The 57,671-nt window shown below is 42.3% G+C and carries 51 protein-coding genes and 1 pseudogene (2 of these 52 only partly in view); 26 read left to right on the top strand and 26 right to left on the bottom strand.

The genetic code is table 11. The features are described from left to right. The 4 genes from AC1DXF_RS05505 to AC1DXF_RS05490 all read left to right on the top strand — a co-directional run. Positions 1-1,698, top strand: partial view of a TonB-dependent receptor gene (locus tag AC1DXF_RS05505; RefSeq protein WP_477446933.1) — the 3' portion only. Its footprint begins 1,074 nt before the window's first position; only the last 1,698 of its 2,772 coding nucleotides appear in the window; its start codon lies beyond the left edge, outside the window; the stop codon is at positions 1,696-1,698. A gap of 64 nt (positions 1,699-1,762) precedes the next feature. Then, positions 1,763-2,956: a DUF4249 domain-containing protein gene (locus tag AC1DXF_RS05500; RefSeq protein ID WP_477446931.1), complete on the top strand. Its 1,194-nt coding sequence runs from the start codon at positions 1,763-1,765 to the stop codon at positions 2,954-2,956. Positions 2,957-2,999: 43 nt separating this feature from the next. Next, entirely contained in the window at positions 3,000-4,151 is a 1,152-nt protein-coding gene (locus AC1DXF_RS05495) for a DUF4249 domain-containing protein (protein WP_477446929.1), read from the top strand. A gap of 14 nt (positions 4,152-4,165) precedes the next feature. Further along, a complete protein-coding gene (locus tag AC1DXF_RS05490) occupies positions 4,166-6,556 on the top strand; it encodes a hypothetical protein (RefSeq protein WP_477446927.1) in 2,391 nt (796 codons plus the stop codon). A 125-nt stretch (positions 6,557-6,681) separates the two neighbouring features. Here the strand turns inward: AC1DXF_RS05490 and AC1DXF_RS05485 are convergent, their stop codons facing one another. After that, on the bottom strand, positions 6,682-7,485 hold the full coding sequence (locus AC1DXF_RS05485; RefSeq protein WP_477446925.1) for a helix-turn-helix domain-containing protein: 804 nt from the start codon (positions 7,483-7,485) through the stop codon (positions 6,682-6,684). Positions 7,486-7,778: 293 nt separating this feature from the next. Continuing rightward, positions 7,779-8,750, bottom strand: a complete 972-nt coding sequence (locus AC1DXF_RS05480) for an aldo/keto reductase (RefSeq protein ID WP_477446923.1) — start codon at positions 8,748-8,750, stop codon at positions 7,779-7,781. 216 nt (positions 8,751-8,966) lie between these two features. On the opposite strand from AC1DXF_RS05480, the gene AC1DXF_RS05475 reads away from it, so the two are divergent. After that, positions 8,967-10,025, top strand: a complete 1,059-nt coding sequence (locus tag AC1DXF_RS05475) for an acetylxylan esterase (RefSeq protein WP_477446921.1) — start codon at positions 8,967-8,969, stop codon at positions 10,023-10,025. 9 nt (positions 10,026-10,034) lie between these two features. Here AC1DXF_RS05475 and AC1DXF_RS05470 read toward each other — a convergent pair whose 3' ends face one another. From AC1DXF_RS05470 to AC1DXF_RS05445, 6 genes are all read right to left on the bottom strand, one after another. Then, entirely contained in the window at positions 10,035-11,639 is a 1,605-nt protein-coding gene (locus AC1DXF_RS05470; RefSeq protein WP_477446919.1) for a hypothetical protein, read from the bottom strand. A 93-nt stretch (positions 11,640-11,732) separates the two neighbouring features. Continuing rightward, positions 11,733-11,981, bottom strand: coding sequence for a hypothetical protein (locus AC1DXF_RS05465; protein WP_477446917.1), 249 nt, complete (start codon positions 11,979-11,981; stop codon positions 11,733-11,735). 62 nt (positions 11,982-12,043) lie between these two features. Beyond that, the gene (locus AC1DXF_RS05460; protein ID WP_477446915.1) at positions 12,044-12,235 is read right to left on the bottom strand and encodes a hypothetical protein; all 192 of its coding nucleotides are present in this window, start codon (positions 12,233-12,235) and stop codon (positions 12,044-12,046) included. A gap of 127 nt (positions 12,236-12,362) precedes the next feature. Then, a complete protein-coding gene (locus tag AC1DXF_RS05455) occupies positions 12,363-12,836 on the bottom strand; it encodes a hypothetical protein (RefSeq protein ID WP_477446913.1) in 474 nt (157 codons plus the stop codon). A 450-nt stretch (positions 12,837-13,286) separates the two neighbouring features. Beyond that, the gene (locus tag AC1DXF_RS05450) at positions 13,287-14,174 is read right to left on the bottom strand and encodes a dienelactone hydrolase family protein (protein WP_477446911.1); all 888 of its coding nucleotides are present in this window, start codon (positions 14,172-14,174) and stop codon (positions 13,287-13,289) included. Between the two features lie 253 nt (positions 14,175-14,427). Next, a complete protein-coding gene (locus tag AC1DXF_RS05445) occupies positions 14,428-14,556 on the bottom strand; it encodes a hypothetical protein (RefSeq protein ID WP_477446909.1) in 129 nt (42 codons plus the stop codon). Positions 14,557-15,078: 522 nt separating this feature from the next. Between AC1DXF_RS05445 and AC1DXF_RS05440 the strand changes: the two genes are divergently transcribed. From AC1DXF_RS05440 to AC1DXF_RS05430, 3 genes are all read left to right on the top strand, one after another. Next, a complete protein-coding gene (locus AC1DXF_RS05440; RefSeq protein WP_477446907.1) occupies positions 15,079-17,379 on the top strand; it encodes an ATP-dependent helicase in 2,301 nt (766 codons plus the stop codon). A gap of 151 nt (positions 17,380-17,530) precedes the next feature. Further along, a complete protein-coding gene (locus tag AC1DXF_RS05435) occupies positions 17,531-17,899 on the top strand; it encodes a helix-turn-helix domain-containing protein (protein ID WP_147052187.1) in 369 nt (122 codons plus the stop codon). 232 nt (positions 17,900-18,131) lie between these two features. Next, the gene (locus AC1DXF_RS05430) at positions 18,132-18,434 is read left to right on the top strand and encodes a hypothetical protein (protein ID WP_477446905.1); all 303 of its coding nucleotides are present in this window, start codon (positions 18,132-18,134) and stop codon (positions 18,432-18,434) included. 238 nt (positions 18,435-18,672) lie between these two features. On the opposite strand, the gene AC1DXF_RS05425 is transcribed toward AC1DXF_RS05430, so the two are convergent. Further along, positions 18,673-20,115 (bottom strand): tetratricopeptide repeat protein, encoded by a 1,443-nt coding sequence (locus AC1DXF_RS05425; RefSeq protein ID WP_477446903.1) that lies wholly within the window; start codon positions 20,113-20,115, stop codon positions 18,673-18,675. Positions 20,116-20,671: 556 nt separating this feature from the next. Here AC1DXF_RS05425 and AC1DXF_RS05420 point away from each other — a divergent pair. The 9 genes from AC1DXF_RS05420 (at position 20,672) to AC1DXF_RS05380 (ending at position 30,759) form a co-directional block, all read left to right on the top strand. Continuing rightward, entirely contained in the window at positions 20,672-20,827 is a 156-nt protein-coding gene (locus tag AC1DXF_RS05420) for a hypothetical protein (protein ID WP_477446901.1), read from the top strand. Between the two features lie 66 nt (positions 20,828-20,893). Continuing rightward, positions 20,894-21,037, top strand: a complete 144-nt coding sequence (locus AC1DXF_RS05415) for a hypothetical protein (protein WP_477446899.1) — start codon at positions 20,894-20,896, stop codon at positions 21,035-21,037. A gap of 53 nt (positions 21,038-21,090) precedes the next feature. After that, positions 21,091-21,246, top strand: a complete 156-nt coding sequence (locus AC1DXF_RS05410) for a hypothetical protein (RefSeq protein ID WP_477446897.1) — start codon at positions 21,091-21,093, stop codon at positions 21,244-21,246. A gap of 66 nt (positions 21,247-21,312) precedes the next feature. After that, positions 21,313-22,425, top strand: a complete 1,113-nt coding sequence (locus AC1DXF_RS05405) for a hypothetical protein (RefSeq protein WP_477446895.1) — start codon at positions 21,313-21,315, stop codon at positions 22,423-22,425. Between the two features lie 32 nt (positions 22,426-22,457). Continuing rightward, positions 22,458-22,628, top strand: coding sequence for a hypothetical protein (locus AC1DXF_RS05400; protein ID WP_477446893.1), 171 nt, complete (start codon positions 22,458-22,460; stop codon positions 22,626-22,628). Between the two features lie 214 nt (positions 22,629-22,842). Further along, positions 22,843-24,216, top strand: coding sequence for a dipeptidase (locus AC1DXF_RS05395; protein ID WP_477446891.1), 1,374 nt, complete (start codon positions 22,843-22,845; stop codon positions 24,214-24,216). 396 nt (positions 24,217-24,612) lie between these two features. After that, the gene (locus tag AC1DXF_RS05390) at positions 24,613-27,105 is read left to right on the top strand and encodes a hypothetical protein (protein WP_477446889.1); all 2,493 of its coding nucleotides are present in this window, start codon (positions 24,613-24,615) and stop codon (positions 27,103-27,105) included. An 862-nt stretch (positions 27,106-27,967) separates the two neighbouring features. Continuing rightward, positions 27,968-30,184, top strand: a complete 2,217-nt coding sequence (locus AC1DXF_RS05385; RefSeq protein ID WP_477446887.1) for a transferrin receptor-like dimerization domain-containing protein — start codon at positions 27,968-27,970, stop codon at positions 30,182-30,184. 101 nt (positions 30,185-30,285) lie between these two features. Continuing rightward, positions 30,286-30,759 carry a hypothetical protein gene (locus tag AC1DXF_RS05380; RefSeq protein WP_477446885.1) on the top strand — a complete coding sequence of 158 codons (474 nt, stop codon included), beginning with the start codon at positions 30,286-30,288 and terminating at the stop codon, positions 30,757-30,759. Between the two features lie 61 nt (positions 30,760-30,820). Here the strand turns inward: AC1DXF_RS05380 and AC1DXF_RS05375 are convergent, their stop codons facing one another. The 3 genes from AC1DXF_RS05375 to AC1DXF_RS05365 form a co-directional block, all read right to left on the bottom strand. Then, positions 30,821-31,180, bottom strand: coding sequence for a response regulator (locus tag AC1DXF_RS05375; protein ID WP_477446883.1), 360 nt, complete (start codon positions 31,178-31,180; stop codon positions 30,821-30,823). Between the two features lie 27 nt (positions 31,181-31,207). Next, complete coding sequence (locus AC1DXF_RS05370) at positions 31,208-31,642, bottom strand: response regulator (RefSeq protein ID WP_477446881.1); 435 nt, start codon at positions 31,640-31,642, stop codon at positions 31,208-31,210. Between the two features lie 148 nt (positions 31,643-31,790). Beyond that, positions 31,791-33,752, bottom strand: a complete 1,962-nt coding sequence (locus tag AC1DXF_RS05365; protein WP_477446879.1) for a M1 family metallopeptidase — start codon at positions 33,750-33,752, stop codon at positions 31,791-31,793. A 464-nt stretch (positions 33,753-34,216) separates the two neighbouring features. On the opposite strand from AC1DXF_RS05365, the gene AC1DXF_RS05360 reads away from it, so the two are divergent. From AC1DXF_RS05360 to AC1DXF_RS05350, 3 genes are all read left to right on the top strand, one after another. Continuing rightward, on the top strand, positions 34,217-34,753 hold the full coding sequence (locus AC1DXF_RS05360) for a hypothetical protein (RefSeq protein ID WP_477446877.1): 537 nt from the start codon (positions 34,217-34,219) through the stop codon (positions 34,751-34,753). Between the two features lie 105 nt (positions 34,754-34,858). Further along, complete coding sequence (locus tag AC1DXF_RS05355; protein WP_477446875.1) at positions 34,859-36,868, top strand: thioredoxin domain-containing protein; 2,010 nt, start codon at positions 34,859-34,861, stop codon at positions 36,866-36,868. 25 nt (positions 36,869-36,893) lie between these two features. Next, positions 36,894-37,391, top strand: coding sequence for an FKBP-type peptidyl-prolyl cis-trans isomerase (locus AC1DXF_RS05350; protein WP_477446873.1), 498 nt, complete (start codon positions 36,894-36,896; stop codon positions 37,389-37,391). A 430-nt stretch (positions 37,392-37,821) separates the two neighbouring features. Here AC1DXF_RS05350 and AC1DXF_RS05345 read toward each other — a convergent pair whose 3' ends face one another. The 8 genes and pseudogenes from AC1DXF_RS05345 to AC1DXF_RS05310 form a co-directional block, all read right to left on the bottom strand. After that, positions 37,822-38,706, bottom strand: a complete 885-nt coding sequence (locus AC1DXF_RS05345) for a polysaccharide deacetylase family protein (RefSeq protein WP_477446871.1) — start codon at positions 38,704-38,706, stop codon at positions 37,822-37,824. A gap of 161 nt (positions 38,707-38,867) precedes the next feature. Then, positions 38,868-39,755, bottom strand: a complete 888-nt coding sequence (locus AC1DXF_RS05340; protein WP_477446869.1) for an NAD(P)-dependent oxidoreductase — start codon at positions 39,753-39,755, stop codon at positions 38,868-38,870. Positions 39,756-39,759: 4 nt separating this feature from the next. Then, on the bottom strand, positions 39,760-40,038 hold the full coding sequence (locus AC1DXF_RS05335) for a LapA family protein (protein WP_477446867.1): 279 nt from the start codon (positions 40,036-40,038) through the stop codon (positions 39,760-39,762). Positions 40,039-41,104: 1,066 nt separating this feature from the next. Further along, positions 41,105-42,007: a DMT family transporter gene (locus AC1DXF_RS05330; RefSeq protein WP_477446865.1), complete on the bottom strand. Its 903-nt coding sequence runs from the start codon at positions 42,005-42,007 to the stop codon at positions 41,105-41,107. 52 nt (positions 42,008-42,059) lie between these two features. Next, positions 42,060-43,163, bottom strand: a complete 1,104-nt coding sequence (locus AC1DXF_RS05325) for an LptF/LptG family permease (RefSeq protein WP_477446863.1) — start codon at positions 43,161-43,163, stop codon at positions 42,060-42,062. Between the two features lie 83 nt (positions 43,164-43,246). Then, entirely contained in the window at positions 43,247-44,377 is a 1,131-nt protein-coding gene (gene tgt, locus AC1DXF_RS05320) for a tRNA guanosine(34) transglycosylase Tgt (protein WP_477446861.1), read from the bottom strand. A 254-nt stretch (positions 44,378-44,631) separates the two neighbouring features. Beyond that, a pseudogene (locus tag AC1DXF_RS05315) lies at positions 44,632-44,921 on the bottom strand (PD-(D/E)XK nuclease family transposase); the annotation flags it as partial. 46 nt (positions 44,922-44,967) lie between these two features. After that, entirely contained in the window at positions 44,968-45,888 is a 921-nt protein-coding gene (locus tag AC1DXF_RS05310; protein WP_477446859.1) for an Rpn family recombination-promoting nuclease/putative transposase, read from the bottom strand. Positions 45,889-46,163: 275 nt separating this feature from the next. On the opposite strand from AC1DXF_RS05310, the gene AC1DXF_RS05305 reads away from it, so the two are divergent. The 5 genes from AC1DXF_RS05305 (at position 46,164) to AC1DXF_RS05285 (ending at position 49,971) form a co-directional block, all read left to right on the top strand. Further along, positions 46,164-46,505 (top strand): hypothetical protein, encoded by a 342-nt coding sequence (locus tag AC1DXF_RS05305; RefSeq protein ID WP_477446857.1) that lies wholly within the window; start codon positions 46,164-46,166, stop codon positions 46,503-46,505. Between the two features lie 256 nt (positions 46,506-46,761). Next, positions 46,762-47,880 (top strand): glycosyltransferase, encoded by a 1,119-nt coding sequence (locus AC1DXF_RS05300; protein WP_477446855.1) that lies wholly within the window; start codon positions 46,762-46,764, stop codon positions 47,878-47,880. Then, positions 47,871-48,476, top strand: coding sequence for an RNA polymerase sigma factor (locus tag AC1DXF_RS05295; RefSeq protein ID WP_295713138.1), 606 nt, complete (start codon positions 47,871-47,873; stop codon positions 48,474-48,476). Before AC1DXF_RS05300 ends, AC1DXF_RS05295 begins: the two co-directional genes overlap by 10 nt. Continuing rightward, complete coding sequence (gene rsmG, locus AC1DXF_RS05290; protein ID WP_477446853.1) at positions 48,466-49,098, top strand: 16S rRNA (guanine(527)-N(7))-methyltransferase RsmG; 633 nt, start codon at positions 48,466-48,468, stop codon at positions 49,096-49,098. Before AC1DXF_RS05295 ends, rsmG begins: the two co-directional genes overlap by 11 nt. A gap of 351 nt (positions 49,099-49,449) precedes the next feature. Beyond that, positions 49,450-49,971 (top strand): hypothetical protein, encoded by a 522-nt coding sequence (locus AC1DXF_RS05285; protein WP_477446851.1) that lies wholly within the window; start codon positions 49,450-49,452, stop codon positions 49,969-49,971. 282 nt (positions 49,972-50,253) lie between these two features. Here the strand turns inward: AC1DXF_RS05285 and AC1DXF_RS05280 are convergent, their stop codons facing one another. From AC1DXF_RS05280 to AC1DXF_RS05255, 6 genes are all read right to left on the bottom strand, one after another. Beyond that, the gene (locus AC1DXF_RS05280; protein ID WP_477446849.1) at positions 50,254-50,496 is read right to left on the bottom strand and encodes a hypothetical protein; all 243 of its coding nucleotides are present in this window, start codon (positions 50,494-50,496) and stop codon (positions 50,254-50,256) included. A 261-nt stretch (positions 50,497-50,757) separates the two neighbouring features. After that, a complete protein-coding gene (locus AC1DXF_RS05275; protein WP_477446847.1) occupies positions 50,758-51,426 on the bottom strand; it encodes a leucine-rich repeat domain-containing protein in 669 nt (222 codons plus the stop codon). A 204-nt stretch (positions 51,427-51,630) separates the two neighbouring features. Next, positions 51,631-53,298 (bottom strand): M56 family metallopeptidase, encoded by a 1,668-nt coding sequence (locus tag AC1DXF_RS05270; protein WP_477446845.1) that lies wholly within the window; start codon positions 53,296-53,298, stop codon positions 51,631-51,633. Positions 53,299-53,317: 19 nt separating this feature from the next. After that, complete coding sequence (locus AC1DXF_RS05265; protein WP_477446843.1) at positions 53,318-54,637, bottom strand: M56 family metallopeptidase; 1,320 nt, start codon at positions 54,635-54,637, stop codon at positions 53,318-53,320. 42 nt (positions 54,638-54,679) lie between these two features. Then, positions 54,680-56,440, bottom strand: a complete 1,761-nt coding sequence (locus tag AC1DXF_RS05260) for a M56 family metallopeptidase (RefSeq protein WP_477446841.1) — start codon at positions 56,438-56,440, stop codon at positions 54,680-54,682. A gap of 125 nt (positions 56,441-56,565) precedes the next feature. Further along, positions 56,566-56,946, bottom strand: a complete 381-nt coding sequence (locus AC1DXF_RS05255) for a BlaI/MecI/CopY family transcriptional regulator (protein WP_147052154.1) — start codon at positions 56,944-56,946, stop codon at positions 56,566-56,568. Between the two features lie 357 nt (positions 56,947-57,303). Here AC1DXF_RS05255 and dprA point away from each other — a divergent pair, with 357 nt between their 5' ends. Further along, positions 57,304-57,671 carry the beginning of a DNA-processing protein DprA gene (gene dprA, locus AC1DXF_RS05250; protein WP_477446839.1) on the top strand. It continues 730 nt past the right edge of the window, so only the first 368 of its 1,098 coding nucleotides appear in the window; it begins with the start codon at positions 57,304-57,306; its stop codon lies beyond the right edge, outside the window.

The following is a 57,671-nucleotide window of genomic DNA, read 5'->3' as shown; positions in this document are numbered from 1 at the left end:
TTATCGTCGGTATTAGAAGTTACCAACCGCGAGGGCAATAAAAAGAACTTTACAGGTTCGGCCGGCATTGGCCTGCTTACCAGCAGGCTGAATGTTGAAGGGCCTATTGTGAAGGATAAGACGTCGTTCATTTTTGGCGGCCGTACCAGTTATTCTGATTGGTTATTAAAGTTATTGCCAAAGGAATATAAACACAGCCATGCATCGTTTTATGATTTTAACCTCGATTTAAGTCACCAGGTTAATAAGGATAATAACATTTATATCACAAGTTATTTAAGCAACGATAACTTTAGGTTAAACAGCGATACCACTTATAACTACAGTAATAAAAATGCCAACATTAAATGGAAACACAATTTTAGTAGTAAGTTATACAGTTTGTTAAGCGTTGGTTACGATGGTTATAAATATGATATTGCCAGCACCGCAAATCCAATTAATGCCTACAAACTTAAATTTGGCATTAACCAAACCAATTTTAAAGCCGATTTTACCTACTACCTTAACCGCAACAATACCATTAATTTTGGTTTAGGTTCTATTTATTATAAACTAAACCCGGGGAGCGAAATGCCAAACAGCTCATCCTCGTTAATAATACCCGATAAGGTTGCGGATGAGCAGGCCCTGGAAAGCGCCTTATACCTGGGCGATAAAATTGACATTACGCCCGATTTTACCATTAGCGCAGGTATCAGGTATTCGCTGTTTAATTATCTTGGCGCACAAACCGTGCGTAATTACGCGCCTGGCCTACCACGTACCCCGTTTAATGTTGTTGATAGCACCAACTATGGCGGCGGCAAAGTAATAAAAACATATTCCCGGCCCGAAATAAGGGTTTCTGCCCGTTACAATATCCAGGATGACCTGTCATTAAAGGCCAGTTATAATACACTTGCACAATACATCCACCAGCTGTCAAACACTACCGCTATATCGCCGATTGATATTTATAAATTGAGCGACCCCAACATCAAGCCACAATACGGCAGCCAGGTTTCTTTTGGCATATTTAAAAACGCGCAACAAAACGCTATCGAAACTTCGGTAGAGGTTTACTACAAACACATTGATAATTACCTGGATTACAAAAGCGGGGCAAAACTGGTAATGAGCCATGCCATTGAGCAGGAAGTTTTAAATACCCAGGGCAAGGCCTACGGTGTTGAGTTATCTGTTCGTAAAACTACCGGCAAGTTAAACGGCTGGGTTAATTATACTTACTCGCGCACATTTTTAAAGCAGGACGATGCCGTAGCCGGCCAGCTGATTAATGGTGGGGCATACTACCCGGCCAATTATGATAAACCGCACAGCTTTAATTTTACCGGTAATTACCGCATAACCCACAGGTATAGCGTTTCGCTGGATGTTACCTATAGCACCGGCAGGCCTATCACGTTGCCCATTGCCAAATATTATTCAAACGGCGCCGAACGGGTGTTTTATTCCGGGCGGAACGAATACAGGATTCCGGACTATTTCAGGTCCGATTTTTCTATCAATATAGATGGTAACCATAAAATACACCAAACCTTCCATAATTCATGGACGGTAGGGGTTTACAATTTAACAGGAAGGCAAAATGCGTATTCAACATTTTTTCAGCAACAGGGCGGGGTAATCAATTCGTACCAACTGTCCATTTTTGCCAGGCCGATACCGTTTATAAATTATAATATCAGGTTTTAATGGTGATGAGAGGGAAAAATGACAGCAAGATTGATTTATACAAGAGTGCTTTTGAGGGATTAACATGATGAAAAGGATACTATACCTATTATTAGTATTAGTGGGAGCTATGGCCTGTAAAAAACAGATTACCATTGCCCCCTCGGCCAAAATAACCAGCTACCTGGTGGTTGACGGCAATATATCATTGGGCGATTCTACCACCATAACCTTACGCCGCACGGTAAGTCTGGATAGTAACGCCAGATCTAACCCCGAACTGGGAGCTGTAGTAACCGTTGAAAGTGCTGGCGGCACAAGCTATAAATTGACAGGTAAAGGCAACGGGACTTATGTATCAGCACCTTTAAACCTATCCGCAGGTGAAAAATATAGCCTTAAAATTACCACGCTAAACGGGGGGAAATATGTTTCGGATTTTGTTCCCGTAAAAAATTCTCCTGCTATTGACAGTATCATAACTACCATAAAAAATGACGGCCTGCAAATTGGTGTTGATACCCACGATGGGACCAACGGCAGTAAATATTACAGGTGGGAGTATATGGAAACCTACCAAATCCAAAGTGCGTTTCGATCGTTGTTCACCGTAGTTCAAAATACGGCGCCACCATATACACCTCCGGATTTTCAATACCCGAGAACAGGCGACCAGGTAATATATAATTGCTGGGTAAGCGATACCTCCAACACGGTAATTACTGCTACAACGGCAAAGCTTGCTACCGATAAAGTAAATAATGCGCCGGTGGCCCTGGTTCCTGCTAACTCAGAAAAGCTTCGGTTCAGGTATAGCATCCTGGTAAAACAGTATGTCCTTACAGCAGATGCATTTAATTATTTTGAGCTGTTGAAGAAAAATACAGAACAGATTGGCGGAATTTTTGATCCACAACCATCAGAACTAACAGGCAATGTACATTGTGTCAGTAACCCTAATGAGCCTGTTATTGGGTTTGTTACTGTAGGGCAAGTAATGCAAAAACGAATTTTTGTTGATAAAGCAAGCCTTCCGGCAAATTGGGTGGCCGAAACTTTTTATAGTAGCTGCCATTTGGATACGTTGTTATATGCGCGAAAGTTAACAAACACTATTCCGACGATAGATCCGATATATGTTCACGAGGTAAATGATTTGATTTATTCGGGTTTGGAGTTAACGGTTGATTATGCGCCCGGAGGTTACACAGCATCAACACCGGTATGTGTGGATTGTACATTACGCGGAACAAATAAAAAACCACCATTTTGGAAGTAGGAGGATAGGTATGAGGCAGATGGTGAGAAAAATATTTTTATTATTGACGTTAACGATTGTTGTAACAGCTTGTAAAAAGCAGATCAACATCGCGCCATCGGCAAAAGTAACCAGCTACCTGGTTGTTGATGGCAATATTTCTTCAGGCGACTCTACCGCGATAACTTTACGCCGTACGGTTAGCCTGGATAGCGATGCCCGATCGAACCCCGAATTGGGGGCTGTATTAACCATAGAAAGTGCTGGCGGCTCAAGTTATAAACTGACAGGCAAAGGTAACGGAATTTATGTATCAGCGCCTTTGAACTTATCTCCAGGCGAAAAATACAGCCTTAAAATCAGCACGTTAAATGGCAGTAAATATGCCTCAGATTTTGTGCAGGTAAAAAATTCACCGGCAATTGACAGTGTAAGGGCCTCAATAACCAGCGGTGGGTTACAAATTAGTGTCGATACACACGACGCGACTAACAGCAGTAAATATTACAGATGGGAGTATACAGAAACCTACCAAATCCGCAGTGCATTTGAATCATTAATTATAGTGGTTCAAAACCCCGCTGCGCCACCACCTGATTTTCAATTTATCCGGACCCCCGCGCAAAAAATATATAATTGCTGGATAAGCGATACCTCCAATACAATAATTACCACTGCAACGGCGAAGCTTTTCGCCGATAAAGTGAATAATGCGCCAGTGGTGCTGGTTCCAGCTAACTCAGAAAAGCTTCGTTTCAGGTATAGCATACTGGTAAAACAATATGCAATTACCGCTGACGCGTTTAACTATTTTGAGCTGCTGAAGAAAAATACTGAACAGATTGGTGGAATATTTGACCCACAGCCATCCGAGATAGCGGGTAACGTACATTGTATTAGTAACCCTAACGAGCCCGTTATTGGTTTCGTTACCATAGGCCAGGTAACGCAAAAACGGATTTTTGTAAATAAAGCAAGCCTGCCGGCAAATTGGGTGGCCGAAACTTCTTACGGTAGTTGTAAGTTAAATACATTGCTTTATTCTGCTCCACCGAGCTATTCGGGAGGACCGGCGGTACCAGAGGTGTTAAATCTTATCTATTCTGGCATTCAACTGACCGTTGACAATGCTACTGGTGGTTATACAGCTTCAACTCCAGAATGCGTTGATTGCACATTACGCGGAACAAATAAACAACCATCATTTTGGAAATAAAACAATCCCAAACCATGAAAAAAATTACCAGCATTTTTTTCGCAATAGCGATCATATCAATAACCAGGTTGTTTGGGCAGGTATTACCCGATGTGCAGGCTGATTTTAACGGTTATGCATCAAATGCCCTGCAGGAGAAGCTGTTTGTACATACAGATAAAAACGGCTATACCGCGGGCGAACTGCTTTGGTTTAAAGCATACAACGTGGATGGTATTTTCATGAAACCGCTTGGCTTAAGCAAGGTAGTATATGTTGAAGTGCTTGATGACAAGCAAATGCCCGTTTTGCAAACAAAAATAGCCATGAAGGATGGCAGCGGAAGCGGCTCCCTGTATGTGCCGGTTAATTTATCGACAGGTAATTTTGTGCTTAGGGCATATACCAGTTGGATGAAAAACTTTAGCCCCGATTATTATTTTTCAAAAAAACTGGTCATCATAAACCCGCTAAAAAGTCCGGTAAAGGCAGAGAAAGCCCAATTGGCGGCTTATGACATCCAGTTTTTTCCCGAAGGTGGCCACCTGGTTAATGGGATAGAAAGTATAGTAGGTGTAAAAGCTGCCGATCAATGGGGTAAAGGCGTAAATTTTAAGGGGGTAATTGTTAATCAGAGCAATGATACAATAGTCCGGTTTGAGCCTTTGAAATTCGGAATCGGCAGTTTTGTTTTTAAGCCTCAAAGTAATGCAACCTACCGTGCGTTAATCAAAATTGCGGGCAAAGTAATACAAAAGGAGATTCCGGCTATAATTGATAAGGGCTACGTAATGAGCCTAAAGGATAATGGCAACGGCCAGCTTTTGGTTAAGGTTAATACAAACCTACCTACGGGCAACGTTTTTCTTTTTGCACAAAGCCATAGTGTGGTCAAATCGGTGCAATCATCTGCCGTAACCAACGGTATCGCCAGTTTTATTGTAGATAAAAGCAGGCTTGGCGAAGGAATATCACAAATAACCGTTTTTAGCACCGATAAAAAACCTGTTTGCGAACGTCTTTATTTTAAGCGCCCAACAAAAAAACTATCTATCAGCGCCAGTGCAAGCGCCCCGCAGTATGCTGTGCGTAAAAAGGCTGATATTACTATATCCTCACAAGGTGCCGGTAATAAGCCTGTCGCGGCCAGCTTGTCGGTATCTGTTTACAGGATGGATTCCTTGCAACACAACCAACAGGAAGATATCCTGAGTTACTTATGGCTAAAATCTGATTTGAGGGGAGAGGTTGAATCGCCGGGGTATTATTTTAACGATCAAAACGCGGCAGCTACCCAGGCTGCAGACAACCTGATGCTTACCCAGGGCTGGCGAAGTTTTTCATGGGACGATGTTTTAGATAAAAAAACGCCTGCTTTCAGTTTCTTACCCGAGTTGAACGGGCCGGTTATTACCGCAACACTTGTTAATAAATTAAATAACCAGCCAGAAAAAGATATTGAGGCTTACCTGGGCATACCGGGTAAACATATACAGCTATATGCTGCTAAAAGTAATGCCAATGGTAAGCTGTTGTTTAATATGAAAGAATTTTACGGACCACACGAAATTGTTGTTGAAACCAATACCGCTGTTGATACTAACTACCGGATAGATGTTTTGACACCATTTTCTGACCAGTTTGCTAAGGCTACAACGCCGCGTTTTGAAGTTACACCAGGTTTGAAGGCGACCTTTGATGATGCAGCACTAACCATGCAGGTGCAAAATATTTACAATGGTACAAAAATGAGGCAGTTTAATGATCCTCATGCCGATACCAGCGCATTTTATGGCCCGCCTTATAAAACGTACCTGTTAGAAAATTACACCCGTTTTACAACGATGGAAGAAGTGATGCGCGAATACATTCGTGAGGTAAACGTATTTCATACCAATAACAGGTTTCGCGTAAAAGTAGTGAGCGGGATAGGTTTTTTATCCGACGAGGGGCCAATGATGCTGATAGATGGCGTACCCTTTTTTGATGTGAATAAAGTATTTAAGATTGATCCGCTCAAAATTCGTAAACTGGAGGATATACCGTATAACTACTCGCTGGGGCCATCGTATGAGCATGGGATATTTAGTTTTACCAGCTACAAAGGTGACCTTGGCGGTGCCGAAATAGATCCGCATGCTGTGGTGCTTGATTATGAAGGTTTGCAGCAGGAACGCCGGTTTTACTCGCCGGCTTACGATACCGATGCCCAAACCTTAAGCCATATGCCCGATTTTAGGACCGTGCTGTATTGGTCGCCATCGGTAAATACAGGGGATGATGGAAAAAAGCAACTGTCATTTTATACATCCGACCAGCCAGGTACTTATATTGGGGTAATACAAGGCATAACCCAAAGTGGCGAAGCTGGAAGCCAAACCTTTAGCTTTGAGGTGAAACCTAACTATTCATCGCAGGTAAAGTAAATAGGCGTTACCATTTATTTTTTCATTAGTGTTTAAAATATTTAGTTGTAAATCAATTTTGTCTTCTGACTTCGGTTTTTGCGTAACAACTAAAATATTACCTCTTTTGGACGCAGGGCTGGTTACTACCCCGTAGGCGCTTTGCCAAACTTTTTCTTGAAAGAATGCGAGAAGTGCGAGAGGCTTTCAAAGCCCAGGTCGAGGTAGATTGCAGATGGTCGCTTGTTTTTTGTTTCGATGAGATGGCGGGCTTCCGTCAGCCTTTTCTCCTGTAGCCAATGCCGGGGCGCCATGCCGAATGTTTTTTGGAAGTCGCGCTTAAACCCGGCGAGGCTTCTTCCGGTGAGTTGCGCAAATTTTTCGACGGGGAGATTGAAATGAAAATTGCGGAGCATGAATTTTTCCAGGTCGATTTTATGAGGCTGCGAGAAGTCGAACAAAAAGTTCCTGAGTTCGGGCATAATATGCAGCAGCAATTTCACGCCCTCATTCACTTTTAAAATGCCCAGTTCAGTCGTCAATTTTTCTGCCGGATTCCGTACATAGGGTATTACAGATTGGAAATAACCTTGCAGAAAATCGTTTGCAGGGATAAGAATATTGGATGGACCTGTGTATTTATGCTGTATATCTATTTGCTCGTCCAGCGCTATCTTTCGGAGCAGGTCTTCCTGCAGCGAAATCACAATGGTTTCATAATCCTCATCGGGCAGCGGGGTCTTGGTGATTTGCCCCAGCTGATTTTTGCCTATCAGCAGCATTTCTCCCCGTTTCATTGAAACTTTCTGGCCCGCAGTTTCCAAAGTAAATTGCCCTGAAACCTGCAATACCAGGGTGTTGTGCGACATAAAGCCCACCCTATGTTTTTGTTTGGTAGAGAGGTAGGAATAAAAGATGACGCCTGGTATTATTTCGGTTGGATTTGTCACTATGTAAAGATATAAAATAGCAAGGGCTTATGGCAAAGCGCAGTAAGCAAAAATAAAAGAGAAAGTAACATCGAACACTGAATTTTGAATGTCCAACACCGAAGTTTTTTCTTCATTATTCAATATTGGACATTCGGTGCCAAGTTGTTAGGTTAAGAAAAAAAGAATTACAAGTAATATCGAACACTGAATTTCGAATGTCCAACACCGAAGTTTTTTCCTTCATTATTCGATATTGGACATTCGGTGTTCGATATTTCAATCGGTCATCTTAACTTCTTACGCAGCCCCCGTTATCGTTGCAGGTATGTACCGCCAAGTATAGCGCCGGGCGAAAATTGCGTGTTAAGCGTATTCATCTCGCCGGGAGTAAATTCAATCTCCATGGCCTGGATGTTCTCCGGCAGGCGGGTTCTGCGGCTCATGCTTACCAATGGCATAATATCATCGCCCTGTGCATTCACCCAGGCTATAGCCAATTGGGTAGGAGTGGCCCCTTTTTCCTGTGCCATTGCCTTCAATACCTCAACTTTCTCCAGGTTTTTCTCCAGGTTGTCGCCCTGGAAACGTGAGAAGTGGTTGTGGTAATCGTTGGCCGCAAGGGGAGCTTTCATGTCGCCGGTAAGCAAGCCTTCGGCAGTGTTGGCAAATGCTACTACGCCAATACCCAGCTCTTTTGCTGTAGGCAGCAGGTCGGTTTCTATCTGTCGGTCGGCCAATGAATAGCCTATTTCCAATGCGCTTACCGGGTACACGCTATTGGCCTTGCGTAGTTGATCGGCAGTTATTTCAGAAACGCCGAGGTAACGCACTTTTCCTTCTTTGATCATATCCGCTACGGTGCCTATCACATCTTCTACCGGAACGCTGTTATCAAGCCTGCAGGGTTGATAAAGGTCGATAGTATCTATCCCCAAACGTACCAGCGAATAGTTGATGAAGTTTTTGATGGCTGCGGGGCGCAGATCCAACCCGATCCATTGGCCGTTATAGAAGATAGCGCCAAATTTTACACTGATGAATGCATCGTCTCTTCTGCCTTTGATGGCTTTGCCTACCAGCAGCTCGTTATGGCCGCTGCCGTAAAAATCGCCGGTATTCAGGAAATTAATTCCACTATCTAATGCCGACTGAATGGTAGCAATACTTTCAGTTTCGTCATTAACCGGGCCTCCCCAAACCGACGACATGCGCATGCAGCCTAAGCCGAGTTTAGACACCAGCGGGCCATTTTTGCCGAGGTTTATTTTTGTTATGTTTTTCATAGCTGATATTTTATGTATTAACAATACAAAGATCAGCTTTATATAAAATAGCCAATGTCTTTTACGGCTCAATTTGCTTGTCTGTATGGCTCAAGTCTCTGCTCTCAGATTTATTATTACCTATTGTTACTATGGACCTGGAATAAGCACCTATTAGTATTGTTACAATTACTAAGCACAATGTTTTATACATTGTACCAATAAATCTGTTTTCATATGTTGTTTAAGACCAGGGTACTTTGCATCGCAGCGGTGTTATCGCTCTGCTCGTTGCTTTCATTCGCGCAGCAAATAAGTTATCCCCCCGTTGATAAGGTGGCTGCCGATTTTAAAAAGCTGCTTGAAAGGCCGCGCGTTCCGTTAAATCCCTCTTTCGAGGTAACGAAAACAGATTCGGTTATTATTGAGCATGGTTTTATTTATAGCGAAAAAAACGAACGGGTGCCTATGCTTATTTACAAGCCGGTTACCAGAACCAGGCCATACCCGGCGGTTATTTTTTTACATGGCACCGGCCGCCGCAAAGAAGATAATAAGAAAATATTGTACCAGCTGGCCAAACGGGGGATCATGGGGGTGGCTATTGATGCCCGCTTTCACGGCGAACGCATTGCCGGCGGCGCACATGGCTCAACAGAGTATGAGGCAGCTGCTACCGCCGCCTGGGAAAATAAGGACAAGGCCCGCCAAACCCATCCGTTTTTATTCGACACCGCTTTTGATTTGTGGCGGGTAACCGATTACCTGGTGAGCAGGCCGGATGTAGATGCAAGCCGTATTGGCATGGGCGGTATATCTATGGGTGGTATCGAAACATGGCTTGCGGCATCGGTAGATAAGCGCATAAAGGTGATTGTGCTGGATATTTCGGTACAAAGCTTCAAATGGTCGTTAGATAATGATAAATGGCAGGCGCGCGCCGGCACTATCCAAGGGGTTCATTTACAAGCAGCCAAAGACCTTGGCGACTCTGTTTTAAATAAAAGCAACGTAAAAGCTGTATGGGATAAATTGCTGCCCAATATTACCGGCGAATTTGACTGCCCATCCATGCTTCGGCTGATGGCACCGAGGGCGCTGTTGGTTGTTGGTACCGAAAATGACCCGAATTGTCCTTTGCCCGGCGCAGACATCGCCTACGCATCGGCCTTGCAAGCTTATACTTCTAAAAACGCTACAGGCAAGATTAGCCGCGACGTAACGCCGAAGCTTTTCCATACGTCGACGCCCGAGCATTTTAAAATGACGCTGGATTGGTTTAGTAAATGGTTATAGTTTTGTAGTTTAAGGTGTAGTCGCATCAAAATCCAGCAGTTTATTTTTTATAGCGTACATGTGCTGTTGATCCGTCAGGTAGATGACAGAGTCTTCATATTGAAGCTGATAAAAATTACCTGGTAAACTGTTATCCCGGGCCAGGCGTTTCATGAATGACGTAGACCTGGTATCCATCCATCCATATGCGGTATGAAACGTATAAGAATGAGTTTTACCCTTAGATACATATTGTAATTTATAACCGCCGGCTACTTTTTGTTCGGAAATCTTTGTTGGATTAAATGCGCAATGGGTAATCTCTGCAAAGTGGTTTAATATGCTGGTATAAGGAGTATGCGGGTTCATTGACGCCGTATGTAGAGGATAAACCACATGCGGAAAATCGGATAGCAATTTATTCATCGAATACCAATCGTCTGCTTTAGCATCATCAACCGCTTTTTCTATCTCAGCTTCCGAAAGATGGGCAAAAAGCCCCATCTTTTTCCATCCCGCTATGGTGCTGTCGATTCTGCCGGATGTAAGTGTATTGTCGTAGCCATCCATGCTTACCAACATATATCTCATACACGGCTCTTTCATAAATACTTCAACCTGATCTTCTCGCAATGCGATTAGCGGAAGGTACTCTAAGCCCGAGCCGGCGGAGTTGCCCTGGCCAAACATCACAGCGTGTAGCCGTAACGGCGATTGTTGATCAGTCAAAACCTTATTAAAAATGCGGAAGAAAAGATGGGTGAAAATATCGGTTGGTTTCACTTTACGTTGCCTGATCCCATAATCGAATGCTGTGCTTGTATATTTGTAAATGTGCCCGTTGCAGGTTAAGCTTACCTTGAATTTAGTTTCTGGCAAGCCTTCAGTTGATGAAGATGAATCATGGGTAGTTGTGTAACTGAAATTGGTAAAATTAAGGCCCGGTATAATTGAGGCGATGTCGCGATGCAACTGCTCCATCCAGAGATGTGGATCGTCGGGATATGTTTTAAGGTCGATAGTTCGGCTTAACTTACAGTAAGCGTTTAACTGATCTGTAGATTCTATAATACCGTTCCTGATGTCGTCCTGCAACCGCGTAAATGATGAATCGCTAACTATACTGGCTTTATGTAGCTGTTCGGCAACCGGCAGCAGTCTGTTGGGTGTCAGCCACTCCAGCCGCGAGCTTAGTTCTGCTAAGCTGCCAACCATTTGTACATCCATTATATAACTGCTGCTATCGATATCTTTTAGGGTACGCGTATAAACCCTATCGGTAAGCAAACCTGCCTTCCTGATCTTATCCAGCAAAAGATGTAAAGCATTGTTAATACTATCCTGGCGGTTTTTATCGATACGATCTCCTCCATAAGAGACCCAAATGCCGCCTCTAAGCTTGCTTAAGTGAAATGTCCTTCGTAACATAATGCCGTACACTCCTGTAAGAATAGCAACATGTGAAGAGGCCTGGCCTTTATACCGGGTGATCTCCTTTTTTAACACCGGCCGGTCTTTGGCGGTTATAATCCGGTATTTGACAAGGCTGTCAATAGTCGCGGCCGGCGACTGTCCGTAAACCCGGTTAAACAAGCCGCAAAAAATGGTTAAGGTGGTGATAAGGTAACGTTTCATAACAGGTATGAAGATAAACATTAACACGGAATTTATTCATGAATATACAGCGCCGCAACTAAATTTTGGATAGCGCAGCCTGGAATATCATCTTTACTGGAATTTAATACCGTTGTAAAAGCGCTCGAACAGTGATATGTTTTTGTCGTAAGTGCCAGGTGTCGCCATAAAGTTTACAACGTAGCCAATTCCGTTTTTGAAGATATAGTAGGATTTTCCTTTGTATTTTAGTCCGTTAGTTGTTGTATTGATAATGCGTGAATTATCATCAATGCCATTGGCTTCAACTGAAGTAGTAGCCGGATCAACTCTTTTTCTATCAAATGCAATTAGCTGTTTCAATGAACTAATCTCGGTCCTTTTATAAGCCGTTATGGAGATGGAATTTTCGATGTCGGCATTTTCTAACTCGCTATTGCGCGGTCGTGGATGGTGTCGTTTTGTATCTGTCCGTACAGTTTCCAGTTGCCAGGGATTTTTACTGTGAATTTATAAATATCATTTCGATATTCATGGGTTATGTTGTCTTTGGTTTGGCCAAAAGCATTTGATAAAATAACTAAGCTGAAAAGCAGGTACAGGTTAATCAATTTCATAATTGTTATATTATTGGGTAGGCAAAATTAATTGAAAATATCTATTCAGCCTGTGGCCGGTGTTTACCAATACCCGGTAGCAAGCCAGGTTGTACTACAAAACATTAGCCGAACTACATTATTATTTCTATTTATTTACACCGCGTTTTTTCGCATCTGCTATTAATGCGTTCGTTTTCTTCTGGGCTATTATTTCATTTTGCTTTGCCTGAGCTATAAGCGCGTCGAGTTTTTTATAGCCAGGTGTGCCAAACTTAAAAGTTCCGGTTACAGGGCATACACCACCCGGGCACATTGTCCATTTTAACTCGGTGTAGGATGTGTCTTTTTCATAACAGACAATGGTAAAGGCATCCCTGAGTTCGGCCTTAAAGTTAACCAATGGATGTTTTGCTGATTTTTGCTTAGCCCTGGTCATTTTAACAACAAATAATTGCTGCGAGGTAAGTACTTCCCTCACCTTTGATGGGTAAGGGACGGAATCTGTTAAAAGCTTACCGTTTATTGTGGCATAACTGCTGGTACGGCTGTAAAATACTAATGAAGCGATCAATATTAATGCAGGGATTGCTCTGAGAATTGTTTTTAGGATAGGTTTCATGTGGGCTGGTTACAGGTATAATTGTACAGGTACAATATAGGAAAAATCCGGTTTTATGATGATTATATTGCTGAATTTTTGCTGCCTGCATAGCTGACGTTTCAAGGGCTGTCAGTCTGAGTAGTAAAAACCGCGGATTCTGAAGGGGAAATGCATTCAAAAATTAAAGACTGTCATGCCGAGGTACGAAGCATTTCTCAAACCTTTCTATCGGCCATGCACAGTTGATAGATCCCTCGTACCTACCCATGACAAGTTGAAAAACGGAAGTCATCCCGTCCGTTAGCTAACGGATCGGGATCCCACAGGACAGGCGACCCGCATGAAGTATACTTAGCATGTGAGGTGCCGAAACAAGTTCGGCATGACATTGGGGATTAAATAGTTGTCATCTCCCTTCAGAATTTCGCGGAATTTTACAACCGGGATTACCTTTCTATTATTAGCTCGCTATTTCAACTGTTCCCCAAAAAAATCAATCGTACGTTTCCAGGCCAGTTCGGCGGCGGCTTTATCATAACGGGGGGTGGTATCGTTGTGAAAGCCGTGGTTTACGTTTTCATAAATAAAGGCCTGGTATTTTTTCCCGTTCTCTTTTAACGCGGCTTCATAGGCTGGCCAGCCCTCGGTAATCCTGGTATCCAGCGATGCGTAGTGCAGCATTAGCGGGGCTTTTATTTTGGGTACATCCGCAGCAGCGGGCTGGCTGCCGTAAAAAGGCACGGCCGCCGCCAAATCCGGCACGCGCACAGCCATCATATTGGCTATGCCACCGCCAAAACAAAAGCCTACCACACCTACCTTGCCGTTACAATCTTTATGATTTTTAAGGTAATTGTAAGCGGCAATAAAATCTTCTTCCATTTCGCCTTTGTCCCTTTTGCTTTGCAGGGTGCGCCCGGCATCGTCATTGCCGGGGTAGCCGCCCAGGGGTGTAAGGGCGTCCGGCGCAAGCGAAATAAAGCCGGCCAGGGCGGCCCTTCTGGCTACATCCTCGATATAAGGGTTTAAGCCACGGTTTTCATGAACCACAATAACGCCACCCAATTTATTTTTAGCATCTGCAGGTTTTGACAGCAATCCTTTAATTGTGCCGCCGCCTTTTGGCGATGGGTAATTGATGTATCCGGATGTTAAACGCGGATCATCAGGTTTAATCTGCATATTCCCCTGGTAATCGGGCATCAGGAAACTCATCAGGGCGGGTACGGTTAATCCGCCAACCGCATAAAGCGATAGCTTTTGCACAAAATCCCGGCGGTTAAGCCGGTTATGTGCGTAATCATCATACAGGTCAAACACTTCCTGGCTAATGTTGTCTTTGCTGATTTGGCTCATATTTAAAGGTTTTATTCAAAAATAACCATTTGATGTATTGGCTTGCTATTCAAATGGTAACAGTATCGCTACATGTAAAGTTTTGCATTTATTTGGATGGATGGCTTATGGTTTGTTACCTAAAATAATAACCCCGATTTTCTATTGGCTTTAAGCCGGCTATAGTCTATCCGTTCTCAATACTGCTTATCATTCTACAAAATAAAAGCCCGGTGAGTTTTGCTCAACGGGCTTTTTGCCTGGCCACATTTTTTTATAGCAAGGGCTTTCTTTTGTACCTTTTGGCATGGATTTTTGCGGCGTCAATTTTTTCCTGTTTAACTGTCTTAGGATCACGCATTTCTTTAGCAGCCTCGTTCTTTTCTTTTTCCCTGGTTTCCATAATGGTAGTGTTTTAATCGTTATTAAGATAAGTTTCTTGCAGGTTAATTTGTTTTTGTAATTGGATATTATAATGTCATTTTAATATCAAAAACAAGAACAATTTTAATTTATTAGGGCGTTTTTTTTCTTTATCTGATGCGTTATACGAATATATTAAATATATAGTTAATAAGAAAGAGAAAAATAAAAAAAATATATGCTAATTAATTATAGATGTGTGGATTACAGATGTGCGGATTACAGATGTGCAAATTTCAAATGTGCGGATTACAGATGTGCAGATGTGTCTGAACCGGAATTTACCGAATTAAAGAATTTTTAATTTTTAAATTTTAAAATTCAACCAATTCAATGAATTCTAAAAATTCCGGTTCAGACAACACCAGGCAACATCTACACATCTGGAATCTGAAATCTGCACATCAGAAAACCCATTGTTAGTATTTCTATGCTAATCTTACTTCCCCCTTTCGGCACAAAACCTTAATTTCGCTGTTTCAAGAAAAAAGAGGAAAAGATTTTGGATTATTTACAGGGTTTAAACCCCGAACAAAGGGCAGCAGTAGAGCAAACCGAAGGGCCGGTAATGATTATTGCCGGCGCCGGATCGGGCAAAACAAGGGTGATCACTTACCGGGTAGCACACCTTATCCGTAAGGGTGTTGATCCGTTCAATATATTGGTTTTAACATTTACCAATAAAGCTGCCCGCGAAATGCGCGAGCGTATTACCCATGTAGTTGGCGGCGAGGCTAAAAACATCTGGATGGGCACCTTTCACTCGGTGTTTGCCAAGCTTTTACGCGTAGAGGCCGAAAAAATTGGTTACCCCAGTAATTTTACCATTTACGATACCGACGACAGCAAAAGCGTATTGCGCGCCATTATCAAAGAGCTCAACGTAGATGATAAACTTTACGCGGTGAATTTTGTGCTTAACCGCATTTCGGCATCAAAAAATAACCTGATATCATTCAGGGAATATAATAAGAACGAGCAGATACAGGCCGACGATATATCGACCGGCCGGGGGCAGATGGGCAAAATTTACGAAATGTATGCCACCCGCTGCTTCCGTGCCGGGGCCATGGATTTTGACGATTTGCTTTACAAAACCAACGAGTTGCTTAAACTGCACCCGGATGTGCTTAACAAATACCAGCACAAGTTTAAATACCTGATGGTGGATGAGTACCAGGATACCAACTTTTCGCAATATCTTATTGTAAAAAAACTGGCGGCCGTTAACGAGAATTTATGTGTGGTGGGTGACGATGCTCAAAGTATTTACGCTTTCCGTGGGGCAAATATTCAAAACATCCTGAATTTTGAAAAGGATTACCCCGATTTGAAGGTGTTTAAGCTGGAGCAAAACTACCGGTCGACCCAGAATATTGTGAATGTAGCCAACAGCATCATCAGCAATAATAAAGAGCAGCTTAAAAAGAACGTTTTTAGCGAGAAGGACGCCGGAGATAAAATAAAGATAATGCGTGCCTTCAGCGATAACGAAGAGGGCAAAATGGTGGCCGAGGCTATTATGGAAGACAGGAGCCGGTTGGGGAAAAAGTGGAATGACTTTGCCATCCTATACCGTACTAACGCCCAGTCGCGCTCGATGGAGGAGGCCCTACGTAAGTTGGGGATCCCGTACAAAATTTATGGGGGCTTATCATTTTATCAGCGTAAAGAGATTAAGGATCTGATTGCATATTTTCGCCTTACGTTTAATCCTAACGACGAGGAGGCGCTGAAACGCGTTATCAACTACCCTAAACGTGGCATTGGCGATACCAGTGTTGATAGGATTATTGTAAGCGCCGATACACACCAGGTAACCCCATGGGAGGTAATTGCCGAGCCTGCTAAGTATTATGATGGTAAACCGCCATCAACGCTAAGCGCTTTTGCAACCATGATACAAAGCTTCCAGGTGCTTGCAAAAACCAAATCGGCATACGAGTCGGCTTTGTATATCGCGCAGCACTCAGGGCTGTTAAAAGACCTTTATGAGGATAAATCTGTAGAGGGGCTTAACCGTTACGAAAATATACAGGAATTGCTGAACGGTATCAAGGAGTTTAGCGAGCGCGAGGATATTGAAGAGAAGGGGCTGGATGTTTTTATGCAGGATATCGCCCTGCTTACCAACGATGATAAGGATAAAGATAAGGATGCCGATACGGTATCACTGATGACTATCCACTCATCAAAGGGGCTTGAGTTTTCGCAGGTGAACGTGGTGGGGCTGGAGGAAAATCTTTTCCCTTCGCAAATGTCGCTCAACTCGCGCAGCGACCTGGAAGAAGAACGCCGCCTGTTTTACGTGGCTGTAACCCGTGCCGAAACTAAACTTACCATTAGCTATGCCACATCCCGCTTTAAGTTTGGAACGCTTATTAGCTGCGAGCCAAGCCGCTTTTTGGATGAGATAGATGCCAAATACCTGGAGCTTGATTACAGCGCCAAACCTACAACCAGCAATAACCCGTTTTTTGATGATGAGCGCAAAGCCTGGACCGGCGGGGGCAATAAACAGGCTGATGCTTTCTCGAAACCAAAGCCTGCAACATCGGCACCAATAAAAACAACATCAATACTGGCCAAGGCGCACGTGGTATCGGCGGGATTTAAACCATCTGATACTTCAAACCTGCAGGTAGGTATGGAGGTAGAGCATGAACGCTTTGGCTTTGGCAAGGTGCTGAGTCTGGAAGGCAACAAACCCGATGTTAAGGCCACTATTTTTTTTAAAGAAATTGGCCAAAAACAGCTCTTGCTAAAATTTGCTAAACTGTATATAATTAACAATATAAACTAACAGTTAATCCCGCTTTTTGTGGAATTGTTTCCCCGATAACACAAATTTTGCCACATTGATTGTGTTGAACCGACATGGATTTAAAGGTAAATTAATGATGGCATAACGTTTGGATATGTTTTAATAATTAATTTATTTATTGATACCCCAAATGAGCGAGATCACAAAAAAGAAGACAAATAAGTTTGTCGGCAAAAACATTCGTACCCTGCGCCACCAGCACGGCTGGAGCCAGGAAGATGTAGCAAACCGTTTAGGCATTTCTATCCCTGCCTTTTCAAAAATTGAAACAGGTGTCACGGATATCAACCTATCGCGCCTGGAGCAAATTGCAAACATATTTGAGCTTAATGTGGTTAACCTGCTTGCACTTGATGCCGAAGAAATTGACCTTACACCATCCAACCTCAGCGTTGCCCAAAAGAAGCTGGTTGATCGTGAAGCCGAGATTGCAAATCTGCAACGCAAGGTGATTTTACTTTATGAAGAATTACGTAATAAAAGCGCCGTAGCCGTATAAAGTTAATAGCTGTGTTGTAAACCTTACATATCCGGGTTTATCATATAGTAATTGCTACACTTTGCTCATCCGGTTTTTTTTGATGTTAAATATTGATTAATAATATTTAATACGAGGAAATATTTGTAAAATTTATAGGCGGTATAAACATAAAAGTTTTATATCGCCTTGTTATTTTAGGTTTTGGAGTAAAAATTGCGGCATGTTTTTTACCCTGAAAAAACATGCTTATATGTCTAATTACCTGATATCCATCTCAAAAAACGAAGCTTTAAAAGACGGTACTATTCATGATCCGCACAGCAAGCTTAAAGTTAAGGCATTTGATATGTTGCGCTCTACATTTAAGCCCTGTAAAGGCGAGATAACGTTTTTTGTTACTGCCGGCGATGAAACTATTGCATTTGAAACACAAGGCTACAAAAGGCACCGCCAACTACTTATCCTGCAAATGATATCCTGGTACTGCATTTACCTGGGGCTTTTTGAAGCCCAGATCCATAGTACGCTGCCAATGGCATTTAATTTTAATTAGCGCAACGGTTTCATCCGGATATCCGGATGCCCGATTTGAAATTTTCAAGAATTTGAAGCTGTTGTGAAGCAAACAATGCTAAGTTGTAAGCCGTAAACCGAATTTGTTTATTGGACTTATACCAAAGGTCATCATCCCGCCGATTAATGAGTGATTTTACACCAGGTAATTGTAAACCCTGAATCCCGTATCATTTGTTTCGACCACCCGGATCAATTTTTGACTTTTGACTTTTGACCTATGAGGTTGTGTCGGACCTGGACGGGCTATGTAGCATATCGCTCATCTCGATGATTTTTTCATCAATTTCAGATACGCATCTATCCATCATAGCTATGCATTCTTTTTCGTCTACAAGCCCCTCTTTTTCCAGGTTGATAAGGCCGCGCAGGGTGGCTATAGGGCCGCGAATCTGGTGCGAGAGGTAGGAGGAATGTTCGGATAATTTGCGGTTTTTAATCTGTAGGTCTTTGGTGCGCTCGTCTATGATCTCTTCAAGGTGGTGGTTTATACGGTCCAGGTTGTCTTTTTGCCGCGATACTTCGCCGTTAAGCAGGGTAAGCTGGGCATTTGTTTTGGCCTTGCGTTTTACGTTGCCAAACAGCAGCCCTATTACAACAAGCAAAAGGCCTGCAACAATAGTTACGGCCCAAAATTTGGTACGGTCATATGCCTGTCGTTCGGCAATACGTTCGTTTTCTTTTATCTGTTCCTCCTGCTTTCGTGTGGCCTCAATCAGCTTCATCTGCACCGATGTATTGGTTTTAAAAGTAGCGCTGTCAATTTTATATATTTCGCGCAGGTAAAACATAGCTTTGGCGTAGTTTTTACGGTTATACTCCAGCTCATAAGTGGTGTGCTTGTAATCGTATTCCAGTTTAGGGTCTTTTACCAGCCTGGTATAGTTTATCCCTTCGTTTACTATCTTCTCGGCTTCATCAAACTTTTTCTGGTTCATATACAGCGATGCCAACGTTAAATCAATACTGGCTATCGATTCGTTTAAGTCCTGCCGTTTTGCACTCGCGTTGGCCTCCAGCAGCATTACTAAAGCCTTATCGTATTGCGCCAGCTTAAAATAAACCACGCCGATGTTTTGCGCGCATTGCACCAGGTTTACCGAGTCTTTTAGTGTTTTAAAAATAGACTGGCTGTTATTGTAATATTTAAGCGCCTGGCTATAGCTGTTTTTGCGGGTATAAACGTTGCCTAAATTGAGGTTAAGCGAAGCAATTAAACGGATATCGCTTATTTTGTTGGCAATGGCCAGGGATTTAAAAAAGTAATCGAGCGATTTGTTGCTATCATGGTCGCGGTAAAGATTGCCCATGTTGTTATACACTTTGGCTTCGCCGCCCAGGTTGCCGGCCCTGGTAAAAAAAGTGGCGGCGCTTAAATAATTCTCGAACGATTTTTCGGGCTGGTCAAGGTAATAATTAGCCAGGCCCAAAACGCGGTAAGCTTCGGCTATACCGTTATTGTAATTTAACTTACGCGCCAGCTCCATTGCTTTTGTAGCATCAACAACCGTTTGTTCCGGATCAGTTAACCTATTGGCCAGCGCCTGTTTATTGATGCGGATAATTTCATTGGTATCCGCCTTTGCATCTCCATCAAGATCCTTTGCGTATAAGGCAAATGCGGTAAAAAAAAATAAAAGAAATGTGATGGTTCTTTTCATTAAAGCGCTGTTACGATGTATTGAAAGTGAAAGTTATAAATTATACCGAAATATATTGGTAAACCTAAAGAAAAAGATGTTGATAATTATTTTATAGATTTTTCTTGAAAATTAAAAAACATATCTATATTTGCCTTGTTAATTGATTGATATACAGTTAATTAATTTAATATTAATGCGAATTTGATAATATTATTAGGCATAAAAATCCCATTTCGGGCTGCTTTTGGCAGCGGAAAATATCAAAAAGCTTTATATGTACATTAATACGCTGTCTGTTACTTAAATTATAATTGATAAAGTATAAAGTTGCTTTATTGATAATTGCGGGTTATCGTGTTTAAATTTAATGATTTTATTTTTATAAAATATGCAAAATCGATAGCAAAAATGTAAGCTGTTTTAAAAGTATTACAAAATGCCATCAGAAAAAGTGAATAAAATATAACTGAAACATTTTTACAGGCTGGTAAAAAAAGCCGTAACAGGAGCGTTAGATCTATGTGCTTAATTAATACTTAAAATAGTAGAATTTTAATATAAAATATTTATAAATATGAAAAAAATAATTCTCTTAACATTGCTTGCAGCAAGCACAGGAGTTTTGTCATCGGCGGTTTTGGTTTCGGAAAAAAAGATTGAGCAGCCACAGGCCGCGAGTTTCATAAAAGTGGATTCGGGCTTTAAAAAAGACCTGGCAAATGCCGATTGATTACCAGGCAGTAAAACGGACAACGAACATCAAGACAATAACAAGTACACAAAATATATAACGATCATGAAAAAATTTATCACCATCATCCTGGCAGTTTTATTCACCGGAGCTATTTCTTCTTGTAAAAGGGAAACGGTAACCCACGAAACGGCATCGCTGCACTCCTACGAAAACAGTGCACGCCGGGACCTTGGCAGCGCCGATTAATTTTCAAATGATCAATAAAAACATTTAAAAAACTCAAAAAAATTAAAAACGACATGAAAAAGTTCATCATCATAACCATTGTAAGCTTAACCGCAGCAACAGGTATTTTATCATCACAAACCACTGCTAAGCCAACAGCAAAACCAGAAGCAATATCCCTTGCACCATCAACTTCGGGTTTCAAAAAGGATTTAGGCCAGGCCGACTAATTACGCACACCGATAACATTTATTAAGAAAACAAAATATTAAATCCCCTTCCTTCAAATAAAAATCATGAAAAAGCAATCAATAATAGCAGCATTAGCATTAAGCACTATCCTTACATCATTTGTAAACGCGGATAAAAAAATTGGAACTGCATCTAACCAAACTGTGGCTTTCACAGGCGGCCCGAAAAGAGACTTAGGTAACGCAGATTTCACAGGTGGTCCAAAAAGAGATTTAGGCAATGCTGATTTTGCTTTCACCGGCGGTCCTAAAAGAGACTTGGGTAATGCAGATTTCACAGGCGGTCCGAAAAGAGATTTAGGCAATGCTGATTTTGCTTTCACCGGCGGTCCTAAAAGAGACTTGGGTAATGCAGATTTCACAGGTGGTCCAAAAAGAGATTTAGGCAATGCTGATTTTGCTTTCACAGGCGGCCCAAAAAGAGACTTAGGTAACGCAGATTTCACAGGTGGTCCAAAAAGAGATTTAGGCAATGCTGATTTTGCTTTCACAGGCGGCCCAAAAAGAGACCTTGGTAATGCAGATTTCACAGGCGGTCCAAAAAGAGATTTAGGTAATGCTGACTTTGCATTCACCGGTGGCCCAAAAAGAGATCTTGGCAATGCAGATTTCACAGGCGGCCCAAAAAGAGATTTAGGTAACGCAGATTTCGCTTTCACAGGTGGTCCAAAAAGAGACCTTGGTAATGCTGATTTTACAGGTGGTCCAAAAAGAGATTTAGGTAATGCTGACTTTGCATTCACMGGTGGYCCAAAAAGAGATCTTGGYAATGCAGATTTCACAGGCGGYCCAAAAAGAGATTTAGGTAACGCAGATTTCGCTTTCACAGGTGGTCCAAAAAGAGATCTTGGTAATGCAGATTTCACAGGCGGTCCAAAAAGAGATTTAGGTAACGCAGATTTCGCTTTCACAGGTGGTCCAAAAAGAGATCTTGGTAATGCAGATTTCACAGGCGGTCCAAAAAGAGATTTAGGTAATGCAGATTTCACAGGTGGCCCGAAAAGAGATTTGGGTAATGCTGACTTTGCATTCACCGGCGGTCCAAAAAGAGACCTTGGTAATGCAGATTTCACCGGCGGCCCAAAAAGAGATTTAGGTAATGCAGATTTCACCGGTGGCCCAAAAAGAGATTTAGGTAATGCTGACTTCACCGCATAATCGACCTTTTAAGAGCTTCAATAACACAAAACATGAAAAAGATCATCATCGCAATAGCTATCATATTAACATCGGGGATTACAGCCTACTCATTAAGCACTAAAGAAACTAAGGCAGCCCCGGAGGCGACAAAAACCGAAACCGCATCGTTCACAGCCAAAGCAGGTCATGGCCCCAAAGCCGACCTGGGAACTGCCGACTAACTTTATTAACTGATGCGGGCTGATGTGTTCTTCAGCCTTTTTAAAGGTACCCGCATTATTTTTCCCAAAACACTTTTGTATTCCCTGGATATTTCGGGGAATTTGTGTTTTGTAGGGAGTGTGGTTGGATAAGTTTTCGCATCCTTTTTATCGCCGCTAGGCATCGTTCGCCCAAATCAATAAACATCAATATATTTGCGCCAAACTAAATACCATGCAGCACATAAAGCAATATGTTGATGAGCACAGGCAACGTTTACTCGACGAATTATTTGCCCTTTTGCGTTTCCCTTCGGTTAGCGCCGACCCAAAATACAAAGCCGACGTTTTAGATACCGCCGACCACGTAGCCCAAAAGCTGCGCGATGCCGGCGCCGATAATGTAGAAGTATGCCAAACCGCCGGCTACCCCATTGTTTACGGCGAAAAAATAATTGATGCCGCGAAGCCGACAGTATTGGTGTATGGCCATTACGATGTACAACCTGCCGACCCTATTGAGCTATGGCATACACCACCTTTTGAACCAACCGTGCGCGATGGTAAAATTTACGCCCGTGGCGCATGCGATGATAAGGGGCAGTTTTACATGCACGTAAAGGCGTTTGAGCTGATGATGCAAACAGATACATTGCCCTGCAATATCAAATTTATGATTGAAGGCGAGGAAGAAGTTGGGTCATCAAACCTATCCATATTTGTTAAGGCCAATAAAGAAAAACTGAAGGCTGACGTGGTGCTGATTTCAGATACTTCGATGATCAGCATGGAGCATCCGTCTTTAGAGACTGGTTTGCGCGGTTTATCGTATGTTGAGGTAGAAGTTACCGGCCCTAACCGCGATTTGCATTCGGGCGTTTACGGTGGCGCGGTAGCCAATCCTATTACTATTTTGAGTAAGATGATTGCCGCCATGCATGATGAAAATAATCATATCACCATTCCCGGCTTTTACGATGAAGTGATAGATCTTACTCCTGCTGAGCGTGCGGCCCTTAACAACGCGCCTTATGACGAAGCTGAATACAAGAAGGATCTTGATGTTGTTGAACTTTGGGGCGAAAAAGGCTATTCAACTTTTGAGCGTACCGGTACGCGCCCAACTTTAGAGGTTAACGGCATCTGGGGCGGTTACATTGGCGAAGGCGCCAAAACGGTATTGCCATCAAAGGCCCATGCCAAAATATCCATGCGCCTGGTGCCCAACCAAACATTTGAGCAGATTACCGAGCTATTTACCAAACATTTCCTGAGCATAGCCCCGGCCAGTGTAAAAGTAAAAATAACCCCTCACCACGGCGGCGAACCGGCTGTTACTCCAACCGATAGCATTGCCTATAAAGCGGCACAAAAAGCTATTGCCGAATCATTCGGTAAAGAACCTATCCCAACCCGTGGCGGCGGCAGTATTCCTATTGTGGCCCTGTTTGAAGCCGAGCTTGGCCTCAAAACAGTGTTGATGGGCTTTGGGTTGGATAGCGATGCATTGCACTCGCCAAACGAGAAATATGATATTTTTAACTATTATAAAGGAATTGAAACAATCCCGTTGTTCCATAAGTATTTTGCGGAGTTGAGCGGGGCATAAGATTTGAATTTTCTTCGGACTTAAGAAAAGCGGTTGTGCCTATTGATTGGCATGACCGCTTTTTTTGTAATATATCCTGCTTAATTACTTAAACTTTAACTGCGGCCTTGGGGCGTAGTGTTAATCACTCAGAACAGTAGTAAATTAATTTGTTTAAGATTGGGGTAATAGAGCAAAGCAAGGAGAGCAAAAATTGTTGGGGAATAATGTCAAAAAAACAAAACAATGTCGTCGATATCAAATTTCACTTATGAACCAATGAACCAATGAACCAATGAACCAATGAACCAATGAACCAATGAACCAATGAACCAATGAACCAATGAACCAATGAACCAATGAACCAATGAACCAATAATAATTGTATTTTTAAAAAATATATAATTATTGCTGCTTATGATGGATTGGTTAAAGCGTAACGGGATACATTTTGCCGTTGCGGGTGTTTTTTTGGTTTTGTGTTTTCTGTATTTTTCGCCGGCATTTCAGGGCAAAACGTTAGGGCAGGGGGATGTGCTGGGAGCACAGTCGACCCAAAAAGAGATAATGGATTACCGCGCCCGCGATACCACCATTTTGTGGACTAACCAGATATTCGGCGGCATGCCCGTATACCAGATCTGGGCGCCTTACAAAGCCAATATTGCCACACATATTATAAGTGTTATTGGTTACGGCGTGCCCAACCCGGTTGGTATGGTGCTGGTATTTTTGTTTGGTACCTACTTTTTATTTAACGTGTTAAAGCTTAGCCCCTGGCTGGCGGCCGCCGGCGCCGTGGCTTTTACATTTACCAGCTATAATATGATATTGCTGGCGGCCGGGCATACCAACCAGGCCTTTGCCATCGCATTTTTTGCGCCAATAATAGCCAGTATTATGCTGGCTTTAAGGGGGCGGTATTTGTTGGGCGCATCTTTGTTGGCTTTGTTCCTGTCTATCGAAATTAAGGTGAACCACCTGCAAATGACCTATTATTTAATGCTGGCCATTTTGATTTTGGTAGGTATCGAGCTTTATCACGCCATCAAAAATAAAACAACAACATCATTCCTCAAATCATTAGGCTATTTGCTGGCCGCATCACTGTTGGCATTCGCAGTAAATGCATCAACCCTGTGGAGCACCTATGAATATGGTAAGGATAGCTACCGGGGCAAATCAAATTTAACAACCAGCACCAAAGAGCCGCAAAATGGCTTAGCTAAAAATTATATTTATCAATACAGCCAGGGCGTAGCCGAGTGCCTTACCTTTTTGGTGCCAAATGCCTCAGGCGGTGCATCGGGACCGGAATTAATTGATCAAAATTCAGAAACCGTTAAAGTATTTACAGATAAAGGCGAGCAGCCGGAGCAGGCTTTAAATTACGCGCAGCAAATTTCTTCATTCCCCGGATTGTCGCTTTATTGGGGCGAGAAGCCGGGTACCAGCGGCCCATTTTATTTTGGTGCAAGTATCTGCTTTCTGTTTGTATTCGGGCTCATTATAGTAAAGAGTCGGCTTAAATGGTGGCTGCTGGGTACAGTGGTGTTAACTATGCTGCTATCATTTGGCGGCAACTGGCCATACGTTTCCGATATATTTTTAAAGTACTTTCCACTATACAATAAGTTCCGTGCTGTCGAATCTATTTTGGCAGTTGCCGGGTTATGTTTTCCGGTATTGGCCTTCCTGGCTATACAGGAGGTTATTGTTACTGCCGATAAAAAGGTGTTGCTTAAAAAACTGTTAATTGCCTTTTACATAACAGCTGGACTGGTGCTGATACTAATTCTGGTTCCCGAATTGCTGTTGAGTTTCAGGCCGAGCGACCAGCTAAGCGGCGTCACCAGTTTAACACAGGCATTAAAAGGCGACGCGACGATGGCCAATGCTTTTGCCAATGCAGTGGTTAAAGACAGGGCCAGCCTTGAGCGCGCCGATGCCATCCGCTCGCTGGTATTTGTACTGATTACTTTTGGTATTGTTTGGGCGCTTATAAAGCAAAAGCTAAGCCTCGCAGCCGTTTCCATGTTGCTGTTTGCCATAGTATTGGTTGACCTTTGGCAGGTAGATAAACGTTATTTAAAAGATAGTAGTTTTACCGACAAGCAGGAATCGGCAGTGCCGCAAAGACCTGTTGATGTGGAGATTGCTAAAGATGCCGACCCGGATTTCAGGGTGTATGATGCAACTTTAAACATTCAGACAGATGTGCAAAATCCGTTCTTCCATAAAACTTTAGGGGGGTATTCGGCAGCAAGGATGAAGCGATACGATGAGTTGATAAATAGCCAGTTTACCAGGGGAGCAAACCCGGCTGTATTGAACATGCTAAATGCCAAATACGTCATTGTGCCCGATTCATCTAAACAAGGTCAAATGCTGTTGCCAAATCCCGAAGCATGCGGCAATGCCTGGTTTATAAAAAGCATAAATTATGTGGACGGAGCTGATGCCGAAATGAAGGCACTCAACAACCTGTCTCCAAAGAATGAAGCCGTGGCGGATAAAAGCTACCAAAGTATGACCGGTAACATACAGGCGGGTGATAGTACAGCAACAATAAAACTGTTAAACTATAACCCCGATCATATGGTGTACAAATCGGTTTCGAAAACTGGCGGCGTAGCTGTTTTCTCCGAGGTATATTATGATAAAGGCTGGAAGATGCTGATTGATGGGATAGAGAAGCCATATTTCCGAGCCGATTACCTATTACGAGCAGCTCAAATCCCGGCAGGGGAGCATAAGGTAGAGTTTGTTTTCCATCCGGCATCGTATTATGTTGGGGAGGATATTTCGATGGCCGGCTCGGTATTGCTAGTGCTGTTGTTGGGCGGGGCCGTTTTTGGGGATAACTTAAAGGAATATTGGAAGGGTAGGAGGATTGGTAAAACAAAATAGAGGGCATATGAAATTGATAAAATGTATCATTATTTCTTTTTTTTGCCTGTTTTGCCTGGCATCACACGCGCAAGAAAGCGATAGATATAAGATCACTTTTACAAACAAAAAGATTCTCAGATTTCCAGGCCCGTTTTCAAGGTTTGAAAAAAAATCATATTGCCAATTATCTATAGATGACACAACACTGAGCGTAAATAATTTTGATAAAAGAGACAGTAATCGCTGGAATATTTCTTTGTCGGCGTTCTGTATTTTGGATAAATCAAAAGATAATTCAAAATTTCTGCTATTAAGCAGCTTCTATGATTCTTACCAACGTTTCAGCTTTCGAAACGGATTTGTATACACTTACCTTGTCGAGGTAAAAAATAAACGGCTAAATATTTATATTTCTAATGCCTGGAGTTATAAAATCAGCAATATCGATTCTGTTCTCAATAAATCGTTGCTGATTTCAGCCCGGAAACTCCATTAAGGAAGAGCAAACATAAAGTTTTGAAGAAAGGGCAACATACAAACGTGATCATCTGAACTTAAGCTTCCATTCAGTATTGATGAGAGGGGCTTTTTTGGAGATGAGACAAAGAAAATGGTGGGGAAGAAAAGCGTGGATAAATAGTTTTGATTTGTTTAGAGATACCGATAATTTGTCTGAACTCGGATTAAGCAGATTTTTCGGATTATTTGGATTTTGTTTATTGTCAGGACGAGACATTGGTTCATTAGTCCATTCGTCTTGTCCGTTGGGTCATGGGCCTGAGTCAATGAATTTCTTGTTTTGCTCGCTATGCCCGCGTCCCCATGAACCATGAACCATGAACAAATTTTGCTATCTTCACGCATCACCATATACTCTGTCATGAAGAAAACCCTTACCCTTGGCTTATTGGCGCTGTCGGCGGCAAGTTTCGCGCAGCAAAAAACATTAATTGGCTTTACACCGTCGTCGTCGGCAAAACAACTGGAAACCGAAAAAACGTTTGATGCGGGTTTAAGTCCGCAGCGCATTGGCGAAACCATTAAAACACTTTCAGCATTTCCGCATAACATCGGTTCGCCCGGTAGCAAGGCCGTGGCCGAAAAGATATTGGCCATGTACAAAAGCTACGGGCTGGATGCACACATAGAAACTTACACGGTACTTTTCCCAACGCCCAAAACGCGGGTGCTTGAACTAACCGGGCCAACAACTTATACAGCCGTGTTAAAAGAGCAGGCCGTACCGGACGATGGCACATCCGGCCAACCCAATCAGCTGCCAACTTATAATGCCTGGAGTGCCGATGGCGATGTGAGCGGCCCGCTGGTATTTGTAAATTATGGTTTGCCCGATGATTATATTAAGCTGGCTGCAATGGGCATTGATGTTAAAGGTAAAATAGTAATTGCAAAATACGGCCGCTCATGGCGAGGCATAAAGCCCAAAGTAGCTTATGAGCATGGTGCCATAGGCTGTATCATTTACTCTGATCCTGCGGATGATGGCTACTCCGCCGGCGATGTATATCCCAAAGGGGCCTACAAAAATGAATTTGGCGTACAGCGCGGCTCTGTAATGGATATGGTGATTTACCCCGGCGATCCGCTTACACCGGGCGTTGGCGCAACAAAAGATGCCAAACGTTTGGATAGAAAGGATGCAACCACGATATTAAAGATACCGGTGCTGCCCATCAGCTATCATGATGCCCAGCCTTTATTGGCCGCGCTTGATGGGCCTGTGGCGCCTGCCGGATGGGCAGGTTCATTACCTATAACTTATCACATAGGCGGTGGTGCCGCGGTTGTACACCTTAAAATGGAGTTTAACTGGGACATGGTGCCCGCCTATGATGTAATTGCCAAAATTAAAGGATCAACCTACCCGGATGAATGGGTAATGCGCGGAAACCACCATGATGCCTGGGTTAACGGTGCCAACGACCCTATAAGCGGACAGGCTGCCATGATTGAAGAAACCAAAGCACTTGGCGACCTGTTAAAAACCGGCTGGAAACCCAAACGCAGCATCATATATTGCTCATGGGACGGCGAAGAACCAGGACTGTTAGGATCAACCGAGTATGCCGAGGCTCATGATAAAGAATTGCAGCAAAAAACGGTGGTATACATCAACTCGGATAGTAATGGCCGTGGCTTTTTGGGAGCAGGCGGTTCGCAGGCACTGGAAAGCTTTATTGACGAGATAACGAGTGGCATAACCGACCCGCAAACCAAAGTAAGCGTGTTCGACAGGAAAAAGGCGATGCAACTGGTAAATGCCAAATCAACCGGCGATAAGAAAGAGATATTGGAACGCAAAGGCGAAAAGCTGGAGGCACTGGGTTCAGGATCTGATTTTTCTTCGTTCCTGCAGCATTTGGGTATCCCTACGCTCGATTTTGGTTTTGGCGGCGAAGACGGCGGGGGCGAATATCATTCCATTTATGATTCGTTTGATGATTACAAACGTTTTAAAGACCCTGATTTTGCTTACGGTGTTGCCCTGGCCCAAACTGCCGGCCACTCGGTATTACGCATGGCCGATGCCGAAGTATTACCATTTGATTTCAGGAGCCTGCAGGTCACCATTGCCAAATATACCACCGAGCTAACCAAGCTTGCAGATGATACCCGTGAAGCCACCAAAATTGATAACCAACTCATAAAAGCTAATGATTACACCCTGGCTGCCGACCCAACCCGCCTGTATAAAGCGCCGGTCGCTAAAGATACGGTACCTCCAATTGATTTTAAACCATTAACCGCCTCGTTGGATTCGCTAAAGAAAAGCGCCGACAAAATGGCTGCCTACTGGAGCGCCGCCGCCCTAAAAGATGGCGACCACGATAAACTAAACAAACTCCTGTACCAGGCCGAGCAGCAATTGCTTGCCACCGAAGGGTTGCCACGCCGTGGCTGGTACAAACACACCATTTATGCGCCCGGTTTTTATACCGGTTACGGTGTTAAAACCATCCCCGGCATCCGCGAAGCTATTGAGCAACGCAATTGGAACGAAGCGAAACAGCAGATAGGGGTTGTGGCCGGCAGGATAAATGCCCTGGCGGGGTATTTGGCGATGGGGGTCAAGTAGGAATATTAAATAAGGATATTTTATAGCCGGAATGGGGTGGTCTTACCATATCAGTATTAGATATCTTTAACTATATTGCCGTTAATTAGCCTAATACCACAATGATAATCCTAAGCATAATATTTTACTTTTTAGCTTTTATAGCTATAGTCGGATCAATAGGTAATAAAATTAAACCCAACAACCCAAATCAACCAGTTACAAAAGAGCAATTGAAAGGGTCACTTATAATTGGTGTAATATTTTTGATTATCGGCTATATAACCTGGCCCAGTAAAAGTGCGTCTAAAGATAAACATGAAGCAGAAGACATCAGTAAATTGGATGTCGATGCATATGTGATGTCCGAAGAGTTTATCAAAAAACAACTAAAGGCTCCTGCAACAGCGGATTTTCCTACCGGCTCTGATGGAAGAGTGAAATATTTAGGTGACAGCGTATTCTATATTGATTCATACGTCGATGCTCAAAATTCTTTCGGAGCCAATCTTCGCTCAAATTATAGTGGAAAAATTAAGTATAAGGGAGATGACAATTGGATAAATATCGACCTTGTTTTAAAAGAAGATAATTAGACAAGGTGCAATGAAGCTCGTTTTAAGGTTTTAAATCGTTAAGCGATGGTAGTACTCCCTGTCAATTCAAAAACTTATTGATGGTTTTCACCAGTTTATTAATATCAAAGGGCTTTGGTACAAAAGCATCGTAACCAAAGTTTGCCAGTGATATGGCCATTTCATGATATGCCGATATTAATACCACCGGGATATGGGCCGTTTCTTTATTTTTTTTGATCAGGAGGCAAATTTGACCGCCGTTTAACCCGGGCAACATATAATCTGTTAAAACCAGGTCGGGCGAGAAGTTTTTTATCGACCCGATAATATCATCGGTACGATTGATGCCACTGACCGAAAAATTATTAAAATTTAAAACGGTTGTAAGTACGGCAAGAATGTCGTCGTCATCTTCGATGATTAAAATATTTTTAGCCATGTGAATATAACTGGTTCTATATTAAATTCAGGAATGGGCAAAAATGTTTTTTATTTTTTCAAAATCTAACGGTTTATTTATAAAGTCGATTACAAGAGGGTTATGTTTTGACCTGGTTACGTCGTCGATGCTTACAGACGAGGTGAGAATATAGATTTTGCTTTTCTTTAGCGAATCGATTTTTAACCTGTCAAATTCGGCCAAAAATTCCCATCCGTCCATTACCGGCATAGCCAGGTCCAGAAAAATAAAATCAGGAAGCTGCTCAGGGTTGCTATCATTGATTTTGATAAGCTGATCTATTGCGCTCTTGCCATTTTGGAAAGAATCAATTTTGGGGTCTACCAAAATCTTTTTCATCAACGCTTTCACAATAACACAATCCAACTCTTCGTCATCTATGACAAAAAAACTCGTACCTGAATCAATAACTCCCATCGGCAAATAACTATTAAACGACATTAATATTCCAATATGTTGTATATACGGGAATGAATTTATTTTGTTACAATTTTTAATTAAAACGGGTACATAAAAAATGGCGATGTGTTTTAACTCATCGCCATTCTATATTCTACAAATCACTAAATCAGTAATTCAATAATTAAAATCACTCCCCGTAGTAAACGTTGTTTTTCAAATCAACATCAGGTAGTTCCTGTTCAGGGTCAATCACCATCAATTTAATTTTTGATGTTGAAGGATATTTAAACGTCCATACTCCGCCACGCTGCCATACGTTTACGGGTAGGTGCAGGGTTTCAACCTTGCCATTGGCCTGGGTAATTTTCAGATCAACAGGCATTGCCATTTTTTCGTTATTGGTGATGGTGATCAAAGCGCCATTTGTGGCGTTATCATCAACGTACTTAACGCCGGTAATGGCCTGGTCAATTTTCCAGGTAGTGGTAAACCAGCCTTTCCAAAACCAGTTCAGGTCTTCGCCGCTGGCATCGTTCATCGCGCGGAATAAATCATAAGGCAGGGGGTGTTTAAATGCCCAGTTTTTAATGTATTCGTGAAAAGCATAGTCAAAACGCTCGGGGCCCAATACCACATTGCGTAAAATGTCCATACCCAAAGCGGTTTTAACATAATACTGGCCGTAATCGTTAAGTCCTATTGCTTCAGGCGCCGTCATCAGCGGATCTTTACTGTTGCGGTACATGCTTAAAGTTCGCTGCGCCTGTTTGCTGGTATCGTTATACTCGCCGTTGTTAAACTGCTGCGAAGCATACTCGTTAATAAAAGTGTTAAAACCTTCATCCATCCACATGTATTTGCGCTCGTTTGAGCCTACTATCATCGGGAACCAGTTGTGCCCAATTTCATGGGTAACATCTCCCCAGAGCTGCCCTTTTTTAAGGCCGCCAAGGCAAAATATAGCGCCCGGGTACTCCATACCCAAAGCAACTCCGGATATGTTTACGGCCGAGTTCCATGGATATTCGAAATAAGCTTTAGAGTAAATTTCCATGCTGTTTTTCAGGTACTCGGTTGACCGGCCCCAGCTATCGGTGCCCGAACTTTCAATAGGATAAGCCGACATAGCGATACCTTTACGGCCCGAGGGGAAATTAACCCTTGCCGCATCCCATATAAAAGCGTTTGATGCGCCAAAAGCCACATCGCGGCTGTTCAGCATTTTATAATGCCAGGTAAGGCAGCCTTTAAACGGACGGGTTGCCGCTTTGCCAACTTCATTCTGCTTAATAAGCATAACGGTTTTATCGCTGTTTTTGGCTTCGGCCATACGGGCTAATTGTGCGGGCGATAATACTTCTTCGGGGTTTTGCAAATCGCCCGATCCTACAACTACCATATTGGCAGGGGCAGTTATGTAATAGTCAAAATCGCCGTATTCGCAGTAAAACTCGCCAAGACCCATGTAGGGTAGGGTGTTCCAGCCTTCTACATCATCATAAACGCACATGCGCGGGTACCATTGGGCAATTTCGTAAACATAACCCTGTTTGAATTTTTTGCGGCCCATACGGTCGGCGCCATAAAAAGGGATGGCAAAATCGTAGTTTATTTTTACGCTTATTTTTTCGCCTTTACCATCCATTGGGGCATTCAGGCGCAGTTGCATGCGGGCATCGGTAACAACAGGGGCAACTTTATAGGTTTCGCCTTTGTAGGTAACCTCAACCGAGCCTATGTGGTAACCGCCGCGGCTAAAGCCGCGCACGTCAAAGCGGTCGCCGGTGTAGGGGGTAACTGCCGCGCCGCGCGAGTCGGGTTTAAATAAGTTTTGGTCAAGCTGTAGCCACAGGTAGTCTAATTGGTCGGGGCTGTTGTTGGTATAGGTGATGGTAACTTCGCCGGTAATGGTGGTGTCTTTACCTTCGTTCAGGGCGGCTTTAATCTGGTAGTCGGCACGGTTTTGCCAATAAGTTGGCGATGGTTTACCGGCATTTGAGCGGGTGCCCTGCCCGGTTACCGGCCAGGTAATGGGGCCAAATGACTCCTGGTGATTATACTTAACAGAGTCGGTTTGTGCCGATGCCGGGTTTGCCAATGCAAACAGGCCAACAGCACATAAAGTGTTGATCAGTTTTAAATAACGCATTTTTGTCAGTCAATAATAAAAACCGCAAATAAAGGGAATTAAATTGTGAAGTTGGTAATGTGGAGGCTTAAGTGAGTGGAATTAAATGGGTTTAACATAATTGGGATACTATGTAATACCCATAAAGTGTGTGTACCAACTGGGAATGAAACACCCTGACACACCATGAGACAGGGTGGTACGGTCTGAAATACCCTGGTACGGGGTGGTACACTTTGTAAGCACTTAGTCAAAATGGAAATTGGCTAGTTTGAAATAATTAATTGATAATGTATATTTGTATAAAGCAGGAGCACATATTTATGAGCAATCCATCCGCAGTAACTAAAGACGTAACTAAAAGCAAAAGCGCAGATGCGTTAGTTAAGCCTTTACATAAAAAAGCTAGTTTAAACTTGGTGAAAATTACTGCCGAAGAAATTAATGCTTCCAGGCCCTCTGTTTATAAATACCTTCTCCCCTAAGTGTTTGATTCTTGGTATAAATTCTCCAAAGTAGGAGTTGATAAAACACACAATAAAAAATATCTGAAAGAAGTTATTACCTACAGTTTTAAATCGGATCGTAATTATTACCTGGTAGAAGTTGAGGCTTATACTAATCATATTTATATAGTGAAGTTTTATCTTAAGAAAGATAAGCAAAACCCACTAAAATATCATTTGTTAACCAACGAGAATAAAGGATCCAGGATTATATCCACTTGTATCAGGATCATGTTTCACATCTATCAAAAAAATCGATTGGCAAGTTTTGGGTTTATAGGCGCTAATACGATCTCAAAAGAATCGGGGTTTGAAGAGCCAAAACAATTAACCAAGAGGTTTAGGATATATAAAATGACGATGCATGCGCTTTTTGGCGCAGAAACCTTTACGCATTATGCCGATAACAAGCATAGCGCTTATTTGATGGTAAACAACAAATCCGCATCTGTTACCAACGTTAGGCAAATAGCAAAACAGATGTTTGAAGACATTTTTCCCGAATTGTCTGAATGATTATAATTAACAATCGCCCCCTAAAACTTTTCCAAATAATCCCGCTTTAACCTACAGGTACAATTATATTCGCACATTGCATTTATAACGCACAAATCTACTATTATGAATAGCCTCGCAAATTCCACCTCTCCATATTTATTGCAGCACGCTAATAATCCTGTAAACTGGTATCCCTGGGGTAAAGAAGCGCTGGATAAAGCCAAAGCCGAGGATAAGCTGATATTGGTAAGCATTGGCTACTCGGCCTGCCACTGGTGCCACGTAATGGAGCACGAGAGCTTTGAGGACGAAGCCGTGGCGGCCGTTATGAATGAATATTTTGTTTGTATTAAAGTGGATAGGGAAGAGCGGCCTGATGTTGACCAGATTTATATGAGCGCCGTGCAGCTGATGAGCGGTCGTGGCGGCTGGCCGCTAAACTGCATTTGCCTGCCCGATCAGCGGCCAATTTATGGCGGCACCTATTTTCGTAAAAACGACTGGACATCGCTGCTGTTTAACCTGGCCGATTTTTATAAACAAAAACCTGAGGAAGCCGAAGAATATGCGGTTCGTCTGACGGACGGGATCCAAAAATATGAATCGATCCAATTTATAGCCGATCAGCCGGATTATACAAAGGACGACCTGAAAGTTATCGGCGATAACTGGAAGCGCTATTTCGACGGGCACGAGGGAGGTACCGGCAATGCGCCAAAATTCCCGATGCCCAATAACTGGCAGTTGCTGACGCGGTATGCGCATTTAACCAACGACGAAGAAATTGCCAAACAGGTAAAATTAACCCTGCATAAAATGGCTTTTGGTGGCATTTATGACCACATAGGTGGTGGCTTTGCACGCTACTCGGTTGATGGCCGCTGGCATGTGCCGCATTTTGAAAAAATGCTGTATGATAACGCCCAACTCATTACCCTGTACTCCGAAGCCCACACCTGGCAGCCCGATGAATTGTATAAAACGGTGGTTGATGAGATTATTCATTTCGCCACCACCGAGCTGGCTTCGCCGGATATGGGTTTTTACTCGGCCCTTGATGCCGATAGCGAAGGGGTAGAGGGTAAGTTTTATATTTTTACTAAAGCCGAAATAGAAACCATTTTAGGCGATGATGCCGATCTGTTCTGTATTTACTACCATATTACCGAAGATGGCAACTGGGAAGAAGAACACTCCAACGTGCTGTTTCGCAAAGAAACCGACGGTCAACTGGCCAAAAAGTTGGGTTTAGGGGTGGATGATTTGCTCATACAAATAAAAGCGTCCCGCAAAAGAGTATTCGAAGCCCGCCGTTACCGTATAAGACCCGGTTTGGATAACAAAATACTGGCATCATGGAATGGTTTAATGCTGAAAGGCCTGTGCGAGGCCTACCGGGCTTTTGAAAAACCGGAGTACCTGGAATTGGCTTTGAAGAACGCAGATTTTATCATGAATAATCTTTTAGGTCAAAATGGCAGGCTATCACGGGTTTACGGCAGCCCGGTAATTGATGGTATCCCGGTAGCGTTTTTGGATGATTATGCCAATATCATAGATGGCCTTATCGCCCTGTATGAAGTTACCTTTAATGAAGATTGGCTGCAGCAGGCAAAAGCGCTTGCCGATACTGCAATGGCTCATTATTACGATGAAGCCAATGGTATTTTCTTTTACACAGCCGATGATGACGAGCAATTAATAGCCCGCAAATCCGAAATTATGGATGGTGTTACGCCCGCCAGTAACTCGGCAATGGCACACAGCCTTAAAAAATTAGGCCTGCTTTTTGATAATGAAAATTATGCAGCGGTTTCGGCACAGCTGTTACGCAACATTATGCCGCAACTGGCAAAGTATGGTACGGCTTATTCAAACTGGACTATGTTATTGCTTGATGAGGTGTATGGTATTTATGAAGTTGCCGTAACCGGCCTCGAAGCCGAAACTGTAAGAAAGGAACTTGAAAATAATTACATACCCAATAAAATTATATTGGGTGGTACAAAAGGAAGTTTACCTTTGTTACAGGATAAGTTTGGTAAATCAACACAAATTTTTGTTTGTATAGATAAAACCTGCGGATTACCTGCTAATAACACGGCCGACGCACTAAAACAAATGCAGGCCTGATTGCTTATTTATAAAAACAGTAACAATGAAGATTGAACCACAGCACGTAGTGTCATTAACTTACGATTTGTATGTTGACCAGGATGGTACCGAAACTTTAACAGAAAGTGCCACACAAGAACAACCCTTAACCTTTTTGTTTGGTGCCGGCCAGATGCTGCCCAAATTTGAAGAAAATTTAAGCAACCTTTCAACAGGCGATGCTTACGAATTTCGTTTAGCCGCAGGCGATGCTTATGGCGAATACGATGAAGAAGCAGTAGCCAACCTGCCTAAGGAAATGTTCCAGGGCACCGAGATTCCTGAAATTGGCAGCATTTTGCCTTTACAGGATAACAACGGCAACCGTTTCCAGGCCCAGGTGGTATCTATAGCTGAAGATTCGGTAATAGTTGATCTTAACCACCCTATGGCCGGCCAGGAACTGCACTTTAAAGGCAGCATCCTGAACGTACGCCCCGCCACGCCAGAAGAATTATCGCATGGCCACGCGCATGGTCCGGATGGCCATCACGCTCACTAATTTTGATCGTAAAATATTTGGAAGCCCGTTATTTGAATAGCGGGCTTTTTTTATATCTCTCCATACGTCATTGCGAGTAATCATCGGGATGATCCTGAAAAAACGGGGATGAGGTGTTGGCTTTAGAGCATTACAACAACCATGTCATTGCGAGCGATAGCGTGGCAATCGCGGACGGTGCAGGTTCGCCATACATAGTTCGCGATTGCTTCGTGCCTCGCAATGACATAATTTACTAAAATATATCCTTGAAAGTCAGTTATTTATAAACGTGCTGCTATAAGCGCAGTGCGACAGTCACTGACTATTCAGGTTGTTCGTTCGCAACCGCTTCGAATTTCGCAATCATCTGGTTATGTTTAATAAACAAAAACGGCCCTTCTAAAAAAAAAGGCCGTTTTTACATTCCCCCGTCAGGGGGGTAGGGGGCTTAGAAACTATTTCTTACACTATTGCTAAAAGTCTTTGTTGTCCAGTAGCCGCTATCTAAAATACGGCGTACGGTCATCAGCGGATAATCCGGGTCGCGTTTATCGGCAAGCTGGAAGGCTATTTTAAAACCTTTCTTTTGCATTTCGGGCAATACAGGTTTTTTCCAGATGCCGAAAGGGTAGGCAAAGTATTCTATTTTTTTCCCGGTAATTTCTTCCAGTTTTTTGGTTGGCTTGTCTATCTGGGTAACCCAGTCGTCAACCGGCCTGATGGTTACTTTCCCGTTTTTGCCGATGATCTTCAGTTCGGAGTTGTGCGAGTACTTGTCAACCCGGTGGTGGTCCCAGGTATGGCTGGCAATCACGTTGCCTTCGTCTGATAGCTTTTTAACCATGTCTGCGGTCATATAACGCGGGCGGCCTAATGATACTGTCATCACAAAATAAACTGCCTTAAAGCCGTACTTTTTAAGCGTGGGGTTGGCAATGGTAAACTGGTCAAGGTCGGTATCATCAAATGTAAGCATGATGGGTTTTTTAGGTAACGCCGCACCGGTTGTAAGGTAGGCGTATAACTGATCGGGCAGGATGGTATGGTAACCACTATCGGCCAGCATTTTTATATGCTCTTTAAATGCGGCTACCTGCACTATGTAATCTTTGGCATTTTTTGAATCGGTGGGTTTCCAGTCACGTATCTGGTGGTAGCAAACAATGGGTACCTGTTTGCGTGCCATGATGGCCTTGTTATCTGCCGGGGCAGCTACAGCAGGAGCAGGGCTTGTGGCAGATGCGCCTGCTGATTTATCGGTTGGTTTTCCCTGGCATGACATAGTTGTGCCCAGTGCGCAAACCGCCATCCATACAAAAGCTTGTTTTATCATAAATAGAAGATAATTTTTTAATTAATTCAACAACGGCGAAATTAGGATATAAAATACGGGGTGTTCAAATTTTTTTTAAGAATCAAGAGTCAAGAATCAAGACGGAGAAAATCAAATTTCTAAATCGAATAAATCCGAAATCGAAAATCCCAAATCCGAAATCAAAGCCCCGCATCTTCGCTTACGCCACGGCCAAAGCCTTCTACCCAGTCCCTGTCGCCAAGCCCTTTTGCAACGGCGCTTAATAAGCGGCTGTGGACGGCGTTTACAAGTGGCATGGGTGTGTAACTCGTTTGCGACAATTTAAACGCAAGGCGCGCGTCTTTATAGCCTAATTTGGCTTTGAATCCTACGGGTTCATATTGCCGGTTTGCAATCAGCCTGCCGTAGTTTTGATAAATGGGTGCGTTGAATAACGTGGAGCCGAAAAAATTAGCCACCTGCGCGCGGTCAAGTCCGTTCTTCTCGGCAAGGGTGTAAGCTTCGGCCATCATTTCCATTGATGCCATGATCATGAAGTTGCCGGTAATCTTTACCACGTTGGCGCCGCCAGCTTCTTCGCCAAAATCGTGCACGGCCTGCCCCAGGCAATCCAGCACCGGCCTGGCAGCATCTTTTGTTGATTGCGGGCCCGAAACGCAGATGAAAAGTTTTTTGGCTGCAGCCGCTTCAGGCCTTCCAAACACGGGCGCGGCCAGGTAATGGCTGCCTGCCTGCTCATGGGCTTTTGCCAGCTCAACAGCCGTTTCGGGCGATATAGTGCTCATAGATATGTGCACAGCATTTGGCTGTAGCGTTTTTAAAATTCCGTCGGGCCCTGTAACCGATTCTCGCAGCACATCATCTTCTGATAGCATCGTGATCACGACAGGTACACTGGCGGCCGCTTCAGCTGGCGTTTGGCATTTGGTGATGGCGGCCTCGTCAAGCTCGTCGGCTTTGTTGAGGGTGCGGTTGTAAACTTGCAGATGATAGCCTGAGTCGATGAGGCTTTTGGCCATGTGGATGCCCATGTTGCCCAGGCCGATAAATCCGATTTTGTTTTTCATAGTGTTAGTTAATGTAGTCCCTGTCTTCGTCACTTAGTGTATTTTTATCTTCTTTTTGGTGGATGCTGTCGTGGTAGCCTTCAATGTCATATTTTGCTTTTTTGGGGCGGCCAATCATAAAGCCCAAAACAAAACCAATCACCGTCATGGTAATCATAATGGCCAGTTTGGATATCCTGAAATTCATGAACAAAAACGCGAAGGTTACATTGTCGGTATTTTGGGCCAGGGCGGCCGTAAGCAAAATAGTAATGATAACAATGGTGATGGTTTTGATGCTCATGATGTTTTGATTTAATAAAGTTAACAGTTAATACAAGATGCAGTTTTTAATGCTGAAATAAAAGTGGTTTTAGATAGGAGAGAGATTGGAGATATCAGATGTGAGATTTGAGACAGTGGGACGGCCGGTAGTTTGATGTTTCAAATTTGTGATTATTCCCGATCTGATTTTTCTGTCTATACCTGTCTTCTTTTACCCGGAAAAATTTTTGAGTTAGATTCCGTCACGAAAAAATTGCTTGTTTTTAACGGTGGATTTTTCGGTAGGGAAGTGGGCGGACAATCGTCCTGGTCTTGTAATTTTTATCGGCGTTAATCAGCCCGGCTGTACACTTTCAACTTCTCTAATCCGGGAATTTTTTGATGCAAATTACCTGGGCATTTTCTTTGATGAGAAGCAATTTTTTTCAGCTCATTTTTTGGCCCGGTATACAAAAGGGGTAGCTGGCTTCATTTATTTAGAATTCTCATTTTTATATTCAGTACACTTTGTGTTTTTGCTACGTCCCGAATGTTGAAGTGCACTATTTGGTTAAATAACAAAGTTTAAATATCTCATTTACTGAAGTATAAATACAATTTATGTATTTGTTATTTTGTTATGCTAATTATTTTAGTATTTTGAGATTTAACTTAGCTTGCCTTTGTTTAACTTTTACTTTTGATAGTCGATATATACTATTGATTTTTAAATTGTTATATATTTTATATGAATGTTTATTTTTGATTTTTTTAGTTGCTTTTTTTCGAAAAAAAGCTCTTAACGTCACTTCTGGTCACTTTTACTATTTGTAACTATATATACACTAACTAAAAATGAGATTTTGGCGCTAATCGACGCGAGTTGATTTAAACAGCCATGAATGTGCCGGAAAATTATAATTGCTCAGAGGGCTTAAAAATGGCATTTTACGGCAGGGGGATTTATCCCCTATTCAGCCCTGTTTTAGGACCGGGAATACATGACTGAGTGAAAAATTTTATGAGATGAGAGTGCCATCTGAAAAGAAAAATGAGGGGTAAAATTAATCCAGGTGGATAGGGTATCACCAGGAATAATCAAAGTATCAGGCGCGATTTTTTCGCCTGGAAATTTGCGACTGGGCAACCGGGTACAGGAAGATGGTTGACAGGATAAGCACCGAGCCGCCCCAGAAACCGAGGGACATTTTGTTCATGTCGCCGAAGAAAATAAAAGCCATGATGATGCCATACACCGGCTCCAGGTTGGTGATGAGCGCCACACGGAAGGCCGAAAGCTCGCGCATTACAGATACCCCGGCAACGTAGGCCAGGGAGGTACACACAGTGCCAAGCAGTACCAGGTAGCCAATATCTGCCGGCTTTAAAAGTAGTTTTTGGTTGTATCCGTTGGTTGCCAAAAGATATAATGAGATCCAAAAAAACGCTCCGGTTAGCTCATAAAAAGCGATGATAGGGGCTTCGCTTTTTTTAACAAACCGGGAATTGATGATAGCGAAAAGCGCTGCGCAAACCGCGCTCGCCAGTCCGGCTATAATTCCCTTAGTGTATTGAGTTTCGAATTTAAAAATTAATACGATGCCGGTAATGATTAATAAACCAGCCATGATTTCCAGTTTTGAGATCCTGGTTTTGTTAATCAGCGGCTCAAAAATGGCGGTAAATAAAGTGATACTTGAAAGGCAAACCAGCGACACAGGCACGGTAGAAAGCTTGATAGATGCGAAGAAAAGGATCCAATGGCCGCCCACCAAAGCACCTGTAAAGACCATTTTTAGCATGGTTTTTCGCTCAACTTTGAAGTCGGTTTTGCTGAATCTGAAGTACAAAAACAACGAAACAAATGCAATAAGTACCCGGTACCACACCAATTGTACCGCCGAAATGGTGATTAACTGGCCCAAAATACCGGTAAATCCCCAGATAAAAACTGTAAAATGGAGGATAATCAGGTTCTTATTGAGCACTTTTGGGCTATTTTTATCCAATTTTTTGCAATTTATTTCAAGTTTTGTACAAGTTTTATACAGTAACTTTTTACTATTTCGGGGCTTTTAACAACACATAATAGCCTAAAATGCCGAACAAAGTATTAGGAATTAGTACGGTAAAAATTGGCGGAACACCTCCTTTTATCGAAAAAACGATGGAGAATTTCTCGATGATGATGTAGGTAAAACACAACAAAATGCCTATCCCCAGTGGTAGTCCAACCCCGCCGCGAACCTTGCGGGACGACAGCGCGACGCCCAAAATCGTTAAAACATAGGCCGACAAAGGGTATACAAAACGGTGGTATTTTTCGTAATAAAGGTTGTTTAAAACCTCGGGGCGGCGTAGCTTTTCCTTATTGATATTCTTGTTCAGCTCGCTTAATGACATGGCCGCATATACGTTATCGTATACAATAAAGTCGGTTGGGTGCATGTCTAAAACGGTGTCTTTTTGGCCCGGATTATGTACCCATTGCTCCTTTAAGCCTCTCACATACCTAACCGAATAGTCTTTTAAAGCCCAGATTTTTTTCACCGAATCGTAGGTTACCTGCTGCGCAATCAGCTTTTCGCGCAGGGTATCACCGTTAAATTTTTCCATAATAAAGGTGTAACCGGTATGCACAGTTGGGTCGTAATTGGCCAGGTAAACAAAGGTGTGTTTGTCAATTTGCATGTGCACCTCGCTCTTGGTAGGGTCGTTATCGGTGATGCCGTTGGCATTTTCAAAGTCGTTTTTAAGGTGGTTTGTATACGGGATAAGGTACACATTGGCAAAAAACGACACGATAAATATAAGCGTAGCAGCGATAAAATAAGGTCTTAAAAAGCGGTTAAAGCTGGCCTTGCCGCTCAGGATCGGGACGATCTCTGTTTGGTTGGCCATCTTTGCCGTGAAGAAAATTACCGCCAGAAAGTTAATTAACGGCGATAGCAAATTCAGGTAAAAAGGCACAAAACCGGCGTAGTATTTAAACACAATATCGTGCAGTGTGGCATGCCTGCTGGTAAAGTTATCCAGCTTCTCGGAGATGTCAAATACTACCGAAATAGCCGCGAAAATAGCCATCGTAAACACGAAGGTACCCAGGTATTTTTTAATAATAAACCTGTCTATTACCATCAGGTACCGGTGTATAAAAGTCCTCATCGGCAAATTAATTGTTTTTTAAAGCCATGGTTTATATTATGTAAGCAACGCTTTTTATGGTGCATTATTTGATCATTATGCAATTATAATCGTTGGCCAAGGCGGCCAACCATCATATTCTTCCAGGCATAAAACTCGCCGCTAATGATCTTTTTACGGGCTTCCTTAACCAGCCACAGGTAAAAATGGAGGTTGTGCAGGGTAGCAATCTGCGCCCCAAGCATCTCGCCCGAGTGAATCAGATGGCGTAAATATGCCTTGCTGTATTCCTTATCGGCAAACAAATCGCTGTCATCTTCAATGGCGCTAAAGTCATTTTTCCACTTTTCATTCTTGATATTGATGATGCCGTTTTTGGTAAAAAGCATGCCATTGCGGGCATTCCGGGTAGGCATAACACAATCAAACATATCAATTCCCAGGGCAATATTTTCTAATATATTAATAGGTGTACCCACGCCCATCAGGTAACGCGGCTTGTGTTCGGGCAAAATATTGCATACAATTTCGGTCATGGCGTACATTTCTTCGGCAGGTTCGCCTACCGAAAGGCCGCCTATAGCATTCCCTTCGCGCTCAAAAGAGGCGATAACTTCGGCCGATTTTACCCTTAAATCTTTATAAACCGAGCCTTGTACAATCGGGAAAAGTGTTTGGCTGTAGCCGTATTTTGGCTCTGTACTATCAAACCTGTCGCAGCATCTTTTAAGCCAGCGATGCGTCATTTCTATCGACCGGCGGGCATAACCATACTCGCAGGGGTAGGGCGTACACTCGTCAAAAGCCATGATGATATCGGCGCCAATAACACGCTGAATATCCATCACATTTTCGGGTGTAAACAGGTGTTTTGACCCATCAATATGCGAGCGGAAGGTTACGCCTTCCTCCTTTATCTTACGTACTTCGGTAAGCGAATATACCTGGTAACCGCCGCTATCGGTTAAAATGGGGCCATCCCAGCCATTAAATTTATGCAGGCCGCCGGCGCTTTCCAGCGTGTTTAATCCTGGTCGCAGGTATAAATGATAAGTGTTGCCTAATATGATCTGGGCCTCAATGTCTGTTTTAAGCTCGCGCTGGTGTACCGCTTTAACAGTGCCGGCCGTGCCAACGGGCATAAATATGGGGGTTTCAATAGTGCCATGATCGGTGGTAATTTCACCGGCACGGGCCTTTGAAAGTGGGTCTTGTGCTGCTAATTTAAATTTCATTTCGAGGGGGTAAAATTAGCAAAAAAAAGGGAGCAGCCCAGCCCCCTATAAATCTCCTCCACGGAAATTACGTTTAAAGTTTTATGATCAATTATGTTGAGTTAATCTTGGTAAAGAAACCTGTCATATGATCTTGTTTTATAGATTTTTCGCGCAAAGACATTATGGAAAAAATAAGCAAATTGTCTTGTGTCCTGGCGTCTTTTACAGAGGCTCTGCCTATTTATAATTAAAAAGCGATGAGCACTGCCCAACTAAAGCTTTTCTATTTCTTCAGCAGAAAGTTTAGTGAATTTTGAAATTTGGGCAAGTGGCAGGCCGTCCCTTTTCATTTCGCGCGCGATGGCGATGGCTTCTTCAAGTTTACCGTTTTCAATGCCCTTTTCCATACCTTCCTGCCGGGCATAATCGATCACATTCTTATTATCCCACTTGTATTTTAAGCTGCTATCGTACATCGCTTTTTCCTCCTTTGTCAGGTTTGTATATGCTGCAATGCTGAATAATTTTCAAATATGGGCTTCTGAAGATAAACCGGAATCTTTTTCGTAAACCTATAAAGATCGGAGGGGCGAATTTGGCAAAACCAACTAAAGCTTTTCTATTTCTTCAACAGATAGTTTAGTAAACTTTGAAATTTGGGCAAGGGGCAGGCCATCTTTTTTCATTTCATGCGCAATGGCGATTGATTCTTCAAGTTTACCTTTTTCAATACCTTTCTCCATGCCTTTTTCCATACCTTTCGCCTCACCTCTGGCCTCTGCTGTGGATACGGCATAATCCAGCACATTCTTATTATCCCACTTGTATTTTAAGCTGTTATCGTACATCGTTTTTTCCTCCTTTGTCAGGTTTGTATATTCTGCAATACTGAACAATTTCTCAAATATGGGTTTCCGAAGATAAACCGGAATTTTTTCCATCCGGCTCATGTTTTTTAATACATGGAGCCATTTATCCAAATCCGTGCCTAAATAGGTTTCCGTTTTCACAAATTTACTCAATTCTATATAGGTATAACCCAGCTTATCGTAAAATATTTCACCGGTATCCCTGTTGCACAGGCAAATATCATGCAGGTAGCTATTCGCCGGGCTATCTTCCAGTGTAAAATCTTCTAACAAGGCTATTAAATATACTTCGGTAATATTGTAGCCCCAGGCGTTCCGTTTGCCTTTTGGAGCCTGGTCGCTGATGAGGCGGGAAGTATAAAATAAAGCCCTTTCTTTAAAATACCCCTGTTTTGCCCGTTGTACCTCAATTATAAAACGTTCGCCTTTATCTCCCGTGCAAAGTAAGTCGAATATAGCTGAGCCTTCGTCCTTTAAGTCGCCCGGGTATTCGGTCTTGTTATAAACTAAGTCTACAATATGTTTACGGCCCCGGAATACTTCATTTAAAAAAGCCATCAGCAAATCTTTGTTAGGTTCGCTGCCGAATATTTTTTTAAAGGCAAAGTCAACTAAGGGGTCGATGTATTTCCCGGTAACAGGTGGGTTATTGTTTGGCATAGTCAAATATAAAAGTTTATTCCTTATTCGGCCCAAAATGAAGATGGCCGGCGCCTGGCAAAAGTGGAGGGTGTATACGCTGGATGACAGCATCGGGTGAGGCTGCTTATCCATATATACCATTCACCCCAATGTTTGGATAACTACTACCAGTTCTCTCAACTCCTAAATTTAATCCAGTAAAAAAAGAATTATTTACATCTTGACAACCATGTAAATAAAAAGTCATCTTAGTATCTATAATCATCTAAATAAAAAATTACGGTGACATTAGTATGAATAGCGAAATTTTAAAGAAATACGATGTTAACTTTTACACAGCTGGAGACGGAACCAAACTGACAAACGGAAGCAACAATGCAATTAGTTCCTACATATACATATGGCGGCAAATTGATGACATAGGTGATTTTTTGTTAGATATTGATCGTTGCCTTGACGGCCAATTTGAATCGGTTGAAGATCCTGATTACAGCGATGGTTTAACCAGGATGTATGGAACTTTAACCTATAATAGTTTGATTATCACGGCAAAAGATGGGGTAAATCCAATTGAGATTCCGTTAGTAGATTTTAAAGTATTGCTCTTGTCCTGGAGAGAGTTTTTACTATCCTAATATATTGGGATTTAAGAGCTCTTTATAGACCACAAATTATTTAACACTAAAAACAAGTAATCGGTTTCTATTAAAGTTTCGTATTGAGCACCTCCAGGCGACATAAATGACTAGCTACTTATCAACACATTTTTGTCTTACATGAAATGTGTGGAAAACTACTGCCAGCTCTCTCAATCTAAACCCTCAAATTTAAGCCGATTAGGCCCTTTAAATTCGTGTAATTTTAACAACTTTGCCTGATTATTTTTGTTCATTGGAAACTTATATACAAATCGTACTTTTTCTACTTTTTCAGCTCTGTTTTATTTTTCAGCTGTACTACCTGGTAAGCAATCACATCAGCCTTGCCGGTTACAAGCCCCATGATGAGTTACCAACTGTTTTAATACCTGTTTCTGTAATTATTGCTGCCCGTAACGAGGCGCAAAACCTGCAGGAAAACCTACCATCTATACTGGAACAAAACTATCCCGATTTTGAAGTTGTGGTGATAAACGATTGCTCGTACGATACATCAGATGAGGTTTTGGAGGATATGCAGCGCCGGTACCCCAACCTAAAAGTGGTTACCATAACCGAGCACGACCGCTTTAAAACCGGGAAAAAATTCGCGCTTACATTGGGGATAAAAGCTTCAAAAAACGAATACCTTTTATTTACCGATGCCGATTGTAAACCTGTATCGGCAAATTGGATAACCCGTATGATAGCTAATTTTGGCGGCGGGGCACAAATAGTTTTGGGCTACTCGCCTTATTACAAAACCCGGGGCTTTTTAAACTGGTTTACCCGGTTCGAATCGGTAAAGGCCGCCACCAATTACTTTTCATATGCCTTAAACGGCGATGCTTATATGGGGGTTGGACGCAACCTGGCCTACACCAAAACGTTGTTTTTTAGCGCCAAAGGCTTTGCATCACATATGCATGTGATATCGGGCGATGACGATTTGTTTGTAAACCAGCATTCCACTCCTGATAATACGGCCATTGAAATACATCCCGAATCTTTTGTTTATACTGCCGCAAAATCAACCCTGCCATCATGGTTCAGGCAAAAGAAAAGGCATGCAGGTGTAGGGAAACTTTATAAGGCAAAGCACCGTAAAATGCTTATTTTTGATGCTGTTAGCGGTTTTTTGTTTTACATGCTGCTTATACTATGCCTGGTTTGTAAATTCGAACCGTTATTGGCATTAGGTTTGTTGCTCTTTAGACTGATTATCCAATTATTAATCTATAATAAGGTTTTCAAGAAGCTGGATGGCAAAGATCTGATTTGGTATTTACCATTTTTTGATATCATATATTATATGTATTTAATTGGATTTGGATTAGTTGGGCTACTTTTAAAAACCACCCAATGGAAATAAACGCAAATTTTACCGAGAACGCCAAGAACGATTTTCACCTGGTAGTGAGGGCCCGCACGGGCGACCAGAAAGCCTATGCCGACCTGATGCACCGTTATAAAGACTCCATTTATTTTATGGTGCTTAAAATGGTGAACAATAAAGAGGACGCTATGGACCTTACCGTGGAAACCTTTGCCAAGGCATTTGAAAAACTGGAAAAATACCAGCCCGACTATGCCTTCAGCACCTGGCTTTTTAGGGTGGCAACCAATAATTGTATTGATTTTATCCGCAAAAAGAAACTCAATACCCAATCTATCCACGGGATGACGGATGAAGATGGCGACGAAAAGCCATTGCAAATAAAGGCTGATGTACTGAACCCGGAAGAAACATCCATCAAAAAACAGCAAACACAGGAGCTTAAATTGTTGATAGAGAGCTTACCGCCGCGCTACCGTAACCTCATTACTTTGCGTTATTTTGATGAGCTATCGTACGAGGAAATTGCACAACAGCTGGATTTGCCATTAGGTACGGTAAAGGCACAATTGTTTAGGGCCAGGTACCTGCTTGGTAACATCATCAACCGCTTTAACAGGGATGACATCTGATATCGTTTTTAAATATTTCCCCGAATTAACTGTACACCAGCGTAGCCAAATAGAACAGCTGCCCCAATTATATAACACGTGGAACAGCCAGATTAACGTAATATCCCGCAAGGATATTGATTTGCTGTATGAGCGCCATGTATTACACTCCATGGGTATTGCCAAAATAATGCCTTTTTTACCGGGCGAAAGTGTGCTTGACGTAGGCACAGGCGGCGGTTTTCCTGGTATTCCGTTGGCTATATTATTTCCCCAAACCTCTTTCCATTTGGTTGATTCTATCGGCAAAAAAATAAAGGTTGTTCAGGAAGTTGCTAAAGCGCTGGGCCTTACCAATGTGAAGGCTACCCATGCCCGCGCCGAAGAAATTGACGAGAATTTTGACTTCGTAGTATCGCGCGCGGTAACCCAATTAAAAGATTTTTATCCTTGGGTACGTACCAAATTCAAAAAGCAGTCGGGCAATAAACTGGCCAATGGTATCCTGTATTTAAAGGGAGGCGACCTTGACCAGGAGATTAAAGAATCGGGCCTTAAAGTGCAGCAATATCACCTTAAAGATTATTTTACCGAAGAGTTTTTTGAAACTAAACAGGTGATTTATGTGAAGGGGAAGTTGTAAATTCAAAATTCAAAAGTCAAAATTCAAAAGTTCTTTGGCTGTTCGAAGTCTCTTCGAACTACTATGCCTGTAGTTTGCAACTACAGTAACCTCTTTATGTGTTTATCCTAAAACAAAAACACCATATTTAGGATTCATCAAAACCCGGTTAGGGCGGGTTTGGTTTGTCGTGCCGAAGATCATGTATCAAGCACATCTAAATTACGCGGGAATTATGGTATCATTGATATTGATTGTTTTGGGCTTCCTGTAGTTTGCAGCTACAGTATATAATTGGGAGATTTATTTGTGTTGAAATAGGAAGGTGAAGATATGAGTCAGTACCTTTGAACAACTCAGGATTTTACAAATATGAAATTAAGAAAATTTTTAAAGTCGATTCAAGAATTGAAACCGACTAAAGAGGAGTTAATCACAAATGGTTTTCCCGTTTCTTTTCAAGATGATTGGGAAATTGATATCTTGAAAGAAGAGTTCGAAGCGTTTCGGGGCATATATGACCAGATGGTTTATTGTTTAGATACGATAACCTTATTTCCTGGTCTGGAACAATTAAGGAAAACAGATGAAAATGCTCCGAGACCTTTTAAAATTTGGGGGTTTAATTCTTTCTATAGTTTTTATTATGCTTATGATTATATCACGGATGAGGCTGTTTTATTAGATGATCTTAGGTCACCAGAACCATCAATATATTGTGCTGCCAGCGGGACTAAACTCTTAGATTGTCTTTTTGTAGTTGCGCAGTATTATAAAATGCAGCTATTTGAATCTGCAAAAGCAGAGGAACAGAAGGAAGAGTGGGTTAAGAAAGCGACAGAAGCTGCAGGAGGAGAGAAATATTTATTTCACTGCCAAATTCTGATTGGTTAATGTTTGCATTAATCGATTGTAAATAACCTTTCAAAGGTGCAATAATTGTTTACTTGGCTGTCCGACTTGAGCAGCAACTTTTGCGTTAGCGATTGCAGCGGATACCGGCCGACGTGGCTAAGGCCTGTGTAGTATGAGCGTAAAGCGCGGCCCACACTTCTACCGGTGGGGGCAACGCCATATTTAAGTCAAAAGTTGGAAGTCAAAATTCAAAAAAGTGCATAGCAAGGTTATTCGGGATGTTTTCCCGGTTGATGGGAGGAACAGTTCACTTGATTCTACTCAAATCAAATGATCGTGGTGTTGGTTATCGGTTCGCGATGCAGCGAAGAATACCAGGCCAATTACAAACAGGGCGCCGCCGGCAAACACAGGTAGCTTAAATGTCCAGCTGCCATTGGGGCCGGTAACAATTTCTTTGCTGCCGCTGCTATCAACAGCATTGGATGTTTTTTTGTAAAAAAAGTTGCTGACAACAAACAGTGCAATACCCAAAATGGCTACAATAATTCCAAACTTTTTCATGATGATTAAATTTAAATGATATACCCAATCGGTATGTAGGCGCTGTATATCAACTGAGTAGTATATCAAATTTAATAAGTTTAAATGGTAAGTGTATACTTTATTTAATTATTATTTAAGCAGGTGTGAAAGGGCGGGATACGGGGGTATTGATGGTATTGTGATGTCGATTGATTGTTTTGGCATCCTGTAGTCAGAGACTACAGGCATAGTTGTTCGAAGGAGACTTCGAACATCGGTGGGTATTGAACTTGCTACCTGCTAATAATCGTATCTGGATGTTTGGTATTGTCCTTTATATGCAAAGTGCATGTATTCAACCTTAGCCTTTGATCGCAATTCATTTTCTAATTGTTCATCCTTGAGATTATAATGCCGTTTATTAAGGAATCCGACAGTTTTTATAGAAGGATGTTCAATTATTGGTGTTAAATCACCATCAATAATATTGGTGTCAACAAATCTAAAATCTATTAGATTAGGAAAAAATTTCAGAAATGAAAGATTGTCAATTGATCCGCAACTATTCAGGCAAAGAACTCTCAGATTGCTTAAACTTAATAAATCATCACCGAACTGAAACTTTTTCGATTGATTGATATGAAGGTATTGGAGGTTTCTTTTGAATTGAGATAATCCTAAATCGTCTTCGAGTTTAGTGCAATAGTGCAGTTCCAGCCGTTTTAGATTATCAAATTTTGCGATTCCCTGAAAGTCTTTCAGATTCGCCCAATTGAGTTCCAAATACAATAGATTATCAGAAGCGGGCAGATTTTCAAATAAATTTGCCTTATGTTTCAAATGCCAAAGAATAGCATATTCGGCGTGAACAAAATTGTCATCTATTATTGGCTTTCTCTTTAGATCCTGGTTAAGATAATTGCCCGTTTTTATTTGTTCGAACCAAATCGTATTATATCGCCAATCCATTTTCCTATTACGTTTTTAAATGCGTTTTAACGTGCAATTTGTTGCTTTGTAACCTAAATTCGATTCTAATATAGGGTAATTTGATAGGGTTTATAGTAACAAAAAAGAAAAGCGGCTTTACACAGAAAAATGCCGAAGCGGATTTTACCGTTCAGCAATTTTTGCCCCATTGGGTTTGAGGGTAATTAGTTTGTTCTCTGATGGCTAATTTGCCTCCGGTGTAGCCTCAGCGGGGGATACAACTGGAGCTGGTTTCGGGTAGAGGGTTGCCGATATCGGTTTTAACTTCAATTTAATAGGTTTTAACCCTGTAACTTTTGGATAGAGGGTTGCCGATACTGGTTTCAACTTCAACGTTTTAGCAGGTTTTGGTGATAGTGGCTGTGTGCCGGGTTGAGGCGCTACAGGCATTCCAACCGTATCTTTTGAGTAAACAGGAGGTACTGGCGGCGGCATTCTGTTTATATCTTCTGATCTAACTGGCGGTACCGGTGGTGGTGGCGGCATTTTGTTTATATCTCTTGACACAACCGGAGGCGCAGGCGGAGGAGGCGGTGGCGTCCTGTTCACATCAGCTCCTTCAGCCGGTGGGGTTGGTAGTGGCGGGGGCGGAATGCGCAGGTTTTTGGCGCCATGTTTTGGTGGTGCAGGAGGCGGTGGGGGCGGCATTCTGTCCATGTCTGGCTGGGCACCGGGTGGCATGGGCGGCGGTGGCGGAAGTTTAGGGTAGATCATCATTTTAGGAAACGAATAACCGTATTTTTCCTTCAGCATAGCCAGTTCTGTTGGTTTTGCCTTGCTTTTGTAAAACTCTTTTTGATCGCCGTTTTTATCGGTAATAATTACCCTGAAATCGGTCTTGTTGTTAATAAGGTAGCCGGTTTCATCATATGCATAGCCTTTTGATGTAGTGGCCCTTGTTCTTATCTTGCGGTTAGATGTATCGGCTGTCGCTGTTTTGGGCGATGTAAGGACTGGCTTTGCAGCTTTTGGGGCCAGGTCAATAAAGGCATAATTTTTACTGAACGCCAATGTTGATGCGCAAAGCATCCCCGCACATATGGGTACGGCCACCAGGTATTTTAGCCTTGCTAAATTGCCCGAACGTTGTTGATTTAACATAATGATCCTCTTTTTTAACAAATTATAATTGAAAAATGAATGCGTGATTGACGAGCCATTGAGCCCGTAAGCATTGTTGACCAGGAACGACGAGTAGGCCAGCGCATCTGTTTCATGCGCAGCGGTTTGCTCATCGGCTATATACTCATGTACGGTTTTAAGGCTTATTTGCAACAGGTAAATGATAGGATTAAACCAATTGATAATTTTGATAACCTCGATAAAAACAATATCAAACGAGTGTTTTTGGCGGATGTGTACCAGCTCGTGCCGGATAATAATATCGCTGGCGCTGGTTTTGGTGCCGATAAAGAGGTAGTTAAAAAATGAAAACGCTGTATCTGCATCTTCAACATCTATCAGCTTGTACTTATTATCAATAAGCCTTTTACCCGATGTGGTTAGGTTTACCAGTTTGAACAACTTGATAACCAGTAATAAAGCCAACACCGATATCCCAACAATATAAACAGCCCATAAGGCATTGTCCCAGGTGATGTAATCAGCTGCATCTGGCGGCACAGTGGCCGAATTAGCAGGGGAGCTTACCAAGGTAATTTCCTGAACCTTTTCCGTTGGTTTTAAAGCACCTATCTGGATGACAGGCAGTACGAACGATAGCACACAACTCAGCAATAAGTATACCCGGTTAAGGTTATAATGCGTTTCGCGATTTAAAAACAGGCAGTAACCAGCGTAAAATACAGCCAGGTAAATATTTGCTTCTAACAGATAATGCAGCCAGTTCATAGGGTTGTGGTTTTAATATTTATAGTACCAGGTTTTGCTTGCCAGCTTTAAGCGTTTTCGAATAGCCAAGTTGAGTAGTGTTCACTATGCAAGGGTATGGTTCTATTTTCTGTTTTCCTTCAACCGCATAAAACGTTTTTGGCCCTTGTATAACAAACTGAATGTATAAGGCATAAGTTCCCGCCTTGGCCGGAAGGCTTTTTTTACAGCTATTTAAGCACTTAAATACCTGTTGGTAAAACTCCGGGCTGGTGCTTTCGGTAATTTTAACAGCGCTAATATGATGGCTGTCGTCTATATTAATTAAGCAGGTGATATTACCAGGCAGATTTCGGGTTAGGGCATTTTCAGGATACAGCAGGTTTTTATCTAAATAATCATTCACCATTTTTCCGATATTCGACACATTGCTTGCTGCTACATCTTTAATATCGGGAAGTATTTTTATCCAGGCATAATTTTTACTGAACGCCAATGTTGATGCGCAAAGTAATCCCGCACAAACCGGTAGTGCTACCAGGTATTTTAGCCTTGTTAATTTTCCTGAACGTTTTTTGTTTAACATCATTATCCTCTTTTTTAATAAATTATAGTTGAAAAATGAATGAGTAACGGTCGGCCCGCTAAGGCCGTAAGCATTATTAACCAGGAAGGTGGAGTAGGTGATAGCATCACCTTCCTGGGTGGCAGTTTGCTCGTCGGCAATGTATTCATGAACAGTTCTGATACTCATTTGAATTAAATAAATGAGCGGGTTAAACCAGTTGATGATTTTCAATACTTCCAGGAAAATGATATCCAGCGAGTGTTTTTGCCTGGCGTGCACCAGTTCATGCCTGATGATAGTTTTGTTGCCCGTAACCTTTGTACCGATAAACAGGTAATTGAGGAAGGAAAAGGCCATGTTTGCATCTTTAATATCTATCACCTTATATTTATTATCAAGCAATGTTTTACTTGATGTGGTCAGGCTTACCACCCTGAATAGTTTGATAGCCAGTAATATCATCATTACCGCTGTGCCGGTAATATAAACACACCATAAAACATCGGGCCAGGTAAGATGATGAACTATACCGGGCAGCACGCCGGCCGGCTCAGTGCTTAGTAGAGCCTGGGCCGTGGCAGCATGGTTTACTGCGGTAATTTCCGTCACCTTTTCTGCTGGTTTTAACGCACCTACCTGGATAACGGGCAGTACAAATGATAGGATACAGCTTAACAGCAAGTATATCCGGTTAAGGTTATAATGCGTTTCGCGATTTAAAAACAGGCAGTAACCTGCATAAAATACAGCCAGGTAAATGTTTGCCTCCAATAGGTAATGCAGCCAGTTCATTGGGTTGTGTTTATAGGTTTATTATCGGGAAAATACCTTTGATCAATCATTTACGTAACCTACCACAGCAATTTCATCTAAAGGAATGGATGGCTTTGGTGTAATATAAACATCCACTTTTGGTGTCGGATTATCTGCGGCCGTGGTCTTTGGCAAGTAAGCAACCTGGTTGTTTTTGCTATCAACCAAACTAAAAGACAATGGCATCGAATAATAACCGGGCTTTAGATCAAGCGAACCATTAAACGCTTTAACAGATCTTAAAACTTCTCCGTCCATTGCCGGGGTAAGCGGTCTGGTAATTTTAGGGTCGGTGATTTTACCGTCAACAATGTTAAATGCAATGATCACTCGTCCACCTATATGTTTATCGTGTTCAACTGCCGGATATCGCACGGTTTTGGCCACATATTTGTAAAAAGCGTCGGTTGTTGTGCGGATCGGTGTATCGGCCTGCATGCCAACCGGTGGAGCGGGCGGCGGTGGCGGGGGGAGTTTGGTGGCATCATTAATTACAACCTGAGCAGCAGGAATGTTTGTCGCTTTTTTATTGGTTTTATAGGGGGCCATAAAGGGGTATTTGTTGGTTCCAAAAACCATCAGGCTAAAGTCGTAATCCGACGCTTTTAGTTCGGCGGCATCAGCTGTTTTTATGAATTTGTAATAATCGGTACAAAAATAAACTATCATTTTATGCCTGCCCAGTGTTTCATTAACGGCGCCGGGATACGATTTTATGGCTCGTAAAACTTCCTGGTTAAACGCTGCACCGGCATTTTTGGTAATGCTGATATCGGTAATTTTGCCTTCGGCTTTAACATCGAAGCTAATGGCTACCAAGCCGGCCTGGTTGTTTGTTAATTCATTTTTTGGATAGATTATAGTTTTATTTAAATAATTAAATAAGTCAACGTAGCTGTCTTTAACAGAAATGGGTGGCGGCGGAGGTTGCAAATGGATGTTATTTTGTCCCAATTTTACTTTAGGTACGCTATCGGCCAAGGTTGGCAATGCCGGCTGATTGTGCTCCGGCGCAAGGTCAATCAGAGCGTAATTTTTGCTGAACGCCAATGTTGATGCACAAAGCATCCCGGCGCAAATAGGTACAGCCACCAGGTATTTTAGCCTTGCTAGGTTTCCCGAACGTTTTTGGTTTAACATAATGATTCTCTTTTTAAGTAGATTATAATTGAAAAATGAATGTGTAATGGATGAGCCGTTTATGCCGTAAGCATTATCAACCAGGAACGACGAGTAGGTGATGGCATCGGTTTCATGCGCGGCGGTTTGCTCGTCGGCAATATATTCGTGAACGGTTTTAAGGCTTATCTGCACAAGGTAAATAATGGGGTTGAACCAGTTGATGATCCTCAAAATCTCCATGAAAATAATATCGGCCGAGTGTTTTTGTTTGATATGCACCAGTTCATGCCGGATGATGGTATCACTGCCGTTTATTTTTGTGCCGATAAACAGGTAATTGAAAAATGAAAAAGCAGTGTTTGAACTTTCGATACCTACTAACTTGTATTTATCATTCAGTATGGTGTTACCCCTGGTGGTCATTTTAATGAGCTTACCAATTTTGATAAGTAGCAGCAAGGTCATTACCACAATACCTGTTATATATAGGTACAAAATGGCATCCTGCACGGTAAAATGACTTACCGGCGGCTGGTAGTTTACCAGCGCAGGTGCGGTGTTACTTTGGTTGTTAGCGGCAATGGTAATATAAGTTTGTTGTGCACTTTCGGTCGGGGGCCTCAGGGCACTTACTTGTATTAACGGTAAAATAAATGCCATTGTGCAGCTTAATAGCAAGTACACCCTGTTAAGGGTATAATGTGTTTCTTTATTTAAAAACAGGCAATAAAAGGCGTAAAAAACGGCTAGGTATATGTTTGCTTCCAGTAGGTAGTGTAGCCAGTTCATGATTGCTTTTTGCTTTTAAGGTTATCAATCAGTGAGGTTAATTCGTCCAGTTCTTTTACGCTGATCTTCTTCTCGTCAACAATAAACGATACCAGGCTTTGATACGAGTTGCTGAAATAGTTTTTCATCATCTTATCAAACGTGAATTTTTTGTACTGATCATCGCTGATAAGCGGGAAGTAAACGTGCGAGTTGCCATATGCTTTATGATCGATAAACCCTTTACCCTCCAACACCCGCACCACGGTTGATACAGTATTGTAAGCTGGCTTAGGATCGGGCATTTGCTCAATGATATCTTTTACAATAGCTTCCTTTAATTGCCACAGGATTTGCATAATCTGCTCCTCGGCTTTGGTTAGTTCTTTAACATTCATAGCAAACTATTTTTATAGTTAGATAAAGGTAAAACTATTTTTATAGTTTGCAAACTATTTTTGTAGTTTTTTAAAAATAGATTTCAGATGTGCAGATTTCAAATGTGCAGATGAGGGGAGTAGATGTGCAGACGAAAGAATTTTCTGAATCTGAATTTACCGAATTAAAGAATTTTCAGAATTTTAAAATCCGACTAATTCAATTAATTCGGTGAATTCAGGTTCAGAAATCTGCACATCGAAATTAATTTTGCTAATATTTTTAGGATTTGTATATTCGTGGTATCGATAGCGGGTTTTAATTTGCATATCTGCACATCTGAAATTTGCACATCGATACTTAATCTGCACATATAAATGACCACTTTGCACGGCGCCGCTTTATCATTTGTTAAAAACTTAGGCCCGGTTGCGGCTAAATCATTGATGGCGTATTTGGGCGGTGCCGAGCAGGTTTTTAGAACATCGCCCTTAAAAATGGCTTCTATACCTGGTATTGGCGAGAAACGGGCAGTACAATGGGATTTTAATGCAGCCTTGCGCCTGGCCGAAAAAGAACTGGAATTTGCCGCTAAACATGGCATCGAACTGATATTTTACACCGATGCCCGTTACCCCAAACGATTAAAAAACTGCGCCGATTCGCCTATACTATTATATAGTAGGGGCAAAATGGAGCTTAACATGCCCAAGGTGATCAGTATAGTAGGTACCCGCAACGCTAC

This window comes from Mucilaginibacter sp. P2_A5 (assembly GCF_056404995.1).
Note: the sequence above shows the minus strand (reverse complement) of the source record. Positions and strands in the feature narration are given on the sequence as shown.

Bases quoted from the DNA above. Each gene is read 5' to 3' on its own strand.
- AC1DXF_RS05500 (WP_477446931.1), top strand. From the start codon at position 1,763: ATGATGAAAAGGATACTATACCTATTATTAGTATTAGTGGGAGCTATG.
- AC1DXF_RS05490 (WP_477446927.1), top strand. From the start codon at position 4,166: ATGAAAAAAATTACCAGCATTTTTTTCGCAATAGCGATCATATCAATA.
- AC1DXF_RS05480 (WP_477446923.1), bottom strand. From the start codon at position 8,750: ATGAAAAACATAACAAAAATAAACCTCGGCAAAAATGGCCCGCTGGTG.
- AC1DXF_RS05475 (WP_477446921.1), top strand. From the start codon at position 8,967: ATGTTGTTTAAGACCAGGGTACTTTGCATCGCAGCGGTGTTATCGCTC.
- AC1DXF_RS05470 (WP_477446919.1), bottom strand. From the start codon at position 11,639: ATGAAACGTTACCTTATCACCACCTTAACCATTTTTTGCGGCTTGTTT.
- AC1DXF_RS05460 (WP_477446915.1), bottom strand. From the start codon at position 12,235: ATGAAATTGATTAACCTGTACCTGCTTTTCAGCTTAGTTATTTTATCA.
- AC1DXF_RS05455 (WP_477446913.1), bottom strand. From the start codon at position 12,836: ATGAAACCTATCCTAAAAACAATTCTCAGAGCAATCCCTGCATTAATA.
- AC1DXF_RS05450 (WP_477446911.1), bottom strand. From the start codon at position 14,174: ATGAGCCAAATCAGCAAAGACAACATTAGCCAGGAAGTGTTTGACCTG.
- AC1DXF_RS05445 (WP_477446909.1), bottom strand. From the start codon at position 14,556: ATGGAAACCAGGGAAAAAGAAAAGAACGAGGCTGCTAAAGAAATGCGT.
- AC1DXF_RS05435 (WP_147052187.1), top strand. From the start codon at position 17,531: ATGAGCGAGATCACAAAAAAGAAGACAAATAAGTTTGTCGGCAAAAAC.
- AC1DXF_RS05430 (WP_477446905.1), top strand. From the start codon at position 18,132: ATGTCTAATTACCTGATATCCATCTCAAAAAACGAAGCTTTAAAAGAC.
- AC1DXF_RS05425 (WP_477446903.1), bottom strand. From the start codon at position 20,115: ATGAAAAGAACCATCACATTTCTTTTATTTTTTTTTACCGCATTTGCC.
- AC1DXF_RS05420 (WP_477446901.1), top strand. From the start codon at position 20,672: ATGAAAAAAATAATTCTCTTAACATTGCTTGCAGCAAGCACAGGAGTT.
- AC1DXF_RS05415 (WP_477446899.1), top strand. From the start codon at position 20,894: ATGAAAAAATTTATCACCATCATCCTGGCAGTTTTATTCACCGGAGCT.
- AC1DXF_RS05410 (WP_477446897.1), top strand. From the start codon at position 21,091: ATGAAAAAGTTCATCATCATAACCATTGTAAGCTTAACCGCAGCAACA.
- AC1DXF_RS05400 (WP_477446893.1), top strand. From the start codon at position 22,458: ATGAAAAAGATCATCATCGCAATAGCTATCATATTAACATCGGGGATT.
- AC1DXF_RS05395 (WP_477446891.1), top strand. From the start codon at position 22,843: ATGCAGCACATAAAGCAATATGTTGATGAGCACAGGCAACGTTTACTC.
- AC1DXF_RS05390 (WP_477446889.1), top strand. From the start codon at position 24,613: ATGATGGATTGGTTAAAGCGTAACGGGATACATTTTGCCGTTGCGGGT.
- AC1DXF_RS05385 (WP_477446887.1), top strand. From the start codon at position 27,968: ATGAAGAAAACCCTTACCCTTGGCTTATTGGCGCTGTCGGCGGCAAGT.
- AC1DXF_RS05380 (WP_477446885.1), top strand. From the start codon at position 30,286: ATGATAATCCTAAGCATAATATTTTACTTTTTAGCTTTTATAGCTATA.
- AC1DXF_RS05375 (WP_477446883.1), bottom strand. From the start codon at position 31,180: ATGGCTAAAAATATTTTAATCATCGAAGATGACGACGACATTCTTGCC.
- AC1DXF_RS05370 (WP_477446881.1), bottom strand. From the start codon at position 31,642: ATGTCGTTTAATAGTTATTTGCCGATGGGAGTTATTGATTCAGGTACG.
- AC1DXF_RS05365 (WP_477446879.1), bottom strand. From the start codon at position 33,752: ATGCGTTATTTAAAACTGATCAACACTTTATGTGCTGTTGGCCTGTTT.
- AC1DXF_RS05355 (WP_477446875.1), top strand. From the start codon at position 34,859: ATGAATAGCCTCGCAAATTCCACCTCTCCATATTTATTGCAGCACGCT.
- AC1DXF_RS05350 (WP_477446873.1), top strand. From the start codon at position 36,894: ATGAAGATTGAACCACAGCACGTAGTGTCATTAACTTACGATTTGTAT.
- AC1DXF_RS05345 (WP_477446871.1), bottom strand. From the start codon at position 38,706: ATGATAAAACAAGCTTTTGTATGGATGGCGGTTTGCGCACTGGGCACA.
- AC1DXF_RS05340 (WP_477446869.1), bottom strand. From the start codon at position 39,755: ATGAAAAACAAAATCGGATTTATCGGCCTGGGCAACATGGGCATCCAC.
- AC1DXF_RS05335 (WP_477446867.1), bottom strand. From the start codon at position 40,038: ATGAGCATCAAAACCATCACCATTGTTATCATTACTATTTTGCTTACG.
- AC1DXF_RS05325 (WP_477446863.1), bottom strand. From the start codon at position 43,163: ATGAGGACTTTTATACACCGGTACCTGATGGTAATAGACAGGTTTATT.
- tgt (WP_477446861.1), bottom strand. From the start codon at position 44,377: ATGAAATTTAAATTAGCAGCACAAGACCCACTTTCAAAGGCCCGTGCC.
- AC1DXF_RS05310 (WP_477446859.1), bottom strand. From the start codon at position 45,888: ATGCCAAACAATAACCCACCTGTTACCGGGAAATACATCGACCCCTTA.
- AC1DXF_RS05305 (WP_477446857.1), top strand. From the start codon at position 46,164: ATGAATAGCGAAATTTTAAAGAAATACGATGTTAACTTTTACACAGCT.
- AC1DXF_RS05295 (WP_295713138.1), top strand. From the start codon at position 47,871: ATGGAAATAAACGCAAATTTTACCGAGAACGCCAAGAACGATTTTCAC.
- rsmG (WP_477446853.1), top strand. From the start codon at position 48,466: ATGACATCTGATATCGTTTTTAAATATTTCCCCGAATTAACTGTACAC.
- AC1DXF_RS05285 (WP_477446851.1), top strand. From the start codon at position 49,450: ATGAAATTAAGAAAATTTTTAAAGTCGATTCAAGAATTGAAACCGACT.
- AC1DXF_RS05280 (WP_477446849.1), bottom strand. From the start codon at position 50,496: ATGAAAAAGTTTGGAATTATTGTAGCCATTTTGGGTATTGCACTGTTT.
- AC1DXF_RS05275 (WP_477446847.1), bottom strand. From the start codon at position 51,426: ATGGATTGGCGATATAATACGATTTGGTTCGAACAAATAAAAACGGGC.
- AC1DXF_RS05270 (WP_477446845.1), bottom strand. From the start codon at position 53,298: ATGAACTGGCTGCATTATCTGTTAGAAGCAAATATTTACCTGGCTGTA.
- AC1DXF_RS05265 (WP_477446843.1), bottom strand. From the start codon at position 54,637: ATGAACTGGCTGCATTACCTATTGGAGGCAAACATTTACCTGGCTGTA.
- AC1DXF_RS05260 (WP_477446841.1), bottom strand. From the start codon at position 56,440: ATGGCATTTATTTTACCGTTAATACAAGTAAGTGCCCTGAGGCCCCCG.
- AC1DXF_RS05255 (WP_147052154.1), bottom strand. From the start codon at position 56,946: ATGAATGTTAAAGAACTAACCAAAGCCGAGGAGCAGATTATGCAAATC.